The 57,671-nt window shown below is 67.3% G+C and carries 41 protein-coding genes (2 of these 41 only partly in view); 29 read left to right on the top strand and 12 right to left on the bottom strand.

Annotated elements, in window-relative coordinates; genetic code table 11:
• Positions 1–631, bottom strand: partial view of a CAF17-like 4Fe-4S cluster assembly/insertion protein YgfZ gene (ygfZ, locus tag L880_RS0103580; RefSeq protein ID WP_245614916.1) — the 5' portion only. It extends 311 nt beyond the left edge of the window; the window shows 631 of its 942 coding nt (coding positions 1–631); its start codon is at positions 629–631; the stop codon falls past the left edge of the window.
• Between the two features lie 81 nt (positions 632–712).
• Here ygfZ and mltG point away from each other — a divergent pair, with 81 nt between their 5' ends.
• From mltG to dinG, 7 genes are all read left to right on the top strand, one after another.
• Entirely contained in the window at positions 713–1,678 is a 966-nt protein-coding gene (mltG, locus tag L880_RS0103585; RefSeq protein ID WP_043328489.1) for an endolytic transglycosylase MltG, read from the top strand.
• Entirely contained in the window at positions 1,675–2,349 is a 675-nt protein-coding gene (gene tmk / locus L880_RS0103590) for a dTMP kinase (RefSeq protein WP_027474503.1), read from the top strand. The genes mltG and tmk overlap by 4 nt, the downstream gene beginning before the upstream one ends.
• Positions 2,346–3,374 carry a DNA polymerase gene (locus tag L880_RS0103595; RefSeq protein WP_027474504.1) on the top strand — a complete coding sequence of 343 codons (1,029 nt, stop codon included), beginning with the start codon at positions 2,346–2,348 and terminating at the stop codon, positions 3,372–3,374. Before tmk ends, L880_RS0103595 begins: the two co-directional genes overlap by 4 nt.
• Entirely contained in the window at positions 3,371–3,727 is a 357-nt protein-coding gene (locus L880_RS0103600) for a PilZ domain-containing protein (protein ID WP_027474505.1), read from the top strand. Before L880_RS0103595 ends, L880_RS0103600 begins: the two co-directional genes overlap by 4 nt.
• Before the next feature lie 90 nt (positions 3,728–3,817).
• On the top strand, positions 3,818–4,633 hold the full coding sequence (locus L880_RS0103605) for a TatD family hydrolase (protein ID WP_027474506.1): 816 nt from the start codon (positions 3,818–3,820) through the stop codon (positions 4,631–4,633).
• Positions 4,630–5,313, top strand: a complete 684-nt coding sequence (locus tag L880_RS0103610; RefSeq protein ID WP_027474507.1) for an ankyrin repeat domain-containing protein — start codon at positions 4,630–4,632, stop codon at positions 5,311–5,313. The genes L880_RS0103605 and L880_RS0103610 overlap by 4 nt, the downstream gene beginning before the upstream one ends.
• Positions 5,310–7,448: an ATP-dependent DNA helicase DinG gene (gene dinG, locus L880_RS0103615; RefSeq protein ID WP_027474508.1), complete on the top strand. Its 2,139-nt coding sequence runs from the start codon at positions 5,310–5,312 to the stop codon at positions 7,446–7,448. Before L880_RS0103610 ends, dinG begins: the two co-directional genes overlap by 4 nt.
• Before the next feature lie 30 nt (positions 7,449–7,478).
• Here dinG and L880_RS31485 read toward each other — a convergent pair whose 3' ends face one another.
• A complete protein-coding gene (locus L880_RS31485; protein ID WP_051443028.1) occupies positions 7,479–9,830 on the bottom strand; it encodes a putative bifunctional diguanylate cyclase/phosphodiesterase in 2,352 nt (783 codons plus the stop codon).
• Positions 9,831–11,269: 1,439 nt separating this feature from the next.
• On the opposite strand from L880_RS31485, the gene L880_RS0103625 reads away from it, so the two are divergent.
• The gene (locus L880_RS0103625; RefSeq protein WP_027474509.1) at positions 11,270–12,607 is read left to right on the top strand and encodes an MFS transporter; all 1,338 of its coding nucleotides are present in this window, start codon (positions 11,270–11,272) and stop codon (positions 12,605–12,607) included.
• A gap of 22 nt (positions 12,608–12,629) precedes the next feature.
• Here the strand turns inward: L880_RS0103625 and L880_RS0103630 are convergent, their stop codons facing one another.
• The gene (locus L880_RS0103630) at positions 12,630–12,953 is read right to left on the bottom strand and encodes a nucleotide pyrophosphohydrolase (protein WP_027474510.1); all 324 of its coding nucleotides are present in this window, start codon (positions 12,951–12,953) and stop codon (positions 12,630–12,632) included.
• A 184-nt stretch (positions 12,954–13,137) separates the two neighbouring features.
• On the opposite strand from L880_RS0103630, the gene L880_RS0103635 reads away from it, so the two are divergent.
• Complete coding sequence (locus L880_RS0103635; protein ID WP_027474511.1) at positions 13,138–13,842, top strand: glutathione S-transferase N-terminal domain-containing protein; 705 nt, start codon at positions 13,138–13,140, stop codon at positions 13,840–13,842.
• 247 nt (positions 13,843–14,089) lie between these two features.
• A complete protein-coding gene (locus L880_RS0103640) occupies positions 14,090–15,709 on the top strand; it encodes a methyl-accepting chemotaxis protein (RefSeq protein ID WP_043328402.1) in 1,620 nt (539 codons plus the stop codon).
• 62 nt (positions 15,710–15,771) lie between these two features.
• Here the strand turns inward: L880_RS0103640 and L880_RS36620 are convergent, their stop codons facing one another.
• The 3 genes from L880_RS36620 to L880_RS0103655 form a co-directional block, all read right to left on the bottom strand.
• The gene (locus tag L880_RS36620; protein ID WP_027474513.1) at positions 15,772–17,946 is read right to left on the bottom strand and encodes a methyl-accepting chemotaxis protein; all 2,175 of its coding nucleotides are present in this window, start codon (positions 17,944–17,946) and stop codon (positions 15,772–15,774) included.
• A gap of 263 nt (positions 17,947–18,209) precedes the next feature.
• Positions 18,210–22,220, bottom strand: coding sequence for a phosphoribosylformylglycinamidine synthase (gene purL, locus L880_RS0103650; protein WP_027474514.1), 4,011 nt, complete (start codon positions 22,218–22,220; stop codon positions 18,210–18,212).
• A 241-nt stretch (positions 22,221–22,461) separates the two neighbouring features.
• Positions 22,462–23,871: an aminotransferase-like domain-containing protein gene (locus tag L880_RS0103655; protein WP_245614918.1), complete on the bottom strand. Its 1,410-nt coding sequence runs from the start codon at positions 23,869–23,871 to the stop codon at positions 22,462–22,464.
• Between the two features lie 242 nt (positions 23,872–24,113).
• On the opposite strand from L880_RS0103655, the gene L880_RS0103665 reads away from it, so the two are divergent.
• The 10 genes from L880_RS0103665 to L880_RS0103710 all read left to right on the top strand — a co-directional run bounded on the left by L880_RS0103665 (position 24,114) and on the right by L880_RS0103710 (position 35,936).
• Positions 24,114–25,739 (top strand): ABC transporter substrate-binding protein, encoded by a 1,626-nt coding sequence (locus L880_RS0103665; protein ID WP_027474516.1) that lies wholly within the window; start codon positions 24,114–24,116, stop codon positions 25,737–25,739.
• Positions 25,740–25,860: 121 nt separating this feature from the next.
• Positions 25,861–26,802 (top strand): ABC transporter permease, encoded by a 942-nt coding sequence (locus L880_RS0103670; RefSeq protein ID WP_019575473.1) that lies wholly within the window; start codon positions 25,861–25,863, stop codon positions 26,800–26,802.
• Between the two features lie 21 nt (positions 26,803–26,823).
• Positions 26,824–27,696 (top strand): ABC transporter permease, encoded by an 873-nt coding sequence (locus L880_RS0103675; RefSeq protein ID WP_027474517.1) that lies wholly within the window; start codon positions 26,824–26,826, stop codon positions 27,694–27,696.
• Positions 27,697–27,711: 15 nt separating this feature from the next.
• Positions 27,712–29,397, top strand: coding sequence for a dipeptide ABC transporter ATP-binding protein (locus L880_RS0103680; protein ID WP_084460973.1), 1,686 nt, complete (start codon positions 27,712–27,714; stop codon positions 29,395–29,397).
• 41 nt (positions 29,398–29,438) lie between these two features.
• Positions 29,439–30,926 (top strand): M81 family metallopeptidase, encoded by a 1,488-nt coding sequence (locus L880_RS0103685; RefSeq protein ID WP_027474519.1) that lies wholly within the window; start codon positions 29,439–29,441, stop codon positions 30,924–30,926.
• A gap of 51 nt (positions 30,927–30,977) precedes the next feature.
• On the top strand, positions 30,978–32,420 hold the full coding sequence (locus L880_RS31490; protein ID WP_051443029.1) for an amidase: 1,443 nt from the start codon (positions 30,978–30,980) through the stop codon (positions 32,418–32,420).
• 20 nt (positions 32,421–32,440) lie between these two features.
• Positions 32,441–33,178, top strand: coding sequence for an AzlC family ABC transporter permease (locus L880_RS0103695; RefSeq protein WP_051443030.1), 738 nt, complete (start codon positions 32,441–32,443; stop codon positions 33,176–33,178).
• Positions 33,168–33,509, top strand: a complete 342-nt coding sequence (locus L880_RS0103700; protein ID WP_027474521.1) for an AzlD domain-containing protein — start codon at positions 33,168–33,170, stop codon at positions 33,507–33,509. The genes L880_RS0103695 and L880_RS0103700 overlap by 11 nt, the downstream gene beginning before the upstream one ends.
• Before the next feature lie 54 nt (positions 33,510–33,563).
• Positions 33,564–35,075 carry a M81 family metallopeptidase gene (locus L880_RS0103705; RefSeq protein ID WP_027474522.1) on the top strand — a complete coding sequence of 504 codons (1,512 nt, stop codon included), beginning with the start codon at positions 33,564–33,566 and terminating at the stop codon, positions 35,073–35,075.
• A gap of 207 nt (positions 35,076–35,282) precedes the next feature.
• Positions 35,283–35,936, top strand: coding sequence for a glutathione S-transferase family protein (locus L880_RS0103710; RefSeq protein ID WP_245614920.1), 654 nt, complete (start codon positions 35,283–35,285; stop codon positions 35,934–35,936).
• Positions 35,937–35,993: 57 nt separating this feature from the next.
• Here L880_RS0103710 and fic read toward each other — a convergent pair whose 3' ends face one another.
• Positions 35,994–37,112, bottom strand: coding sequence for a protein adenylyltransferase Fic (gene fic, locus L880_RS0103715; RefSeq protein ID WP_027474524.1), 1,119 nt, complete (start codon positions 37,110–37,112; stop codon positions 35,994–35,996).
• A gap of 220 nt (positions 37,113–37,332) precedes the next feature.
• On the opposite strand from fic, the gene L880_RS0103720 reads away from it, so the two are divergent.
• From L880_RS0103720 to L880_RS31500, 7 genes are all read left to right on the top strand, one after another.
• Positions 37,333–38,169, top strand: a complete 837-nt coding sequence (locus tag L880_RS0103720; protein WP_027474525.1) for a creatininase family protein — start codon at positions 37,333–37,335, stop codon at positions 38,167–38,169.
• A gap of 30 nt (positions 38,170–38,199) precedes the next feature.
• Positions 38,200–39,492, top strand: coding sequence for a YncE family protein (locus L880_RS0103725; RefSeq protein ID WP_027474526.1), 1,293 nt, complete (start codon positions 38,200–38,202; stop codon positions 39,490–39,492).
• A gap of 69 nt (positions 39,493–39,561) precedes the next feature.
• Complete coding sequence (map, locus tag L880_RS0103730; RefSeq protein ID WP_027474527.1) at positions 39,562–40,380, top strand: type I methionyl aminopeptidase; 819 nt, start codon at positions 39,562–39,564, stop codon at positions 40,378–40,380.
• Between the two features lie 46 nt (positions 40,381–40,426).
• Complete coding sequence (locus L880_RS0103735) at positions 40,427–43,021, top strand: [protein-PII] uridylyltransferase (protein WP_027474528.1); 2,595 nt, start codon at positions 40,427–40,429, stop codon at positions 43,019–43,021.
• Between the two features lie 204 nt (positions 43,022–43,225).
• Positions 43,226–43,660 (top strand): response regulator, encoded by a 435-nt coding sequence (locus L880_RS31495; protein ID WP_051443031.1) that lies wholly within the window; start codon positions 43,226–43,228, stop codon positions 43,658–43,660.
• Between the two features lie 217 nt (positions 43,661–43,877).
• Entirely contained in the window at positions 43,878–45,269 is a 1,392-nt protein-coding gene (locus L880_RS0103745; RefSeq protein WP_027474529.1) for a GntP family permease, read from the top strand.
• Between the two features lie 110 nt (positions 45,270–45,379).
• Positions 45,380–47,341: an acyl CoA:acetate/3-ketoacid CoA transferase gene (locus tag L880_RS31500; RefSeq protein WP_051443032.1), complete on the top strand. Its 1,962-nt coding sequence runs from the start codon at positions 45,380–45,382 to the stop codon at positions 47,339–47,341.
• On the opposite strand, the gene L880_RS0103755 is transcribed toward L880_RS31500, so the two are convergent.
• The 5 genes from L880_RS0103755 to smc form a co-directional block, all read right to left on the bottom strand.
• Positions 47,295–47,840, bottom strand: coding sequence for a peptide deformylase (locus L880_RS0103755; protein ID WP_027474530.1), 546 nt, complete (start codon positions 47,838–47,840; stop codon positions 47,295–47,297). The two genes, L880_RS31500 and L880_RS0103755, sit on opposite strands and share 47 nt — an antisense overlap.
• Before the next feature lie 2 nt (positions 47,841–47,842).
• Positions 47,843–50,401 carry an NAD-dependent DNA ligase LigA gene (gene ligA / locus L880_RS0103760; protein ID WP_157462560.1) on the bottom strand — a complete coding sequence of 853 codons (2,559 nt, stop codon included), beginning with the start codon at positions 50,399–50,401 and terminating at the stop codon, positions 47,843–47,845.
• A 104-nt stretch (positions 50,402–50,505) separates the two neighbouring features.
• Positions 50,506–51,126, bottom strand: a complete 621-nt coding sequence (locus L880_RS31505) for a DUF1016 N-terminal domain-containing protein (protein ID WP_084460977.1) — start codon at positions 51,124–51,126, stop codon at positions 50,506–50,508.
• A gap of 151 nt (positions 51,127–51,277) precedes the next feature.
• The gene (locus tag L880_RS0103770) at positions 51,278–52,363 is read right to left on the bottom strand and encodes a cell division protein ZipA C-terminal FtsZ-binding domain-containing protein (RefSeq protein ID WP_027474532.1); all 1,086 of its coding nucleotides are present in this window, start codon (positions 52,361–52,363) and stop codon (positions 51,278–51,280) included.
• A 33-nt stretch (positions 52,364–52,396) separates the two neighbouring features.
• On the bottom strand, positions 52,397–55,924 hold the full coding sequence (gene smc / locus L880_RS0103775; RefSeq protein ID WP_027474533.1) for a chromosome segregation protein SMC: 3,528 nt from the start codon (positions 55,922–55,924) through the stop codon (positions 52,397–52,399).
• Between the two features lie 338 nt (positions 55,925–56,262).
• Between smc and L880_RS0103780 the strand changes: the two genes are divergently transcribed.
• Both L880_RS0103780 and L880_RS0103785 read left to right on the top strand, forming a co-directional pair.
• Positions 56,263–57,252 (top strand): LysR family transcriptional regulator, encoded by a 990-nt coding sequence (locus L880_RS0103780; protein WP_027474534.1) that lies wholly within the window; start codon positions 56,263–56,265, stop codon positions 57,250–57,252.
• 16 nt (positions 57,253–57,268) lie between these two features.
• Positions 57,269–57,671: the start of a SidA/IucD/PvdA family monooxygenase gene (locus L880_RS0103785; protein WP_027474535.1), read on the top strand. 1,136 nt of this gene lie beyond the right edge of the window; 403 of the gene's 1,539 nt are visible here — the first part of the coding sequence; it begins with the start codon at positions 57,269–57,271; its stop codon lies off the right edge, out of view.

Here is a 57,671-nt window from a genome sequence, read left to right on the forward strand (position 1 = left end):
AGCAGCCTTTCTTGAAACTCACGCCGCCCACCGATTCGTGGTTCAGCATCTGGGGCACAAAGCTGTCGGTCTGCGTGGCGCCGGGGGTGGGCACAGCCGCCAACACCTCCGACCAGGCCCAGAGCGACTCGGACAAGGCCGGGCCAGGCAGGGCGGCGTCTGATGCCGGGCCGATCCACAGCGCCCGGGCCACGCCGGCCGCCGGGTACAAGGCCACGGCGTGCCCTGCGGCGTGGGGGGCGGCTGACCAAGGCAGGCTGCCTGCGGGCAGGGCGGCCAGGGCGGCGTCGCCAGCCAGACCTCGCACGGCCAATTCGGCACTGGCGTCGTCGAGTTTGACCTTGGCGCGCAGCACGAACATGGACAGGCGCTTCAAGGTGGCCGCCAGCAGCTCCTTGGGGCACACCAGCCAGACTTCGGCAGCGCTCAGGCGCAGCAGCACGAAGCTGGCTAGCAGCCGCCCTTTGGCCGAGCAGTAGCCCGCCAGGCGGGCCTGGCCGTCGGGCAAGAGCACCACGTCCTGGGTCAATTGACCATGCAGGAACGAAGCAGCATCGTCGCCACGGGCGCGAATCACGCCCAGAGCGGACAAGGGCGCCACACCGTGCAGCAGCGCCTGGGGAGAATTCATGGCTTGTGTCATGCGTGAATTATCATCCCCCGTCAAAAACTTGTTCGCGATGGGGCTTGGGCTGTGCGTGCTTTGCTGGTGATGTTGGTATTGGTGGCAGCAGCCCTGGGCGGTGCCGTTTACTGGTGGCTGGATGCGCCCATGCGCCTGGCCGCCCCCACGATCGACCTGTCGATCGAGCCCGGCACCTCGCCACGCGCCCTGGCGCAGGACGTGCAGGATGCCGGTGTGGACGTGAACCCGCTGTTCCTCTATGCCTGGTTCCGCTTCTCGGGCCAGGCCCGCGGCATCAAGGCCGGCAGCTATGAGCTGGATGCCACCATCACGCCCCGGCGGCTGCTGAGCAAGCTGGTGCGCGGCGAGGAGGCCCTGCGCGCCGTCACCCTGGTCGAGGGCTGGAACTGGCGCCAGGTGCGCCAGGCCCTGGCACGGGCCGATCAGCTCAAGGGCGACAGCACCGAGCTGGACGACGCCGCCATCATGACCCGTCTGGGTCGGCCCGGCACCTTGCCCGAGGGCCGCTTCTACCCCGACACCTACACCTACTCCAAGGGCAGCAGCGACCTGGCCGTGCTGCAACGCGCGCTGCGCGCCATGGACAAGAAGCTCGAGGCGGCCTGGCAGGCGCGCGACCCCAATCTGCCGCTGAAATCGCCCGACGAGGCCCTGATCCTGGCCAGCATCGTCGAAAAGGAAACCGGGCGCGGCAGCGACCGCCCCCTGATCGCCAGCGTGTTCGTGAACCGGCTGCGCTCGGGCATGCTGCTGCAGACCGATCCCACCGTCATCTATGGGATGGGCGAGCGTTTTGACGGCAACCTGCGCAAGCGCGATCTGCTCACCGACACGCCCTGGAACACCTACACCCGCGCCGGCCTGCCTCCGACCCCCATCGCCATGCCCGGCCGGGGGGCCTTGCTGGCCGCCGTGCACCCCGCCGAGAGCCGTTCGCTGTACTTTGTCGCACGTGGCGACGGCAGCAGCCATTTCAGTGCCACCCTTGACGAGCACAATCGGGCCGTCAACCAATTCCAGCGTCGCCCATGACCCCACCCCATTCCGGCTTGTTCATCAGCTTCGAAGGCATCGACGGTGCCGGCAAGACCACGCACATCGAGGGCGTGGTGGCGGCCTTTCGCGCCCAGGGGCGGGTGGTGTGCCAGACCCGCGAGCCCGGCGGTACGCCGCTGGCCGAAAAGCTGCGCGCCCTGGTGCTGAACGACGCCATGGACCCCCTGACCGAGGCCTTGCTGATCTTTGCCGCCCGCCGTGACCACCTGCAGCAGGTGATCGAGCCGGCCCTGGCCCGTGGTGAGGTGGTGGTGTGCGACCGCTTCACTGACGCCACCTTTGCCTACCAAGGCGGTGGACGGGGCTTTGACCTGGACACCTTGGCCCAGCTCGAGCGCATGGTGCAAGGCCGGCCCGGCGGCAGCCTGCGGCAGCCCGACCTCACGATCTGGTTCGATCTGGACCCGGCCGTGGCCGCCGAGCGCCTGGCCGATGCCCGTGTGCCCGACCGCTTCGAGTCGCAGCCCGTGGCCTTCTTCGGCCAGGTGGCGGCCGGCTATGCTGCCCGGGCGGCGGCCGCGCCCAGCCGGTTTGAACGCATCGATGCGGCACAGAGCCGGCACCAGGTTTGGCAGCAGATCACCCGGGTGCTGGTGCGCAAAGGCTGGCTGGCCATCATGGTGGCCGCCCACGGAGGCCCGCAATGAGCGATGAGCGCGATACCCGTCTGCCCCTGGCGCCCTGGTTGCAGCGGCAGCTCGACAACCTGCTGAGCCAGCGCGGCCACGCCTGGCTGCTGCAAGGCCCCTCGGGCCTGGGTCAGTACCCGCTGGGCCTGGCCCTGGTCGAGGCCTGGCTGTGCGACGCCCCCACGCCCCATGGCGCCTGCGGCCAGTGCGCCAGTTGCCATGCCGTGCGCGTGCGCACCCATCCCGACCTGATGGTGCTGATGCCCGAAACGGCCCTGCTGGCCCTGGGCTGGCCTCTGTCGGAGAAAGCACAGTCCGAGATCGACGACAAGAAGCGCAAGGCCAGCCGTGAGATCCGTGTCGAGGCCATGCGCGAGGCCGTGCAGTTCGCCCAGCGCACCTCGTCGCGTGGCCGCGGCAAGGCCGTGCTGGTGTACCCGGCCGAGGACATGAACCACATCACGGCCAATGCACTGCTCAAGACCCTGGAGGAGCCCCCAGGCGATGTGCGCTTTGTGCTGGCCAGCGAGGCCGCGCACCAATTGCTGCCCACCATCCGCAGTCGCTGCCTGACGCACTCGCTGGTCTGGCCGGGCGCTGACGAGGCTGGCCACTGGCTGGCGGGTCAAGGCCTGCCGGGCGCTGCCGCCACGGTGCTGCTGCGAGCTGCCGGAGGTCGGCCCGAAGACGCTTTGATGCTGGCCGCCGAAGGCCTGACACCCGAATCCTGGGCGCAGTTGCCCCGCGCGCTGCTGCGGGGCGACCCCGGCGTGTTGGCCAACTGGCCCGCCGCGCGCAACATCCAGAGCCTGCAGAAGATCTGCCATGACCTGCTGGCCACGGCCTCCGGGGCGGCGCCGCGCTATTTCGCGGCCAACGAGTTGCCCCGGCCTCCGGCCCACAAGGTGCTGCTGCGCTGGGCCCGCAGCCTGAGCGAGGCGGCGCGCACGGCAGATCACCCCTATAACCCCGGTTTGATGTTGGAAGCGCTTGTGAGCGAGGCGCAAATCGCCCTAAACTCGGCCACAGAGTCCACGCCATGAACAGTCCCAGTACCCCGCGCCCCAGTGTTGTGCAGCTCGCCATCAAGGAGAAGGGCGCCTTGTATGCCGCCTACATCCCCTTGTTTGCCGAGGGGGGCATGTTCATCCCCACCGCGCGCGACTACCGACTGGGCGACGATGTGTACGTGTTGCTCTCCTTGCCGGACGACCCGCAGCGCTACCCGATTGCCGGCCGTGTGGCCTGGGTCACGCCGCCTCGCGCCGCGGGCAACCGCACCCAGGGCGTGGGCATCCAGTTTCCACGCGATGAAAAGTCCCGCCTGCTGAAGATCAAGATCGAGGAAATGCTGGGCAGCCACCTGGCCTCCGAGCGACCGACCCAGACCATCTGAAGCCTGCCGGCCCCTTGCCCGATGCGGGCCGGATCCGCGCCTGTTTTGAACACTGCCCGCCCTGTTGCGGGCCTTGCCGTTGAGTTTTTCATGTTTGTCGATTCCCACTGCCATCTGACCTTTCCTGAGCTGACGGCCGAGTTGCCCGCCATCCGCCGTGCCATGGCCGAAGCCCAGGTCGACCGCGCGCTGTGCATCTGCACCACGCTCGAAGAGTTTGAATCCGTCCATGCGCTGGCCCTGCAGCATGACAATTTCTGGTGCACCGTGGGTGTGCACCCCGACAACGAAGGTGTGCTCGAGCCCAGTCTGGACGACCTGCTGCAGCGGGCGGCACTGCCGCGGGTGGTGGGCATCGGCGAGACCGGGCTCGACTACTACCGCCTGGGCGAACGCACCGTGGCCGACATGGCCTGGCAGCGCGAGCGCTTTCGCACCCACATCCGGGCGGCACAGGCCTGCGCCAAGCCCCTGGTGATCCACACCCGCAGCGCCTCGGACGACACCCTGGCCTTGCTGCGCGAAATGGGCGAGGACGGGCGTGAAGGCGCGGCCGGCGGCGTGTTCCATTGCTTCACCGAAAGCCTGCAGGTGGCCCGGGCAGCGCTGGATCTGGGCTTTTACATCTCGTTTTCCGGCATCCTGACCTTCAAGAGTGCCAGCGACCTGCGCGAGGTGGCCGGTTTTGTGCCGCTGGATCGCATGCTGATCGAAACCGACAGCCCCTACCTGGCCCCGGTGCCTTACCGTGGCAAGACCAACAACCCCTCGTACGTGCCCCATGTGGCGGCCCAGATCGGGCAGCTGCGCGGCCTGAGTGCCGAGGCCGTGGGCGCACAGACCAGTGCCAATTTCGAGCGCCTGTTCCGTGGCGTGATGAGCCCAGCCACCGGGAGCGCCGCATGAACCTCCATCGTCGCCAATGCCTGCTCGCCCTGGGGGCCAGCGCCGGTTTGACCTTGCTGGGCCAGAGTGCCCATGCGGGCTCTTTCGAAGACTTTTTCACGGCCATCCGGCGCAATGACGCCAGCACGCTCCAGGCCCTGATACGGCGGGGCTTCGACCCCAACACGGTGGACGAAACCGGCCAGCCCGGCCTGATGATGGCGGTGGACCTGCAATCGGTGCGTGCGGTCGAGGCCCTGTTGAGTGCGCCCAACATCCAGGCCGAGGTGCGCAACAAGAAAGGCGAGAGTGCGCTCATGCTGTGCGCCATCCGCGGCGATCTGACGGTGGCCAAGCTGCTGATCGAGCACGACGCCGACGTCAACAAGACCGGCTGGACACCGCTGCACTACGCGGCCTCCGGCACCTCGCCCAACCAGGTCGAGATGGTGCGCCTGCTGCTGGACAACTCAGCCTACATCGATGCGGCCTCGCCCAATGGCAGCACGCCGCTGATGATGGCGGCCATGTACGGGCGCAGCGATGTGCTCAAGGTGCTGATCGAGGAGGGGGCCGATGCCTCGCTGCGCAATGAGAAGGGCCTCACGGCCATCGACTTTGCCCAGCAGGTGGGGCGCACCGCCAACGTCGAGGCGATTGCCTCGGCCCTGCGAGCCCGCCAGCCCAAGGGCACCTGGTGAGCGCCGAGACGACCCAAGCCACAGCCCTGGCGGCGTTTGACCATGTGGTGGCAGCCTCATCCGGCTTCAGGGCCCGGGAGGGACAGCGTCACATGGCCGAACTGGTGGCCCAAACCTTCAGCACGCCCACACTGGGCAAGTGCGAGGACGAGCCTGAGCGCGCCTTTGCCGTGATCGAGGCCGGTACCGGCGTGGGCAAATCGATTGCCTATGCGGCCCCCGCCATTGCCGCGGCCCTGGCGCGCAAGACCCGCGTCATCATCTCGACCGCCACCGTGGCCTTGCAAGAGCAGTTGGTGCACAAAGACCTGCCCCTGCTCAGCCAGCTGATGCCCGAGCCCTTCACCCACGCCCTGGCCAAGGGCCGCGGGCGCTACGTCTGCAAATACAAGCTGATGCGCTGGGTGAACGGCGAGGGTGAGCCGGATCTGTTTGCCGACGAGCTGCCGGCGGGCACAGCCCCGAGCGCCTCGAGCAACGGGCGTGCGCCGACCGAGTACCAGCTTCATTTCTACCGCCAGATGGCCACCGAGTTGAAGGATCGCCGCTGGGATGGCGACCGTGACACCCTGGCTGTGCCGCCCAGCCCCGAAATGTGGAGCCCGGTGGCCGCCGAGGCCAGCAGCTGCACCGCCAAGCATTGCCCCGACTACCAGGACTGCGTCTATTTCGACCAGCGCAAGGCCCTGGCCGCCTCGCAGGTGATCGTGGCCAACCACGACCTGCTGCTGGCCACGCTCAACGGCAACACGCTGCCCGATCTGTCGGACTGCCTGCTGGTGCTGGACGAAGGCCACCACCTGCCCGCCGTGGCCTTGAACCATTTCCAGGAAAGCACCGACCTGACACGGCTGCGCTGGGTGGAGCAACTGGCGCTGCGCGCCCGCAAGACGGCCGAGATGCTCGACCTGGATGCGGCGGCCGAACTGACAGGGCAGGGCAGTGCGCTCAAAGCCCACCTCAATGAGGTGGCTCAGCAGGCCCTGGCCCTGTACCGCCCCAAGGGCCTGAGCGACGAGCCGGTGGAACTGCTGCCCATCGGGCCCTTGCCCGGCGTGCTGAGCAACCCGGTCAGCGAGGTGCTGACGATTTCGGGCGCCATGCTCAAACACCTGCAGGCCATCTCGGCCGCCCTGCGCACCCAGATGAAGGAGCGCCCCGAAGACTCGCGCGAGCTGGCCACGCATTACGTCCAGCTGGGGGTGCTGGCCCCGCGCCTGGAGGCCGTGCAGGCCTGGGCCGCGCTGATGTTGCTGGAGACCGAGGTGCCCGCCGCGCGCTGGTTCACCTTTGGGCTGTATGGCGAATTCCTGTCGATCACCGCCTCGGCCAGCCCCATCCTGCCCGCCAGCGCCTTGCGCCACAAACTGTGGGCCAAGGCGCGCGGCGTGGTGATCACCTCGGCCACCCTGACCAGTTGCGGCAGTTTTGACTTCTTCCTCAACGAAACCGGCCTGCGCGGGCTGGACAACGTCAGCACCCGGGTGGTCAGCAGCCCCTTCGACTTTGCCCGACAGGGGCATTTTGTGGCGGTGGACACCCCAGCCGACCCCAAGCGGGCTGGCGAGTACAACCAGGCCATGTGCAAGGAGTTGATGGCCGACCTGGCCCAGGTGCAGGCCGGCGCGCTGGTGCTGTTCACCTCGCGCGACCAGATGCGCACCGCCGTGGACAGCCTGACCGGCAGCCTGCGCAGCCGGGTGCTGGTGCAAAACGACCTGCCGCGCCAGACCTTGTTGCAGCGCCACCGCGAAAAGGTGGAGCGCGGTGACGCCTCCATCATCTTCGGCATGCAGTCCTTCGGCGAAGGGCTGGATCTGCCGGGGCGGCTGTGCGAGAGCGTGTTCATCTGCAAGCTGCCCTTTGCACCGCCCTCGGATCCGGTGAGCTCGGCACGCTCCCAGTGGTTGCGCTCCAAGGGGCGCGACCCCTTCATGGAGCTGGTGGTGCCTGCCGTGAGCATCCGCCTGGCCCAGTGGGTGGGCCGGGCCATCCGCAGCGAAACCGACGAGGCTCATGTGTATTGCTACGACCGGCGCCTGATCAGCACCAGCTTTGGCCAGCGCCTGCTGGCGGGGCTTCCGCCGTTCAAGCGGCAAAAGCGCAACAGCCAGGGGCAGGTTTTCGATCTTTGAGGCGAGCCAGGCGAGGGGAGGGCAGGGGGCTCAGACCGGCAGAGCCGTGACGCGTTCCGCCAACTGCCGCTCGAAGGCCTCGATCGGCACCGGCCGCCCGAACAGGTAACCCTGGTAGGCCATGCAACCCGACTGGCGCAGAAACTCGAACTGGGCAGGGGTTTCCACTCCCTCGGCAATCACTTCCAGGCCCAGGTTGCGGCCCATCGCGATGATGGTCTTGATCAGCGTGGCGTCGTCGGTGTTGCCCGGCAGGTCGGAGATGAAGCTGCGGTCGATCTTGAGTTCATCGAGCGGAAAGTGCTTGAGCATCGACAAAGAGGAGTAGCCGGTGCCGAAGTCGTCGATCGACAGCGACAGCCCCATGGCGTGCAGGGCCTGCAGTTTGGCGATCAGTTCATCGCTTCTGCGCAGCATCAGGCCTTCGGTCAACTCCAGCCGCAACAACGCGGGGGGGCAGCCTGTGGTGTCGAGGCAGCGCGCCACCGACTCGATGAAGTCGCTCTTCTCGACCTGGCGCGCACTGACGTTGATCGACAGCCGCAGCGCCTGCATGCCGGGCTGGGATTGCCAGGTGCGCAACTGACGGCATGCGGTCAACATGACCCATTCACCGATCTCGCAGATCAGGCTCGACTCCTCGGCGATCGGGATGAAGTCGGCCGGAGACACCCAGCCCCGGCAGGGATGGCGCCAGCGCAGCAGCAATTCGGCGCCCAGCACCTCGCCCTGCCCATCCACCTGAAGCTGGTAATACGCCACCAGCGCCGATTGAGCGATGGCGTGGCGCAGGTCGGCCTCCAGATTGGCCCGGGCCTCGAGTTGGGGTTGCAGCGTCTGGTCGTAGAAGCAGACGGTGTTGCGCCCCGCCTGCTTGGCCTGGTACATGGCCATGTCGGCCCGTTTCAGGACCTCATTGACGCCCAGATCATGGGCATGGAACAGGCAGACCCCCAGGCTGGGCGAGGTCTGGTAGTCGTAGCCTGAGATGTCAAAGGGCTTGTTCAGCTCAGCGATGATCTTGTTCGACACCTGGCGGCAGGCCAGCACTGCGGCCTCTGGGCTGTCGCCCAGGCCCTGCAGAACCACCACGAACTCATCGCCGCCAAAGCGCGACACGGTGTCGTGGCTGCGCACCATCTCGCGCAGGCGGGTACCCACCAGTTTGAGCAGCAAATCCCCCGCCGAATGCCCCTTCATGTCGTTGAGGGTCTTGAAGCGATCCAGGTCCAGAAACACCACCGCACCGTGGTCCTGTTGGCGACTGCTCAGGGCAAAGGCCTGTTCGATCCGGTCGAGCAGCAGGCGCCGATTGGGCAGGCCGGTGAGCATGTCGTAATAGGCCAATTGGTGCACGGCCTCGAGGTTCTTCTGGGCCTCGGTCTTGTCGACCACCAGCGCGGCGGCGGCAATGATGCGGCCGTCAATGTCTTTCAGCGGCGTGGCGTACCAGTCGCAGATGATGATCTGGCCATCCTTGCGCAGGTTTTCACTCTGGTTGTTCTGCGCCATGCCGTCCATGAACAGATGACGCATCACCAACGCCGAGCGTTCACGCTCCCACGGGGGCATCACAAGCGAGAGTGATTGCCCCAGCATCTCTTGGGCGCTGTAGCCGAACATGGCCTCGGCAGCCGCATTCCAGACCGTGACCCGGAAGAAGGTGTCGCATTCCACCACCCCCATGGGCGTTTGCTGGATGTGCAGGGCCTGGCGTTCGGCCATCTCGTGAACCGCCTGGGACCGTTGGTTGGCCAGGATCCGCAAGCTGATGTTTTCACGCAGGTGGTGCGACATCGAGGCACTTGAGAGGCTGATGTAGCCCATGAACAAGGCCAGCATCAGCGCGAGCGAAATCGAGAACGAACTGCCGTGGGCCAAAAAGCCTGGCAGTGCCAACAAGTAGATACCAGCGCAAAACAGGCGCCCACAAGGCGGGTCGATCAGGTAGGCCATGATGCCGCCGCTGGAAACCCCGACCAGGATCACCACCAGAAACGCCTGGCTCACCGTGTCTCCACCCGGGTAGAACAGCCACCCAGACAAGCCCCAGACGGCACCGCAAGCCGCAGTGGACACGCGGTACGCAAGCAACCAGTTTGCGCCACCGGCCTCGGCAGCCAGGCGGCTCCGGAAACTGCGTGCGAGCAGTTCACGCGCGCCATAACTCAGCACGGCCAAACCAGCCCAGGCCCACCACGGGGCCAGCAGCGCATATTGATGTTGAAGCGTCAGGATCGTCGTCGCCACCAGCAAGGCCACCAAGGTGCTGCGCCGCGTCGAGCCATACACCAGGGTCAACACCTCTTCATTCAGCAGGCGGGTTTCCTGCTGGGTGAGGGTGGATGCCCCTTCGGGGCGCGCGGGCGTCTGGAGGTTCACAGGGCGCGTTCCTCTTCAGAGCAAGCAAGCTTGCCCCCCGTTACCGCAATCGCTGGACCGAGCCTGATCGGCATGAGGTTACCAATTTGTATCAATGTAGATTGATCATAAATGACACTTTAAAAAACAGCCATGCGATGGGCTGCTGTGTCGCGCAATAAGTCCGATTTCGAAGGTCACGCCACACGGTACAGGTCGGGGAGCATCGATCTAGCGCTTTGAAGCCCTCCTTGTGTGACGTGGCGGCAGCAAACGACGGTATCACGCAATAACGTATGTATTCATACATACAACATGCGATCATGTATGTTTTATTTTATAGATCGCGATAAGCATCACTTATCAATGGTATTTTGCCGCTGACGCCCAGAGGATCGAATGCAGTGGTGAGCACCACCCAAATGGGCTCGAAAGCCAGCGTTTCGGCGTCTGGTGAAGAGGCAAATGCGTTCCCAAGAACAAAGGCCAAACACTCGCAAGTGCGAAGATCCATACAGGATCCGACAAGCCTGCCGCACGGGCATTGCACTGCACGGCAGGGGTTGATGGGGTCAGTTTGTTGCGATCCCAGCTTGGAACAGCAGGCCTCATCCCAGGCGGCAGGCGAATGACCGACCCACCTCGGATGCTCGGCCAGCCTCCACCGTTACCCCAAGAAGGGGCACTCCCAGCGCTTGGGAACCGAGCTTCTGTTGGCCTCAGCGAATTTCCACGATGCACGCGAGCCGCAGAAATGGCGGCAAGGAATCACAGCACTGAGATCGCACCGAAGCAGGAGAGCGTGCATGGTGTCAGCTCAGCCCACCAGCTTGTTCGCCCACCGCCGATCACACAACGCCCTGGATGAACAGGCACCTGGCGGCACCGCCAACTGTTGGCTGTTTGCCGGCCAAAGGATCTGCAGTGCCCGATCCGCGGCAGCAGGCCCGTTAGTCCAGAGGCAGAAATGGCGGCAGGGCCCAAACGCTTGGGCCAAGGGCCATCTGCGGGAGCGGGCGCAAATCCAAGAAGAATGCGGACCGGGCAGGCCTGCCAGTCGATCTCCTTGGATTGCAATGAGATTTGACATAATATACATTGTATAAAGCAACTGCATTCAGTTCAGAAGCCGGAACCACTCAACCCTGGGCCTTTTCAACGCTTCACGCCCCCAAGCAGCCCCGACGCACAGCGCATCAGACAAGCAGGTCTGAACAGCCTTGCATGGCCCGATGGCAGTTCGTTTCAAATCCTGAAGCACCCACAGTCCTAGGGTTAACCCTAGAATACGCCGCTTGGGCTGTGCAAGGCGGCCCATTCTGTTCCAAGCGCAGGTCGCCATCGTGGTCTGCGTGCGTGTGGCCATCCACCCCAGGCCCCTGAACAGCTGAGACTCTGCCACACGACCTGCGGCCTTCACAACGCATTGTTGCCGCACTGGCAACCCATTCGAGCTTTTCATGACTTCCACTGCCCAGAGTGTGGCGCCGCAGGCACCGCACCGAACTCTCAATCGCCATGACTACCAGACCCTTGCGCTGTCCGCGCTGGGGGGCACGCTGGAGTTCTATGACTTTGTGATCTACGTCTTTTTTGCCACGGTGTTGGGAGGCCTGTTCTTCCCGGCCGACATGCCCGATTGGCTGCGTCAGCTGCAAACCTTCGGCATCTTTGCGGCCGGCTACCTGGCGCGTCCTGTGGGCGGCATCGTGATCGCACACTTTGGCGACAAGCTGGGGCGCAAACGCATGTTCACGCTGAGCATCTTCATGATGGCGCTGCCCACGCTGGTGATCGGCCTGTTGCCCACCTATGCCTCGATCGGAGTGGCGGCGCCTTTGCTGCTGCTGGCCATGCGGGTCTTGCAGGGGGCGGCCATTGGTGGCGAAATGCCGGGCGCCTGGGTGTTTGTGGCTGAACACGTGCCCCAGCGCCACTATGGCCTGGGCATCGGCACGCTCACCTCGGGCATCACCGGCGGCATCTTGTTGGGTTCGCTGGTGGCCATCGGCATCAACAGCCACTACGAAGCGCCCGAGGTACAGGGCTTTGCCTGGCGCATTCCGTTCATCCTCGGGGGCGTCTTTGGCATGGTGTCGGTCTACTTGCGGCGCTTTCTGCAGGAAACCCCGATCTTCAAAGAGCTGGAGCAACTGCGCCACATCGCCGATGAACTGCCCGTCAAGACCGTGTTGCGCGAGCACCGCTGGGCCTGCGTGATCGTGGCCCTGCTGACCTGGGTGCTGTCGGCCGCGATTGTGGTAGTGGTGCTGTTCACCCCCACTTACCTGCAAAAAGTTCACCACATCCCGGTGACCCTGGCGCTCGAGGCCAACGCCCTGGCCACCTTGATGCTGACCCTGGGTTGCATTCTGGTGGGCTGGGCCAGCGATCGACTGGGCACCCGGGCCGTGATGCTGGTCGGCTTTGGCGGCTTGCTGATCAGCAGCTATCTGTTCTACACCGACCTGCCCGGCACGCCCGCTTCACTGATGTGGCATTACGGCGTCACCGGCCTGTTTGTGGGCGTCATTGCCATCGTGCCCATCGTCGGGGTGCGCGCCTTTCCGCCTCGGGTGCGGTTCAGTGGCCTCTCATTTGCCTACAACATGGCCTATGCCGTGTTCGGTGGCCTGACGCCGATCATCATCACCACCTGGTTGCAAAAAGACGTGCTGGCCCCGGCGCATTACGTGGGCGCGCTGTCGGTGCTTGGGTTTGTGCTGGGTCTGGTGCCTTTCGTGGCCCGGGGGCACGTCAGCCCGGCCCAGGCGGCAGGCACCGCCCAATCGCGCTGAAATGCCCCGCCCTGCCCCGGCGTCACGCGGGCGGCAGTGGCGGGTGCTTCTGGGCGTTCTTGATCAGCTTGTCGGCCACGGCCTGCTCCAGGTCGATGCCCGTGTGGTCGGCCAGTTGCAGCAGATACAGCAACACATCGGCCATCTCTTCGCCCAGATGCTGCTGCACGGCGGGTGTGTCGCGGGTGCGGGCCGCCTCATCGGGCGTCATCCATTGAAAGATCTCGGTCAGCTCGGCCGCCTCGACCATCAAGGCCATGGCCAGGTTCTTGGGGTTGTGAAAGGGTTGCCAGGCGCGGTCGGCGGCAAACTGGCGCAACGTGGCCTGCAGGGCAGACAGATCCATCTTGAAATCCTTGAATGCGGGGCCAGCAGCCCCGGCCGGGATTTTCACCTCTCACTTACCCCTGAAATCCAAAGTGGCAACGCCGGCCGCTCTTGCGGGCCTCCCTCGCAGTGGGTCCAATCAGGCCTTTAACCCATCCGTCGGCAGGCCCTCCAAGGGACCGAAGCCCAACACCGGAAACCCCATGACCACCCTCTCCTCTTTCCCCATCACCCACAAATGGCCTGCCCAACACCCGGATCGGCTGCAGCTGTATTCACTGCCCACGCCCAATGGCGTCAAGGTGTCGATCATGCTGGAAGAGATCGGCCTGCCCTACGAACCCCATCTGGTGAGCTTTCAGACCCAGGATCAGCTGTCGCCCGAATTCCTCTCGCTCAACCCGAACAACAAGATCCCGGCCATCCTCGACCCCCAGGGCCCGGGTGGCCAGCCCCTGGCCTTGTTCGAATCGGGGGCCATCCTGGTGTACCTGGCCGAAAAGACCGGGCAGTTGTTGCCCGCGGATCCCGCGCGTCGCTACCAGACCTTGCAGTGGCTGATGTTCCAGATGGGCGGCATCGGCCCCATGTTTGGCCAGTTGGGCTTCTTCCACAAATTTGCCGGCAAGGACTACGAGGACAAGCGCCCGCGCGACCGCTACGTGGCCGAATCCCGGCGCCTGCTCACGGTGCTGGAGCAGCAGCTGCAGGGCCGGGCCTGGATCATGGGCGACGACTACAGCATTGCCGACATCGCCATCTGGCCCTGGGTGCGCAATCTGTTTGGTTTCTACGAGGCGGGCGACCTGGTGGGCCAGGCCGACTTTGTGCAGGTTCAGCGCGTGTTGGCTGCATTCGGGGCTCGACCGGCTGTGCAACGTGGCCTGAACATACCCACTCGTGACTGATCGACTTGATTGCAGTTTTGATCTGATGAAACGCATGCGATCAGGGTTTATCCACCCTCACAAGTGACATATTCAAGCCAGAATGATCTGCCGTTTCTGTTGAATATGCTGATTTTGCAGGAGTGAGCTCAGCCGACGTGGCTCAAGCGGTTTACATTTCAGCCTCGCCGGAGCAGCGTCGGCACAACTCGGTGTTGTGAACAATCCAGTCACTGCGGCGGACCCAGTGGCTTCCCTAGAGACTTTCATGCGAATCAATGAACCCGTCACACAGCGCGAGCACCTCTACCCGCCCCACATGACCCCGGTGTCGGTCACCGACCCCAAAGGGCGCATCACCTATTGCAATCAGGATTTCATCGAGCTGAGCGGCTTCGCCAAAGAGGAACTGCTGGGCCAAGCCCACAACCTGGTGCGCCACCCCGACATGCCCGCCGAGGCTTTCCGCGACATGTGGGCCACGGTGCAGCAAGGCCAGCCCTGGACCGGGCTGGTCAAGAACCGGCGCAAGAACGGCGACCACTACTGGGTGCGGGCCAATGCCACGCCCATGCGCGATGGCCAACGCATCACGGGCTTTCTTTCCGTCCGAACGGCCCCTCGCCGTGAAGAAATCGATGCCGCCGAAGCGCTTTACGCCACCATGCGCGAAGAGGCCCGACAAGGCCATCTGCGCCATGTGCTGGATCAGGGGGCCGTGCTGCGCACCGGCCTGGCAGGTCGTTGGCAGCAGGCCACTCGCCTGCTCGTCCCGCTGCGACTCAGCGCTCTTTACGCCGCCGTGGCGGGTGCCACCTGGGCATGTGCCGCGTTCGGCGCGCCGACCGGCCTCACCGCGGCGGTGGGCCTGCTCGGGTCACTGGCGGCTGGCTACCTCACCCATGCCTGGAGTGTGGCCCCCCTGCGCCAGGTCATGAGCGACGCCAACCGCCTGGCCTCGGGTGACCTCTCCGAAGAGATCAAGACCGGTGCCCCGGGTGTGCTGGGCCAGTTGCAACAAAGCCTGCACCAGTTGTCGGTCAACCTGCGCACCGTGGTGCGCGATGTGCGCCAACAGGTCGACTACCTGGGCGACGCCGTGCGCGAGGTGGCCGCGGGCAACCATGACCTGTCCACCCGCACCGAATCCCAGGCCGCCAGCCTGGAAAAGACCGCTGCGGCGATGGAAGAAATCAACAGCATGGTCAGCCAGAGCGCCGCCGCGGCCGCCCAGGGCGCCCACCTGGCCACCGAAACCTCGCACGTCACCGAGCGCAGCAACCAGGCCGTGCAATCGGTGGCCCAGACCATGACGGGCATCACCGACTCATCCCACAAGATCGGTGAAATCATCCACCTGATCGAAGGGGTGGCTTTTCAGACCAACATCCTGGCCCTGAACGCGGCCGTCGAAGCAGCCCGGGCCGGTGAGAGTGGCCGCGGCTTTGCCGTGGTGGCCTCTGAGGTGCGTGCCCTGGCGCAACGCACGGCGGGCGCTGCCAAGGAGATCCGCCAGTTGATCATCGAATCCTCCGAGCGCATCGACAGCGGCAGCCAGCAGACCCAGGATGCCCGGGGGCGCATGGACGAGGCCCTGGCGGCGGTGGGCAAGGTCAGCATGGTGTTGCACGAAATCAGCCACTCGGCTGCCGAGCAGCAAGGCGGTATCGCGCAGATCAACTCGGCCGTGGCCGATATGGACTCGATCACCCAGCAGAATGCGGCCCTGGTGGAGCAACTGGCCGCGGCCGCCAAGGCCTTGCACATCGAGGTCGACGAGGTCAGTCATTCGATGCGCCTGTTCCGTCTGGCCCATGGCGAAGCCTCCATCGCCGACCTGGACGCGGTGGCCTTGCGGCGGGAAATGAAGCAACTGCCGGTGGCCTGAGCGCTCTCACACAACACCAGGCACCTGCCCACGCCAGGCACGCAGACCGCAGCAGGACAGGCTCAGAAGCTCTCCCAATCCGATTCCGGGCTGGCAGAGCCGCTTTGCGTTTGGGCCGCAGGGCGATGACCCGAGGCCGGCGGGCTTGCGGGGCTGGCGAGTTTCAGGGCGGGCTTGGACTCCTCGGCGGCCACCCGTGGCGCAGCACCCACGTGCTGGCCAGAGCCGCCCTGCGCCGTCGTACCTTGAGGCGATGACACGGTCGGTGTCCGGGCTCCGTTCCAGGCGGGGGCACCGCCCTCCAACTTGAAAAGTGAAACCACCTGCACCAGGTCTTCTGCCTGTGTGCGCAGGCTGCTTGCCGCCGCCGCCATTTCCTCAACCAGGGCGGCATTCTGTTGCGTCGCCTGATCCATCTGCGTCACCGCTTCGCCCACCTGGGCCACGCCAGCACTCTGCTCGGCGCTGGCGGTGCTGATCTCACCCACCACCGAACTGACCCGCCGGATCGCTTCCACCACTTCCTGCATCGTCTGGCCGGCCTGGTTGACCTGCTCGCTGCCCTGCTCCACCCGTTCGACGCTGGCGGTGATCAGGGTCTTGATCTCCTTGGCTGCCTCGGCGCTGCGCTGGGCCAGGCTGCGCACCTCGGCGGCCACCACGGCAAAGCCGCGGCCTTGCTCACCGGCCCGAGCCGCTTCAACCGCTGCGTTCAAGGCCAGGATGTTGGTTTGGAAAGCGATGCCGTCGATCACCCCGATGATGTCGGCGATTCGACGCGAACTGTCGTTGATGCCCTGCATGGTATGCACCACCTCGGCCACCACGGCACCGCCTCGGCTCGCCACCTGACTGGCATGGACGGCCAGATCGCTGGCCGTGCGTCCATGGGCAGCGTTCTGACTCACGGTCGAGCCCAGTTGCTCCATCGACGAAGCGGTCTCTTCCAGCGAGCTGGCCTGGCTCTCTGTGCGGGCGTTGAGATCCTGATTGCCCTCGGCAATCTGGGCGCTGGCACTGGCCACGCTCTGGGCATTGTCGCGAACGGTGCGCACCACTTTGGTCAGGCCCAGACCGATGCGATTGATGGCCTCCTGGAGCAGGCCCACCTCATCGCGGCGGTGGACGGTCAGGCTCACGGTGAGGTCGCCATGGGCGATGCGATCGGCGGCATGTGCCACCTCGTCCAGGGGACGCACCACCAGCTTGCGGAACATCAACCAGCCTGCCAGCGAGATCAGCAACACGATGGTCAGGCCCAGGCCGCAATAGAGATTGCGGGTGTGCACGACCTCGGCAGAGAACTCATCGCTGTAGGTGCCCCCGGCCACCACCCAGTCCCATTCCTTGAGGAAGGTGAACGCCACCACCTTCTCGCGCGCCTGTGTCTCGCCAAGCTCTGTGTTGATCCAGGGATAGCGCATCACGCCATTCTTGCGTTCCAGCATGTCACGGATGAAAGGATGGCCGTCGGCATCCTTTGCATCGAGCATGTTATTGCCCTCTTTGGCCGGGTGGATCACCAGCTTGCCTTGGTTGGGGCCTGGGCGGGCGTCAAGCACATAGTAGTAGCCCGTTTCCCCGATCTTCAAGTCACGGATGGTCTTCTTCAGAATGCCAAGATAGTCAGTGAAGTCCTGAGCCACGAAGGTCAAGCCCACCAATTTGCCATCGCTGCCGTGCAGCGGGTCGTAGCGCGTCATGTATTGGCGGCCAAACAGTGCAATCAGGCCCACATACGGCTGATCCTGCAAGCCCAGCTGATAGGCCGGGTGCTGATGATCCAGCACCGTGCCGGTGGCACGCTGCTCCTGCTCGTTTTTGAGCGAGGTACTGATCCGCACAAAATCCTCACCGCTCTTGACGAACACCGTGGTCGAGCTCTTGGTCAACTGCGAGAACTCGTCGACCAGGTTGGTGTCGGTGTTGAGCGAGCGCCCCTGCCAGGCCAGCACCGGCACCGCCTTGCCGCCCATGTCGACGGTCTCCCCCGTGAGGGTGACCCGCTTTTCCAGGCGGGCATTGAAGGCCTTGCCCAATTCGGAGGTCCGCAGACGCAGGTCAGCGTCCGTGGCGCGCACCAGGTTGGTCAGCAGTTCGGTGCGGTCGTGCACCTCCTGGGTGGCACGCTGCTCGATCGAGCGGGCTGCCGACCAGGTGATGGCACCGATCAGGCCGGTGAGCACCACGAGAACCAGCAGGAAATTGCTCAGGGACAGACGCGTCCCCAGGCTCATCGTACGCCTGGAAGCGTGCGTATCAGTCATCATTAAACTCCGGTCAGGTGCCCCGGTCCCGTCATTCAGGGACCGGATCACCTTGCATACAAGATACAAATTCAAACAGATGGGAGTGTGTCTTGCTTCGATTTCCGCGCTTTTGATGCTGGTCAAGTTTGTGGCAGGCCATGAAAAAGCCCGGCCTGACGAGGTCGTCAGCCGGGCTTGAGGGCCAGGGCGAAGCCCCTGGCCTGGGGCTCAAACCGCCCCGATGGATGGCATCACCCCACCCATTTGCGGGCGTTGCGCCAGATGCGCATCCAGGGGCTGAACTCGGATTTGTCGCCCGAAGTCCAGCTCATCTGCACGTTTCGGAACACGCGCTCGGGGTGCGGCATCATGGCCGTGAAGCGGCCGTCGGCCGTGGTCACGGCGGTCAGGCCCGCGGGGCTGCCGTTGGGGTTGAAGGGATAGGCCTCGGTGGCGGCACCGAAGTGGTCCACAAAGCGCATGGCCGCGATCGCCTCGGCCGGATTGCCCCGGTACTTGAAGTTGGCATAGCCCTCGCCGTGCGCCACGGCGATCGGCAGGCGGCTGCCGGCCATGCCTTGCAGGAACAGGCTGGGCGACTCCAGCACCTCCACCATGGACAGGCGGGCCTCGAAGCGCTCGCTCTGGTTGGTGGTGAAGCGCGGCCAGGCTTCGGCGCCCGGGATGATGTCGGCCAGCTCGGCAAACATCTGGCAGCCATTGCACACGCCCAGGCCGAAGGTGTCGCTGCGGCCGAAAAAGCCCTTGAACTGCTCGGCCAGCACCGGGTTGAAGGTGACCGAGCGGGCCCAGCCGATGCCGGCACCCAGCGTGTCGCCATAGCTGAAACCACCGCAGGCCACCACGCCCTTGAAGTCGCCCAACTGGGCCCGGCCGCTTTGCAGGTCGGTCATGTGCACGTCGTAGGCCTCAAAACCTGCCTCGGTGAAGGCATAGGCCATCTCGACGTGCGAGTTCACGCCCTGCTCGCGCAGGATCGCCACCTTGGGACGGCTCAGGTTCAGGAACGGTGCAGCCACGTTGTCGGCCGGGTCAAAGCTCAGGCTGACATGGGCGCCCGGGTCGCTGGGCGCGCCGGCCGCGGCGTGCTCGGCATCGGCGCAGGCCGGGTTGTCGCGGCGCTGGCAGATCTTCCAGCTCACCGCATCCCAGACCTGGTGCAGATCGGACAGGCTGGCACTGAACACGTTCTTGGTGTCGCGCCAGACCTGGATCTCGCCCTTGCCCACGTCCAGCGCGGCGCCGGCCGGGCGGGTCTTGCCGATGAAGTGGCTGTGCTTGCTCAGGCCATGCTCGCGCAAGGTCTGCATGACCTCGTTGCGCTCGGCGGTGCGCACCTGCAGCACCACGCCCAGCTCTTCGCTGAACAAGGCCTTCAGGGTCAGCTCTTCACGGCGGGCGCTGACTTGCTGCGCCCAGTTCTTGCTGTCGCCGTACTCGGCGCGGCTGTCGCTGATGCCGTCGCCTTCGGTGACCAGCATGTCCACGTTCAGGGCCACACCCACGTGGCCGGCAAAGGCCATTTCGCACACGCTGGCGAACAGGCCGCCATCGCTGCGGTCGTGGTAGGCCAGGATCTTGCCCTGCGCGCGCAAGGCGTTCACGGCGTTCACCAGGTTCTTCAGGTCTTCGGCGTCGTCCACATCGGGCACCGAGTCGCCCACCTGGTTCAGCACCTGGGCCAGGATCGAGCCGCCCATGCGGTTTTGGCCCTTGCCCAGGTCGATCAGCACCAGGGTGCTGTCGTCCACGCTGGCATCGAGCTGCGGCGTCAGGGTGCCACGCACGTCGCCCAGGCTGGCAAAGGCGCTCACGATCAGGCTGACCGGCGAGGTCACCTTCTTGGCCTGCCCCGATTCGTCCTTCCACTGCGTGCGCATGGACAGGCTGTCCTTGCCCACCGGGATCGAGATGCCCAGGGCCGGGCACAGCTCCATGCCCACGGCCTTCACGGTTTCGTACAGGGCGGCATCTTCACCGGCCTCGCCGCAGGCGGCCATCCAGTTGGCCGACAGCTTCACGCGGGGCAGCTCGATGGGCGCCGCCAGCAGGTTGGTGATGGCTTCGGCCACCGCCATGCGGCCCGAGGCCGGGGCGTCCAGCGCCGCCAGCGGGGTGCGTTCGCCCATGCTCATGGCTTCGCCGGCAAAGCCCTTGTAATCGGCCAGGGTCACGGCGCAGTCTGCCACCGGCACCTGCCACGGGCCCACCATCTGGTCGCGGTGGCTCATGCCGCCCACGGTGCGGTCGCCGATGGTGATCAAAAAGCGCTTGCTGGCCACGGTCGGGTGGGCCAGCACCTCGATGGCGGCCTGCTGCAGGCTCACGCCGGTCAGGTCCACCGGCTTGAACTGGCGCGCCACGGTCTTCACATCGCGGTGCATCTTCGGCGGCTTGCCGAGCAGCACATTCATGGGCATGTCGACGGGCGTGGGCTGCCCCTCATCGCTCAAAACCAGTTGACGCTCTTCGGTCGCCACGCCCACCACCGCAAACGGGCAGCGCTCGCGCTCGCAGAAGGCCTTGAACTGCTCCAGCGACTCGGGGGCAATGGCCAGCACATAGCGCTCCTGGCTTTCGTTGCTCCAGATCTCCTTGGGGGCCAGGCCCGACTCTTCGAGTGGCACCTTGCGCAGATCGAAGCGGGCGCCTCGGCCGGCGTCGTTGGTCAGCTCGGGGAAGGCGTTCGACAGGCCGCCCGCGCCCACATCGTGGATGGCCAGGATCGGGTTGCCCGCGCCCTGGGCCCAGCAATGGTTGATCACCTCTTGGGCACGGCGCTCGATCTCGGGGTTGCCGCGCTGCACCGAGTCAAAGTCGAGCTCGGCCGCATTGGCGCCGGTGGCCATCGAGCTGGCGGCACCACCGCCCATGCCGATGCGCATGCCCGGGCCGCCCAGCTGGATCAGCAGCGTGCCGGCCGGGAACTCGATCTTCTTCGTCAGATTGGCGTCGATCACGCCCAGACCGCCCGCGATCATGATGGGCTTGTGGTAGCCGCGGCGGATGCTGTCCACGTCGGAGTCAATGGTTTGCTCGTACTCGCGGAAGTAGCCCACCAGGTTCGGGCGACCGAACTCGTTGTTGAAGGCGGCGCCGCCCAGGGGGCCTTCCACCATGATCTGCAGGGGGCTGGCGATGTGCTCGGGCTTGCCGAACTCGGTGCTCTGCTGCTCGTCGAACACCAGGCGCGACACGGTGAAGCCGGTCATGCCGGCCTTGGGCTTGGAGCCCCGGCCCGTGGCGCCTTCGTCGCGGATCTCGCCGCCCGCGCCGGTCGAGGCACCGGGGAAAGGCGAAATCGCGGTCGGGTGGTTGTGGGTTTCCACCTTCATCAGAACGTGGTGGGTGGCTTCGCTCTTGGCATAGGCCACCGACTGGCCCTGGGCCGAGGCGGCGTTGAAGCGCTCCACCACATGGCCTTCCATCACCGAGGCGTTGTCCGAATAGGCAATCACGGTGTGCTGCGGGGCCAGTTGATGCGTGTTGCGGATCATGCCGAACATGCTTTTCTCTTGCGCCACGCCGTCAATCGTGAACTGGGCGTTGAAGATCTTGTGCCGGCAGTGCTCGCTGTTGGCCTGGGCGAACATCATCAACTCCACATCGGTGGGGTTGCGCTGCAGGCCGGTGAAGGCGGCCACCAGGTAGTCGATCTCGTCGTCGGCCAGGGCCAGGCCGAACTGGGTGTTGGCGGTTTCCAGGGCGGCCCGGCCGCCGCCCAGCACATCCACGTATTCCATGGCCTGGGCCTGCAGCTCGGTGAACAGGCCGGCCGCCTGGGCGCGCTCGAACATCACCGACTCGGTCATGCGGTCGTGCAGCAAGGCCGCCACGGCCAGGCGCTGCTCTTCGCTCAGGGCCGCCTTGCCCAGCAGAGGCTGCTTCAGGGTGATCACGTACTCGGTCACACGCTCGACGCGCTTCAGGGCCAGGCCGCAGTTGTGGGCGATGTCGGTGGCCTTGGAGGCCCAGGGCGACACGGTGCCGAAGCGCGGGCTGACCAGCAGCAGTTCGCCCTCGGTGGGGCCGGTGTAGGGGTCGCCGTAGGTCAGCAAGGCGGCCAGGCGCTCGCGGGTGGCCGCGTCGGGCTGCTGTTCGGACGCCACCAGATGCACAAAGCGCGCAGCGATGCCGGAGATGCGGTCGTGGATGACTTGCAGCCGGGGCAGCAGTTGCTGAACCCGGAAAGCGCTCAGGGCGTTGCCGCCTTCAAAGGTGCTGATATGCAGGTGGTGCATCGTGGGCGAGGGGTGCGAGGTCACTTGGGCGGCCTGTTTGGGTGGTGCTGCAGGGGCTGGGGGCAGAACGGCCGGTCGCTGAATGGGACCGGCCCGCCCTGACCCGAGCGGTGCGTGGAAAACCCGGCATTTTAGCGTGTGGGCGGGCAGCCCACCCGATCAGGCGGTGGCTGCATCGCCTCCTTCACCTGCGTCCCCACCCTCTTCCCCACCCTCTTCCCCACCTTCTTCCGCTCCCGATTCAGGGGCGCGCAGCGCGCTTCACCTCCTGGCTCAAGAACCGGTACAGCCGGGGATCATGGGCATAGGCCACGTTGAAGCGCAGCCAGGGCGTGGGCTTGAGATCGGGCCGGAACAGGTTGCCCGGGGCCAGCATCAGCCCCTCGGCCACCGCGCGCTGGGCCACGGCCTGCACATCCACCCCGTCGCGGCCCAGGCCGGCCCACACAAAAGGCCCGCCCTGCGGGCGGGTGAACAGTTGCATGCCGGCCGCCTCCAGCCCGTCGCACACCTGGCGCTGGGCCTGGGCCAGGCGCTCGCCCAGGCGCGCCAGGTGGCTGCGGTAATGCCCGTCCACCAGCACCGTGTGCACCAGCTTCTCGGTCAACTCCGAGCTGGTCAGGCTGCCCAGCATCTTCTGGTAGACCAGTTTTTCGGCCAGATCCTCGCTCACCGCCGCAAAGCCCACGCGCAGACTGGGCGTGATGGTTTTCGAGAAGCTGCCCACATAAGACACCCGCCCCAGCGGCGCCAGGGCGGCCAGGTTGACCGAACCCGGGGGCTCCAGGCCGGCCATGACCTCGTTCTCCACCACATGAAAATCATGCTGCTCGGCCAGCTTCAGCACCTGGGCCGCCACCGCCGGTGAGCATTGGCTGCCGGTGGGGTTGTGCAGCGTGGTGGTGGTGAAGAAGGCCTTGGGCCGGTGCCGCTGGGCCAGGGTGGCCAGGGCCTGCACATCGGGGCCGTCCAGCCGGCGCTCCACCCCGATCAGGCGCAGGTCCATGGCGCGCAGCGCGGCAAAGAAGTTGGTGGCCCCCGGCGAGTCGACCAGCACCGTGTCGCGCGGCTGCAGCAGGCAGCGCCCCAGCAGCGCCAGGGCCTGCGTGGCGCCATGCGTGAGCACCAGTTGGTGCGGGTTGGCCTGCACGCCGCGGGCCGCCAGCTGGGTCTGGATCTGTTGGCGCAGCGGCAGGTAGCCGTGGGCCGTGCCGTAATGGGCCAGGCCGGCGGGGCTCTTGCGCGCCAGGCTGGCCAGGGCCTGGCGCACGCCCTCCAGGTGCAGCCAGTCCGGGGGCAGCCAGCCGCAGCCGGCGTTGAGCAAGGCGCTGTCGTCTTCGAACACGCGCTGGATCAGCCACAGCGAATCCACCTGGGTGCGGCCCACAAAGGGGCGGTGGCGCGGCTGCGCCTTGGCCGGGGCCGCCACGTAGTAGCCACTGCCGCGGCGCGCCTCCACATAGGCTTCGGCCACCAGGCGCTGGTAGGCATGGGTGACCGTCATGGTGCTGATGCCCTGCTCGCGCGCCAGGCCCCGCACCGAGGGCAATCGGGTGCCGGGGCGCAGGCTGCCCTTGTCGATCAGGGCGGCCAGGGCCTCGAACACCTGGCGCACCAGCGGCGTGGCGCTGTCGGGCTGCAAGGTGATCATCGTGGTGCACCCGTGCCAAGCGTGGCAGCGCATGCCTGAAAACGGTGCGCCAGGGGCCTGCTGCTGGGGCATGCAGGCGCGGATCGGGTGCGTACTGTGCTGATCTTCATGGCCTCAACTGTACATAGTCAATTGGTATCGGACGTGACTAAATACCCCCATCGCTGAAGGCTGCCCCGCACAGCGACCGCAGCCCGTCAACGGCACCGTCACCCCCCTTGCTACCGAACAGGAACCTGTCCATGCCCCTGCCACTGCACAAAGCCTTGTCCGAACGTTCCTTCAACAGCGCACGCCGCCGCCAATTGGCCGCCGGCCTGCTGCTGGGCCTGGCCGCCGCCGGCACCCACCTGGGCGCCCTGGCCGACACCAAGACGCTGCGCATCATCCCGCACTCGAACATCACGGTGCTCGACCCGATCTGGACCACGGCCTACATCTCGCGCAACTTCGGCTACATGATCTACGACACCTTGTTCGGCACCGATCTGGAAGGCCGCATCAAGCCGCAGATGGTCGAGAAGTGGAGCGTGTCCAAAGACAACAAGACCTGGACCTTCAAGCTGCGCGACGGCCTGGAGTTCCACGACGGCAAGCCCGTCACCAGCGAAGACGTGGTGGCCTCGCTGACCCGCTGGGCCAGCCGCGACACCATGGGTGGCCAGCTGGCCAAGGCCCTGGACCACTACGAGACCCCCGACGCCAAGACCTTTGTGCTGGTGCTCAAGGAGCCCTTCGGCCTGGTGCTCGAAGCCCTGGGCAAGCCCTCGGCCAACGTGCCCTTCATCATGCCCAAGCGCGTGGCCGACACCCCGGGCGACACCCAGATCAAGGAAACCATCGGCTCGGGCCCCTACACCTTCAAGGCCGACGAATACCGCCCCGGCGAGAAGGTGGTGTTCCTGAAGAATGCCCGCTACAAGCCCCGCGCCGAAGCCCCCTCGGGCACCACCGGCGGCAAGAACGTGTATGTGGACCGGGTCGAGTGGGTGATCGTGCGCGATGCCCAGACCCAGATGAACGCCCTGATCAACGGCGAGGTCGACATCCTGGAGCAGCCCGCCTTCGAGCAATACGCCACCCTGCGCAGCAACCCCGACCTGACCCTGGTGGATGCGCAACCCGCGGGCAACCAGTTCATCTTCCGCTTCAACTTCCTGCACGCGCCCTTCAACAACGAGAAGATCCGCCGCGCCGCCATGCTGGCCATGGGCCAGGAAGCCTTCCTCAAGACCCAGGTGGGCGCCCCCGGCATGTCGCGCTACTGCAAGAGCATGTTCCCCTGCGGCACGCCGTTCGAATCCGATGCCACGGGTGAGTACACCGGCATCGCCAACCCGGCCAAGGCCAAGGCCTTGCTGGCCGAGGCCGGCTACAAGGGCGAGCCGGTGGTGCTGATGCGCCCCACCGACCTGGGCGCCATCGCCAAGCTGCCCCTGGTGGCCAAGCAGCAGCTGGAGCAGGCGGGCTTCAAGGTCGACCTGCAGACCATGGACTGGCAGACCCTGGTGGCCCGGCGCGCCAAGAAAGACCTGCCCAGCGCCGGCGGCTGGAACGCCTTCATGACCTCCTGGACCGCCTCCGACATCCTCAACCCCCTGACCATGGCCATGATGAATGCCGGTGGCGACAAGGGCTGGTTCGGCTGGCAGGACGACCCCGAGCTGCAGAAGATCAAGCTGCAGTTCTCGCAGGCCAGCACCGATGCCGACAAGAAGAAGCTGGCCCAGGCCGCCCAGCTGCGCGCCTTCGAGACCGTGACCCACGTGCCCGTGGGCCAGTACAGCCAGCCGGCTGCCGTGCGCAAGGGCATCACCGGCCTGGTGCCGGCCGGCGCCCAGGTGTACTGGAACATCAAGAAGCCCTGATCAGGGCCCTGGCTTACTGGCTTACCTGCTTGCCTGCCTCCCAGCCTGATGGGCCTGGCCTGCGCCTTCACCAGCGTGTGCGCAGCCAGCCCAGGGGCCTTTGTTTTCCGGAGATTTCCTGATGCTTTCTTTCCTGGCCAAACGACTGCTGGCCACCCTGCCGGTGCTGCTGGTGGTGGCCGTGGCGGTCTTCATGATCGTGCGGCTCACGCCCGGCGACCCGGCCGCCGTGATCGGTGGCAACAGCGCCACCAGTGAAGACCTGGACCGCATCCGCGCCCAGCTGGGCCTGACCCAGCCGCTGTGGCAGCAGTTCCGCCTGTGGGGCGGGGCCGTGCTGCAGGGCGACCTGGGCCACTCGTTCTTCATGAACAAACCCGTGGTCGAACTGATCGCCCAGCGCATGGAGCCCACCCTGTCGCTGGCCGCCGGCACCCTGCTGCTGGCCATCGTGCTGGCCCTGCCCCTGGGCACCCTGGCGGCCTGGCGCATGGGCAGCTGGCTGGACAAGGCCGTGATGGCGTTCTCGGTGGCCGGCTTCTCGGTGCCGGTGTTCGTGGTGGGCTATGTGCTGATCTATGTGATGGCGCTGCAGCTGCATTGGTTTCCGGTGCAGGGCTACCGGCGCCTGGAGGCCGGTGTCTGGCCCTGGCTGCACCAGCTGATCCTGCCCTGCCTGACCCTGTCGGTCACCTATGTGGCCCTGCTGGCCCGGGTCACCCGCGCCGCCGTCAGCGAGGCCCTGACCGAGGACTACATCCGCACCGCCCGCGCCAAGGGCATCACCGAACTGGCCGTGCTGACCCACCACGCGCTGCGCAACGCCGCCGTGCCGGTGATCACCGTGATCGGCGTCAGTGCCGCCCTGCTGCTGGGCGGCGTGGTGGTGACCGAGACCGTGTACGCCATCCCCGGCCTGGGCCAGCTCACGGTGGACGCCGTGCTGAACCGCGACTTTCCGGTGCTGCAGGGCGTGGTGCTGTTCTTTGCGCTGGCCTATGTGCTGATCAACCTGCTGGTCGACCTGAGCTACCTGTTCCTCGACCCGCGCATCCGTTACTGACCCCCCTTCCCCGGATCTCTCATGAGCAACTGGAACAAACTCTGGCGCAACAGCGCCGTGCGCCTGGGCTGCGCGGTGCTGGCCGTCCTGCTGCTGCTGGCCGTGCTGGCCCCGTGGCTGGGCACCTTCGACCCCTCGGCCATGGACCCCGGCTTCATTTCGGTGGCCGCCGGCACCCGTGGCGAAGTCACCTTGCCCGATGGCCAGACCCTGCAACATGTGTTCTGGATGGGCAGCGACAACTTCGGCCGCGACATCTGGAGCCGCGTGCTCTTCGGCACCCGCGTCTCGCTGGGCGTGGGCCTGTGCACCGCCGTGCTGGCCATCACCGGCGGCTGCCTGCTGGGCATGCTGGCGGGCTACTTCAGACCCGTGGACGCGGTGGTGATGCGCCTGGTGGACGGCATGATGGCCATCCCCGCCGTGCTGGTCGCCATCACCCTGGTGGCCATGCTGGGGGCCAGCCTGCCCACGGTGATCCTGGCCATCGCCGTGCCCGAGATCCCCCGCGTGACGCGGCTGGTGCGCGCCCTCGTGATGGGCCTGCGCGACGAGCCCTTTGTCGAGGCGGCACGGGCCCTGGCCTCGTCCAACCTCACCATCCTGTGGCGCGACATCCTGCCCAATGCGCTGGCCCCGCTGATCGTGCAGGGCACCTTCATTGCCGCCTCGGCGGTGCTGACCGAAGCCATCCTGAGCTTTCTCGGCCTGGGCCTGCCGGCCGACGTGCCCACCTGGGGCAACATCATGGCCGAAGGGCGGGTGCAGTTTGCCCAGAGCCCGGGCAATGTGATGTTTCCGGCGCTGTTCCTGGTGCCCACCGTGCTGGCCATCAACCTGCTGGGCGACGGCCTGCGTGACGTGCTGGACCCCAAGTTCTCCAAGCGAGCCTGAGCGAGCCCCCCTGCCATGAACACCTTGACCTCCCCCACCCCCGTCTTCCTGGACACGGCGGCGCCCCCCCAAGCCCGGCCCGCCGAGGTGATCCTCGACGTGCAGGGCCTGCAGGTGGCCCTGCCGGTCGATGCCGACCGCCCCTTTGCCATCGAACACCTGGACGTGCGCATCGAAGCCGGCCAGACCCTGTGCATCGTCGGCGAGTCGGGCTCGGGCAAGTCCGTGCTGGCCACCACCGTGATGGGCCTGCTGGCCAAGGGCCTGAAGGCCACCCAGGGCCACATCCGCCTGGCCGGCGAAACCCTGATGGACCAGGCCCGCCTGGCCCCCGAATCGCGCTTGCGTGCCTGGCGCGGCACCCGCATGGGCATGGTGTTCCAGGAGCCCATGACCGCCCTCAACCCCGTGCACAGCTGCGGCGAGCAGGTGGACGAGCTGCTGCGCACCCACACCCAGTGGCCCGCGCACGAGCGCAAGGCCCACATCCTGGCCATCTTCGACCGGGTGCGCCTGCCCGACCCCAAGCGCATCTACGACAGCTACCCGCACCAGCTCTCGGGCGGCCAGCGGCAGCGCATCGTGATCGCCATGGCCATCATCCTCAAGCCCCGGCTGCTGATCTGCGACGAGCCCACCACCGCGCTGGACGTGACCACCCAGGCCGAGATCCTGCGCCTGATCGCCGAGCTGCAGGTGGAGCAACGCTCGGCTGTGCTCTTCATCACCCACGACATGGGCGTGGTGGCCGAGATTGCCGACCAGGTGATGGTGATGCACCGCGGCCGCGTGGTCGAGCAGGGTCCGGCCGAGCAGGTGCTGCACGCGCCGCGCGAGGCCTACACCCGCATGCTGCTGGACGCCGTGCCCGGCATGACCCCGCCCCCCCCGCGTGAGTTGCCCGGCGGGCGCGCCCTGCTCAGCGCCACCGGCGTGGGCAAGACCTATGTGCGCCGCGACTGGCTGGGCCGGGCCAAGCCCAACACCGCGCTGCGCGACGCCAGCGTGGCCGTGCACCGCGGCGAGACCGTGGGCGTGGTGGGCGAGTCGGGCTCGGGCAAATCCACATTTGCGCGCTGCATGATCCGCCTGATCGACCCCACCGAAGGCAGCATCCTGTGGGGCGAAACCCCGGTGCAAAGCCTGCCCGAGGGGCGGCTGCGCCCCCTGCGCTCGCGGGTGCAGGTGGTGTTCCAGGACCCCAACCGCTCACTGAACCCGCGCCGCACCGTGGGCTCGTCGCTGATGGAAGGGGCGATGAACTTCGGCATGGGCGAGCGCCAGGCCCGCCAGACCGCCGAAGAGCTGATGGACCGCATCCAGCTGCCCCGCACCGCCCTCGACCGCTACCCGCACCAGTTCTCGGGCGGGCAGCGGCAGCGCCTGGCGATTGCCCGCGCCGTGGCCTGCCAGCCCCAGGTGCTGGTGGCCGACGAGGCCGTGTCGGCCCTGGACGTGTCGGTGCAGGCCCAGATCCTGGCCCTGCTGCGCGAAATCCAGGCCGACCTGGGCCTGGGCATCCTGTTCATCACCCACGACCTGCGGGTGGCGGCCCAGCTGTGCGACCGCGTGATCGTGATGAGCCAGGGCGAGATCGTCGAGCAAGGCCCCACGGCCCAGGTGTTCCAGCAGCCGGCCCACGACTACACCCGCCGCCTGCTGGCCGCAGCCCCCCGGGCCGAGCTGGCCCGCCGGGCCTGACCCTTTTCACGACACAGGACACAGGACACAGGACCCCCACCATGCGACTTCTGCTGGCCCAGTTCAAGCACGAGACCAACACCTTCTCGCCGGTGCCCACCCCGTTCGAGCGCTTCTACCGCGCCTTGCCGGCCGATGCCGACCAGGCCAGCCTGCTGGCGGCCTACCGCGGCACCGGCCTGGCCCTGGGCGGCTTCATCGACGTGGCCGAGCGCGTGGGCGCCGAGGTGGTGATCGCCACCGCCGCCGAGGCGCAACCCAGCCGCCCCACCGATGACGCCACCTACGAGCGCATCAGCCAGGCCATCCTGTCGCGCGTGGCGCGCGGCGGCTTCGATGCCGTGCTGCTCGACCTGCACGGGGCCATGGTCACCGAATCGCTGGAAGACGCCGAAGGCACGCTGCTGCGCCGCCTGCGCGAGATCGACCCCGACATCCCCGTGGGCGTCACCCTGGACATGCACGCCAATGTGTACGACGACATGGTGCGCCACGCCACCGTGATCACCGGCTACCACACCTACCCGCATGTGGACATCCATGCCGCCGGCGTGCGCGCCGCCGAGCTGATCCTGCGCACCCTGAGCGGCGCCATCCGCCCGGTGATGCAGTGGGGCCAGGCCCCCATGCTGCCGCACGTGATGCGCCAGGGCACGCATGCCGAGCCCAACCGCTCGCTGCAGGCGCGCTGCCAGGCCCTGGAGGCGAGTGGCGAGGTGCTGGCGGCCTCGGTGTTCGTGGGCTTTCCGCATGCCGACATCAGCCAGGCGGGCCTGAGCGCCGTGGTCTGCACCGATGCGGCGCCCGAGGTGGCCCGCCAGCACTGCGAGGCCCTGCTGGCCCAGGCCTGGCAGGCCCGCGAAGGCTTTGTGTTCCACCCCACCCCGCTGGCCGAGGCCGTGGCCCGGGCCAAGGCCTGCGCCATCGGTCTTGACGGCCCGGTGGTGTTGCTGGACCACTGCGACAACTCCGCCTCGGGCGGCTCGATGGACACCACCGAAGTGCTGGCCGAGGTGCTGCGCCAGGGGCTGGACGAGGCCGTCTTCTATGCCATCTGGGACCCGCAGGCCGTGCAGCAGGCGCTGGCCGCCGGCATCGGCAGCGAGATCACGTTGAACCTGGGCGGCAAGACCGCCATGCCCGCACTGCGCCGCGACAGCCCGCCCCTGAGCGTCACGGGCCGGGTCAAGCTGGCCTTTGACGGGCGCTTTCGCAACCGCGGGCCCATGTACCAGGGCGTGCAGACCCGGCTGGGCCCCACCGTGGTGCTGGCCGTGGGCGGCCTGGAGATCGTGCTGATCTCCGAGCACCAGGAGCCGTTTGACCTGAACTGCCTCTCCAGCGTCGGCGTCGACCCGCTGCAAAAGCGCTTTGTCATCCTCAAGAGCCGGGTGCACTGGCGCGCCGGCTTTGGCGACCTGGCCCGCGAGGTGATCGAGTGCGACGGCCTGGGCGTGACCACCTCCGACTACGGCGCGCTGCAATTCAAACGGGTGCGCCGCCCCATCTACCCGCTGGACCCGATGTGAGCGCCACGGTGCTCCTCTCCTTTGTTTTCCCACCCCCAGGACCCCTGACCCATGAGTGATCTCCACGCCCTTTCCGCCTCTGCCATGGTGGCGGCCTACCGCGACGGCAGCCTGTCGCCCGTCGAAGTGACCCAGGCGGTGCTGCAGCACATCGAGCGCTGCGAACCCGTGCTGTGCGCCACCTACGCGCTCGATGCCGAGGCTGCACTGAGCATGGCGCGCGCCGCCGAGGCCCGCTGGCATGCCGGCACCCCCATCAGCGTGGGGGGCGTGTGCATCGACGGCGTGCCCGCCACCATCAAGGAAAACATCGCCACCCGCGGCGTGCCCGTGCCGGTGGGCACCGCCGCCAGCCTGCCGGTGCCGGCCGCGGCCGATGCCCCGCCCGCCGCCCGCCTGCGCGAGGCCGGCGCCGTCTTTGTGGCCAAGACCACCATGCCCGAGTACGGCATGCTGTCCTCGGGCCTGTCGAGCTTCCATGCCCTGGCGCGCAACCCCTGGAACACCGCCATGAACCCCGGCGGCAGCAGTGCCGGCGCGGGTGCCGCCGGCGCGGCCGGCTACGGCCCGCTGCACATCGGCACCGACATCGGCGGCTCGGTGCGCCTGCCGGCCGCCTGGTGCGGCCTGGCCGGCCTCAAGCCCAGCCTGGGCCGGGTGCCGATCGACCCGCCCTACATGGGTCGCTGCGCCGGCCCCATGACCCGCACCGTCACCGATGCGGCCTTGATGATGGCCGTGCTGTCGCGCCCCGACCCGCGCGACCACATGAGCCTGCCACCGGCCGACATCCCCTGGCTGTCGCTGCAGCGCGAGCTCAAGGGCCTGCGCATCGGGCTGTTGCTGGAGGCCGGCTGCGGCATGCCGGTGTCGCCCCAGGTGCAGCAGGCCGTGGTGGCCGCGGCCCGCCTGTTCGAACAGGCCGGTGCCGTGATCGAGACCCTGCAGCCCTGGATGAGCAACGAGCTGCTGCACGGGGTGGACCGCTTCTGGCGCATCCGCTCGGGTGTGGACGTGCAGGCCCTGCCGCCGGAGCGGCGCGCCAAGGTGCTGCCCATCGTGCGCCAGTGGGCCGAAGGCGGCCTGGGCTTCAGCGGCGAGCAGGCTTTCGAGGCCTACAGCATGACCTTCAAGACCCGCGCCACCACCGTGGCCGCCACCCAGCCCTACGACTATGTGCTGTCGCCGGTCTCGCCCAACACCAGCTTCCCGGCGGAATGGGCCTACCCGACCAACAACGTCAACGAGGCCATGGACCACATCGGCTTCACCCTGCCCTTCAGCATGAGCGAGCAGCCCGCCGCCTCGGTGAACTGCGGCTACGACAGCAACGGCGTGCCCATCGGCCTGCAGATCGCCGGGCGCCGCTTTGACGACCTGGGCGTGCTGCAGATGGCGCGCGCCTTCGAACAGATGCGCCCGGCCCAACGGCCCTGGCCGCACATTTCGACGCACACCTCGGCGCACATCTCGGCGCACTTCGCGGGGGCCTGATGCGGCGTTGGCGGTCCCTCTTGCCCGCCTGGCTGGCCTGGCCAGGCCCACGCACCCTGCGCCATGCGCTGGCCGGGGTGCGGGCCGTCACCGGGCCGGCCACCGGCACCGCCGCCATGGGGCTGGTGGCCGGCGTGGCCATGGCCCAGAGCGGCCTGCCCATGGCCGTGCTGCTGCCCATGTCGCTGCTGGTGTATGCCAGCTCGTCCCAACTGGCCTGCCTGCCCCTGATGGCCAGCCAGGCCCCGCTGTGGCTGGTGGGGGCCACGGCGGCGGTGCTGAACCTGCGCTTTGTGGTGTTCAGCGCCGAATGGAGCCGCTACTTCCACCACCTGAGCCGGCCTCAGCGCGTGGCCCTGTCGTACTTTGCCGGCGACCCGATCTACGCGCTGTTCACCCAGCGCCACCCCCTGCCGGGCCGCAACGGGCGGCAACGCCGCCGCGAGGTGGCCTACTACCTGGGCCTGGCGCTGAGCAACTGGGCCGTCTGGCAGCTGTCGTCCGCAGTAGGCCTGGTGCTGGCCGACCAGTTGCCCGGCGCCCACAGCCTGCGCTTTGTGGCCATCCTGGCCTTGCTGACCCTGACCTTGCCCATGGTCAAAGACCGCCCCACCCGCGTGGCCGCCCTGGCGGCCTGTGCCGTGGCCCTGCCGGCCCAGGCCCTGCCGCGCGGCCTGCCCGTGCTGGTCACCATGCTGGCCGCCATGGCCGCCGGCCTGCTGGCCGAACACCGCCAACCGAGGCCGCATGCTGGATGACCCCGAGCACCGCGGCTGGCTGGCCGTGGCCCTGCTGGTGCTGATCACCGTGCTGACCCGGGCCTTTTTCCTGCTGCCCGGCCAGCAGCCCCGCCTGCCGGGCTGGCTGCGCACCTGCCTGCGCTTTGCGCCGCTGGGCGCCCTGCTGGCCATGGTCGTCCCCGAGGTGGCGCTGAACCAGGGCCAGTGGGCGCCGCAATGGCAGGATGCCCGCTGGTGGGCCTGCGCCGCCGCCCTGCTGACCTATTTCGGGGGGCGGCGCAACATCAACCACGCCCTGTTTGCCGGCATGGGCGTGTTGCTCGGCCTGCACCTGGCCCTGGGCTGGTAAGCCCCCAGCCCCAGGCCCCAGGCCTCCACCCATTCCTGCACACTGCCAAACACCATGAACATCCTGATCGCCGGCTTTCAGCACGAGACCAACACCTTCGCCCCCAGCCCCGCCGACTGGGCCGCCTTTTTGCGTGGCGACGGCTTTCCGGCCTACAGCGAAGGGGCCGACATGCTGCACCGCTTCACCGGCAGCAGCCTGCCCATCGGCGGCTTCATCAGCGAGGCCCAAGCGCGCGGCTGGGCCTTGCTGCCCGCCTGCTGGGCCGGGGCCACGCCCTCGGCCCAGGTCAGCGACGAGGCCTTCGAGCGCATTGCCGGCGCCATCGTCGAGGCGGCCCGCCAGGCGCTGGCCGGCCCGGGCCTGCAGGCCATCTACCTGGATCTGCACGGCGCAGCCGTCAGCTTTGCCCACGAAGACGCCGAGGGCGAGCTGCTGAAGCGCCTGCGTGCCTTGGTGGGCGATCAGTTGCCCATCGTGGCCAGCCTGGACCTGCACGCCAACGTGAGCGCCGACATGCTGCAACTGGCCGACGGCCTGGTGGCCTACCGCACCTACCCCCATGTGGACACCGAAGCCACCGGCCGCCTGGCCGCCCAGTTGCTGGAGCGCCGCCTGCAGGCCGGCCAGCGCCTGCCGATGGCCTGGCGTCGCGTGCCTTTTCTGATCCCGATCAACGCCGGCTGCACGCTGATCGAGCCGGCCGCCTCCCTGTACGCGCAGCTGCCCGAGGTGGATGCCCGCCAAGGCACCCTCAGCAGCATCGCCATGGGCTTTCCGGCCGCCGACATCGATTGCTGCGGCCCCTGCGTTTGGGCCTATGGCGAGCAGGCCGAGGCCGTGGTGCAACAGCTCTGGACCGCGCTTTGTCAGCCGCCCCAGCGCTGGCGCATCAGCCTGCCCGAGCCCCTGGCTGCGGTGCAGCAGGCCCTGGCCCTGGCCGAACACGCCAGCGCCCCGGTGGTGATCGCCGACACCCAGGACAACCCGGGCGCCGGCGGCGACAGCAACACCACGGGCATGCTGCACGCGCTGCTGCAGGCTGGCGCCGGGCGCCGCCACCCCGGCCAGGTGGCATTGGGCCTGCTGTACGACCCCGAGGCCGCCGCTGCCGCCCACCGGGCCGGCCCCGGCGCCCGCCTGAGCCTGAGCCTGGGGCGCCAGGTGCGCACCCTGCCCGGCCAGCTCAGCGACCCAGCCGTGCAGGCCGAGGTCACCGTGCGCGCCCTGTTCGAAGGCAGCGTGCGCCTGCTGGGGCCCATGATGCATGGCGTGCACACCCGGCTCGGCCAGGTCGCCTGCCTGGAGCTGGACGGCGTGCTGATCGTGGTCGCCAGCGGCAAATGCCAGATGCTGGACCGCGAGCTGTACCGCTGCGTCGGCGTGCAGCCCGAAGCCATGAAACTGCTGGTCAACAAAAGCTCGGTGCACTTCCGTGCCGACTTCACCCCCATCGCCTCCCACATCCTGGTCGCCCGCGCCCCCGGCCCCATGCCCGCCGACCCGGCCAGCCTGCCCTGGACGCGGCTGGGGGCGGGGGTTTCGGCGGTGATTGAGGGGGCGTGAAGGGGCATCTCGACGGGCTGGGTAGGTCATCGACAGCATTTGTTTTCGGCTTAGAGGCCGGCCTGCGTTCGGTGAAATGCGCCAATGCGTGGTAACCCCGTGCCGTAGGTCGGGCGGACTTTGAGGTCAGGGCGTTTTCAGCGGATCAGTGCCTTGTCGAATGCGCATGGGACATCAGATTCATTCAAGATTCCTGGACGCCATCTCTTGCAACTCATCAAGGTCCCGCCCATGATCCTCGTTGGTCAATATGACAGCCCCGTCACCCGCCGAGTGGCCATTGCGCTGCATCACTACGGAATACCCTTTGCCCGCGACACCCGTTCAGTCTTTAGCGAAGCCGCAGCCGTCAGGACCATCAGCCCCCTGACCCGCATCCCGGCCCTCGTACTCGACGATGGAGAGGTGCTGATTGACAGCGCAGCCATTCTCGATCACTTGGATGAACTGGTGGCTGACGCGGCCTTGATGCCTGCCTCAGGCCCGGCACGTCGGCGTGCCCTGCAGATGACGGCCTTGGCTCAAGGCACGCTCGAAAAAGCAGGAGCTGTCGTCTACGAGCGGCACTTCCACCCCGTCGAAGCCCGAAGTGCCGTCTGGCTTGACCGTTGCCTCGGACAGGCCCGTTCAGGCCTTGACGAGTTGGCTCGACGCCTTGCCACCCCATATGCCTGCGGGGCAACGCTCACCCACGCCGATGTCATGATCACCGTGCTGATCAGGTACGTGCAAGACCGTTTGCATGAAGTGCTGGCCCCCACCGCTCACGCCGCGCTCATCAACCTGGCCCAACATTGCGAAGCGCTGCCCGCCTTCCGTGCCGCCGCCCTGAGCGATTTCGAGCAGATGCCCCAAGGCTGATTCAGCGTCCCCAGCCAGCTCAAAGTCCAACAGCACAGCCAGATCGCCGGGGCACCGTCAGCCATAAGGCAGAAACTGGTTGTTGTCGCGACTGAGCAATTGCATCAGCTTGGGATGGATAAATAGCTTCTCCTTGCCCAAAGGCATCTCACGCAGCACGCCCAGCTTGACCAGTTCTTGCAAATGGCGTGAAGCGGCCTGGCGTTGGGCAATGCCTTTGTCCACCAGATTGCCGATGCGGCAATACGGCTGTTCGAAGATCACGTCCACCAACTCGCGGGTGTAGATCTTGGGCAGCCGGGTGCGCACATGCTCGGTGGTGTGCTCGGCCAAAGCGCGGATGGCGGCGATCTTGTCGGTGGTCCACCTGGACGTTTCGGCAACTGCCTGCAGCATGAAGATCAGCCAGGGCTCCCAGGCCCCATCGCGGGTGACGGCGAGCAACAGGCGGTAGTAGTCGGCCTTGTGCGCAATCACATGGCGACTGAGGTAGAGGATGGGCAGGTTCAACAGATCTTGCTGAATCAGGTACAGGATGTTGAGCACCCGCCCGGTGCGTCCGTTGCCGTCGATGAAAGGATGGATGGCTTCAAACTGGTAATGGCCCACCGCCATGCGGATCAGGGGATCCAGATCGGTCGCCTCGTGCAAGAAACGCTCCCAATTGGCCAGCATGTTCCGCAAACGGGCTTCTCCTTCAGGCGGGGTGTAGACCACCTCACCGGTGCGGTCGTTGGCCAACTGAGTGCCGGGCGTTCGACGAATGTCCATGTCCACGCCCTTGAGCGTACGGCACACCTCCACGGCGGTCGCCGTGCACAGGGGGCGCCGCTGGAGCGACTGAAAGCCCTGGTGCAGTGCGGTGCGATAGCGCAATGCCTCTTTGGTCGCCGAGTCGGCCTGCTCATGGCCTTGGGCGTATTGAAAAAGCTGGTCGGTGGTGGTGACGATGTTCTCAATTTCCGAGCTGTCTTTGGCTTCCAGCAGCGGGATGGTGTTGATCAGCATCGCCTGGTTGGGGATGAGTTCGGCCGCTTGCTTGAGTTCGGCCAACGCGGCGCGGGCTTCGATGCATGCCTTGAGAACGGTGCGGCTTTCCAACTCATGTGCCGGGGGCAGTGCGGGCAATTGGTTGTGAGGCTGCTCGGGATTCCAAGCGGGAATGTTCTTGGTCATGATGCAAAAAGCCTGTTTCGACGACACGTTCTGAACTCATGTCGCTGCCGACGACATGTCCGTACAACATGTTCTTTTTTTGTCGGAATTGGAACACGTCAAGAGATCGTGTCGTCATTTTTGCATATTGGCGACATGATTAGACCCGATACCACCCATTCACCGCCCGTTGACATACCCAACACATAATCCTTGCTCCCGCTTTGCTGACCTCACTCGCATGCCGCTTCGTCGCCTCTCCCACACCCTGGCCTGTCTGGGCCTCATGGCCCTGCTGGCCGGCCCCCTGGGGCCGATGGCCCTGGCGGCAGAGCCTGACAGCCCTTTTCTGGAAGACCTGACCAGCCCTGAGTTGCAGGCCCGCATCGATGCGGGCACGCGCACGGTGCTGATCCCCATCGGCGGCACCGAGCAGAGCGGGCCGCAGATGGCGCTGGGCAAGCACAACGTGCGGGTGCATGTGCTGGCGGGGCAGATCGCCCGGCGCGTGGGGCACACGGTGGTGGCCCCGGTGCTGGCCTATGTGCCTGAGGGCCCCATCCACCCGCCGGCTGGGCACATGCGCTTTGCCGGCACGATTTCGATCCCCGAGCCGGCTTTCGAGGCCTTGCTGGAGGGCACGGCGCGCAGCCTGCGCCAACATGGCTTTCATGATGTGTTCTTTCTGGGCGACCACGGGGGCTACCGCAAGAACCTGGAGCGCGTGGCCGAGCGCCTGAACCAGGCCTGGGCCCGCGACGGGGGCCCACCCGCGCGGGTGCACGCCCTGAGCGAGTACTACCGCGTGACGCAGACCGCCTACGTGGCCGAGCTGAAGCAGCGCGGCTTCAGCCCCGCCGAGATCGGCGAGCACGCCGGCCTGGCCGACACCTCGCTGATGCTGGCCACCGACCCGGCGCTGGTGCGCTCCGACACATTGGCCAGCCCGGCGGCCCGTGACCGGGCCCACGGCGTGACCGGCGACCCGCGTCGCGCAAGCGTTGCGCTGGGTCAAGTCGGGGTGCAGCAAATCGTGGAGACTTCGGCCGCAGCGATCCAGGCGGCCGTCAAGCCCTGAGCCGCCTCTTTTATCTGGAGTGTTCTTCGTATGTCCCTCGGGAAAGTCTTTGCCAGCAACGCCGTTAGTTTGGCCGTCAGCTCGGCCGTCATCGTGATGGGCCTGCTGGCCAGCGGGGTGCATGGGGCCGACGCAGTCGGCAAGCAGGGTGCGCCCAAGGCTGCTGCGGTCACCACCGTGCCCGGCATGCCGCCGGTGCCCAACCCGGCCAATCTGTACAGCGAAACCGGGGCCGACCACATCGCTCCGGCCGTGCGCGACGACCTGGAACGCATCTATGTGCCCAATCTGCGCTCCAACGATGTGTATGTGATCGACCCGGCCAAGATGAAGGTGGTCGACAAGTTCAAGGTGGGCCCGGCGCCGCAGCACGTGGTGCCCTCGTGGGACCTGCGCACGCTGTGGGTGGCCAACAACGCCGAACGCCGCACCGATGGCAGCCTGACGCCCATCGACCCGCGCACCGGCAAGCCGGGCAAGGAGATCCTGGTCGACGACCCCTACAACGTGTATGCCACGCCCGACGGCGCCTCGCTGATCGTGGTGGCCGAGGCCAAGCACCGGCTCGATTTCCGCGACCCCAAGACCCTGGCCCTGCAATACGCCATCGATGTGCCCAAGTGCGGCGGCATCAACCATGCCGATTTCTCCATCGACGGGCGCTACGCGATCTTCACCTGCGAGTTCCAGGGCAGCGTGGCCAAGATCGACCTGGGCAAGCGCGAGGTGCTGGGCTACCTGAAGCTGCAGATGCCCAAGACCCGCTTCAAGGACGGGCAAAAGCTCAGCGACCCGAACGTGTCGCCGATGGAGACCGAGGTCTGCTCGGCCACCAAGGGCATGCCGCAGGACATCCGCATCTCGCCCGACGGCAAACACTTCTATGTGGCCGACATGGAGGCCGACGGGGTGCACGTGCTCGATGGTGACGCCTTCACCGAGGTGGGCTTCATCGCCACCGGGGTGGCCGCCCACGGCCTGTACCCGAGCCGCGACGGCAAGCAACTGTACGTGGCCAACCGCGGCTCGCACCGCATCCACGGCCCGCGCAAGAGCCCCGGCAGCGTGACCGTGATCGACTTCGCCACCGAGAAGGTCACGGCCCACTGGCCGATCGCAGGCGGCGGCAGCCCCGACATGGGCAATGTCAGCGCCGACGGCAAATGGCTGTGGCTGTCGGGCCGTTTTGACGACGTGGTGTACCGTTTTGACACCCAGAGCGGGGCTGTGGCTCAGATCAAGGTGGGCCAGGAGCCCCATGGCCTGACCGTCTGGCCCCAGCCCGGTCGCTACTCGCTGGGCCACACCGGCAACCTGCGCTGAGTCTGGCCGTTTGCCCGGCCTCAAAACCGGGCCCCGACGCGGATATTTCGAGATGGGATAATCCGCGCCATGAGCATCACCTACAAAAACGCGGAAGAGATCGAGGGCATGCGCGTGGCCTGCCGCCTCGCGTCCGAGGTTCTGGACTACCTGACCCCCTTCGTCAAACCCGGCGTCACCACGCTGGAGATCGATCGCCTGGCCCATGAGTACATGGTCAATGTGCAGGGCACCAAGTCGGCCACCATCGGCTACCAGCCCCCGGGCTACCCGCCCTACCCGGCTTCACTGTGCACCTCGCTGAACCACGTGGTGTGCCACGGCATCCCCAACGACAAGCCGCTCAAGAAGACCGACATCATGAACATCGATGTCACCGTGATCACCGACAAGGGTTGGTACGGCGACAACAGCCGCATGTACGTGATGCCCGACGCCTCGATCGCGGCCAAGCGCCTGAGCGCGCTGACCTTCGAAGCCATGTGGATCGGCATCCAGCAGGTCAAGCCCGGCGCCCGCCTGGGCGACATCGGCCACGCCATCCAGAAATTTGCCGAAGGCCATGGCTTCTCGGTGGTGCGTGAGTTCTGCGGCCATGGCATCGGCCAGCGCTTCCACGAAGAGCCCCAGGTGCTGCACTACGGCAAGCCCGGCACGCTCGAAGAGCTCAAACCCGGCATGACCTTCACCATCGAACCCATGATCAATGCCGGCAAGCGCGAGGTGAAGTCGCACGGCAACGACGGCTGGACCATCGTGACCAAAGACCACAGCCTGTCGGCCCAGTGGGAGCACACCATCCTGGTCACCGAGACCGGCTACGAGGTGCTGACCCTGTCGGCCGGCAGCCCGGCGCTGCCCAGCTTCGTCACTGCCGTCAAGACCTGAGCCCCCGGCCCCAGCCCACCGTCCACCCCGCGCCGCCCGCCCCGCCATGACCGACCTCCAGGCCTTGCGCCAGCAGTACAAAGAGCAAAAAGCGGCTCTGTTGCAACAACTCCAGACCGAAGGCGCCACCACCCGGGGCATCCACGGGCTGCTCACCCGGCTGGCCCGGCTGGTGGATGATCTGCTGGCCGATCTGTGGCAGCGAGCCGGCTTTCCCGAGGCCTTTGCGTTGGCCGCCGTGGGCGGCTACGGGCGCGGCGAGCTGTTCCCCTACTCGGATGTGGACGTGCTGGTGCTGCTGCCCGACAGCGTGGTGGCCGACAACGAGCCCGAGCTCAAATCCCGGCTGGAGGCCTTCATCGGCTCGTGCTGGGACGTGGGCCTGGAGATCGGCTCCAGCGTGCGCACCCTGAGCGAGTGCGTGGCCGAGGCCGGCAAGGACGTCACGGTGCAGACCTCGCTGCTCGAGGCCCGGCTGCTGATCGGCCCGCCCGAGCTGTTTGCGGCCTTCCAGCAGGCCTTCCGGGCCCACCTGGACGCCCAGGCCTTTTTTGTGGCCAAGAGCCTGGAGCTGCGCCAGCGCCACAACAAATCAGAAAACACCCCCTACTCGCTGGAGCCCAACTGCAAGGAGTCGCCCGGCGGCCTGCGCGATCTGCAGACCATTCTGTGGGTGGCCAAGGCGGCCGGTTTTGGCGACACCTGGGACGACCTGGCCGCCAAGGGCCTGGCCACGCCCTTCGAGGTGCGGCAGATCAAGAGCAACGAGGCCTTGCTGAGCCTGATCCGGGCCCGGCTGCACGTGGTGGCCAAGCGGCGCGAAGACCGGCTGGTGTTCGACCTGCAGACGGCCGTGGCCGAGACCTTCGGCTACCAGTCGCATGCGCCCGATGGCTCGCGCCTGGCGGTGCGGGCCAGCGAGGCCCTGATGCGCCGCTACTACTGGGCCGCCAAGGCGGTGTCGCAGCTGCACCAGATCCTGATGCTCAACATCGAAGAGCGGCTGCACCCCAACACCCACGAGCCGCGCCGCATCAACGAGCGCTTCTTCGAGAAGGCCGGCATGATCGAGGTGGCCAGCGACGACCTGTACCTGAACCAGCCGCACGCCATCCTCGAAACCTTTTTGCTGTACGAGACCACGGTGGGCCTCAAGGGGCTGTCGGCCCGCACGCTGCGGGCGCTGTACAACGCCCGCCATGTGATGGACGGGGCCTTCCGCCGCGACCCGGTGAACCGCCGCACCTTTTTGAGCATCCTGCAGCAGTCCGAGGGCATCACCCACGCCATGCGCCTGATGAACCAGACCTCGGTGCTGGGCCGCTACCTGTGGGTGTTCCGCCGCATCGTGGGGCAGATGCAGCATGACCTGTTCCACGTCTACACCGTGGACCAGCACATCCTGATGGTGCTGCGCAATGTGCGCCGCTTCTTCATGGCCGAGCATGCGCACGAGTACCCGTTCTGCTCGCAGCTGGCGGCCGGCTGGGACAAGCCCTGGATCCTGTACACGGCGGCGCTGTTCCATGACATCGCCAAGGGCCGCGGTGGCGACCACTCCGAGCTGGGCCGCGCCGAGGTGCGCCGCTTCTGCCGCGACCACGACATCGCCAGTGAAGACAGCGCGTTGATCGAGCTGCTGGTGGGTGAACACCTCACCATGAGCCGCATCGCCCAGAAGGAAGACCTGAGCGACCCCGAGGTGATCCAGAACTTTGCCAAACGCGTGGGCAATGAGCGCAACCTGACGGCCCTGTACCTGCTGACGGTGGCCGACATCCGCGGCACCAGCCCCAAGGTCTGGAACGCCTGGAAAGGCAAGCTGCTGGAAGATCTGTACCGCTACACGCTGCGCGTGCTGGGCGGCCGCGCGCCCGACGCCAGCGCCGAGATCGAGGCCCGCAAGCGCGAGGCCCTGGTGCAGCTGGCCCTGTACGCGCTGCCACACGAGGTGCAAAAGCCGCTGTGGGACACGCTGGACGTGAGCTACTTCATGCGCCACGACGCGGGCGACATCGCCTGGCACACCCGGCAGCTGTCGCGCCACGTGGCCACCCCCGAACCCATCGTGCGGGCGCGCCAGTCGCCGGTGGGCGAAGGCATGCAGGTGCTGGTCTACACCGCCGACCAGCCCGACCTGTTTGCCCGCATCTGCGGCTATTTCGACCAGGCCGGCTTCAGCATCCTGGACGCCAAGATCCACACCACCTCGAACGGCTACGCGCTCGACACCTTCCAGGTCGTGACCCAGATGCTGCCCGAGCACTACCGTGAGCTGACCAGCATGGTGCAAAGCGATCTGGCCCGCACCCTGACCGAGGCCGGCCCCCTGCCCCCGCCCAGCCGAGGCCGGGTGTCGCGCCGCGTCAAGAGCTTTCCGATCGCCCCACGCATCGACCTGCGCCCCGATGAAAAGGCCCAGCGCTGGCTGCTCAGCATCTCGGCCAGCGACCGCCTGGGCCTTCTGTACATGGTGGCCCGCGTGCTGGCCCAGCACCACATCAGCCTGCAGATGGCCAAGGTCAGCACCCTGGGCGAACGGGTGGAAGACACCTTCCTGATCCAGGGCCCCGAGCTGCAGCAGAACCGCAAGCAGATCGAGATCGAGACCGAGCTGCTGAAGGCCCTGGGCACCGTCTGAGCCCCAGGGCGGCCGTCAGGCGGGCCACCCGCCTGGCGCGCCGGGCATCGACGCCCTCCTACAGGGCCTACCGCCTGTGGCCTGCATGGCCCCTTCGGCGACTGCATCAAACTGCAACAAATCCCACCGACGGAACACGCCCGCACCAGCCCTGGCACGGTGCACGGTGGGAGGCCCCTGCAACAGCAGCCCTGAAAGATCGCCATGAATGCCGTCCTCCAGCCCCCAGCCATGCCCACCCCCACGGCCCTGCCACGCCGGCGCGTTCTGCTGGTGGAGGACAACGCCTTCATCATCGAACTGCTGCGCCTGGTGCTGGCCCAGCACTGCGAGGTGCTGCTGGCCCCCGATGCGGCCACAGGCTGGGCCCTGGCCCAGAGCGAAGAGCCCGATCTGGTGATCACCGACCTGTGCTTCGGCCACGGGATGAGCGGGCACGATCTGCTCAAGGCCATGCGCGCGGATGCCCGGCTGGCCGGCACGCCGGTGCTGGTCATCTCGGCCCATGACAGCGAGGCCGACATCCAGGCCAGCCTGGCCCTGGGCGCCCAGGCCCACATGGCCAAGCCCTTCAGCCCCCTGAACCTGCTGCGCTGGCTGGAGGCTCTGTGGGCCGAGGCCCCGGTCAGCCTGGGCTGAACGGTGCGCCGGGCCCAAAACGCAAATAACACACGCACACAACTGACGGGCAGACCCCCGATGTCCTGAAACAACAATCTGCCAGACCGTCGCGCTCTTTCAGCCCGACGGTCTTTTTTTATCGACTGGAGAGAGACATCTTGAGCCCAAGCCTTTTTTGTGCCGCAGCGCCCCGCGCGCCGGCCCGCCCCCCAAGCCTGACGCTGCGGAGGTCCGCATGAGTTTTCTGATCATCCTGCTTTCGCTGGGTTTGCTGATGTTCGTGGCTTACCGCGGCCTCAGCGTGATCCTGTTTGCGCCGGTCTGCGCCTTGCTGGCCGTGCTGCTGACCGACCCCAGCCTGGTGCCGCCCCTGTTCAGCGGCATCTTCATGGACAAGCTGGTGGGCTTTGTGCAGCTGTACTTCCCGGTGTTCCTGCTGGGCGCGGTGTTTGGCAAGGTGATCGAGCTGTCGGGCTTTTCCAAGTCCATCGTGGCGGCCGTCATCGGCCTGCTGGGGCGTGAACGCGCCACGCTGTCCATCGTGGTGGTGTGTGCGCTGCTCACCTACGGCGGCGTGTCGCTGTTCGTGGTGGTGTTCGCGGTGTACCCGTTCGCGGCCGAGATGTTCCGGCAAAGCGACATCCCCAAGCGGCTGATCCCAGGCACCATCGCCCTGGGCGCCTTCACCTTCACCATGGACGCCCTGCCCGGCAGCCCGCAGATCCAGAACATCATCCCCAGCACCTTCTTCAAGACCAACACCTGGGCCGCGCCCTGGCTGGGCGTGGTGGGCACGGTGTTCATCCTGGTGACCGGCCTGGCCTACCTGGCCTGGTGCCGTCGCCGCGCGCGTGAGGCCGGCGAAGGCTATGGCAGCGGCCACAGCAACGAACCCGAACCCTATGCCGCCGAAAAGCTGCCCAACGCCTGGCTGGCCCTGGCCCCCTTGCTGGTGGTGGGCGTGATGAACAAGGTGTTCACGGTGGTGATCCCGCAGTTCTATGGCACGGTGCACACCTCGGCCCTGCCCACCATGGCCAAGCCGGTGGTCACCGACGTGAGCAAGGTGGCGGCGATCTGGGCCGTCGAGGCGGCGCTGCTGATGGGCATCCTCACCGTGGTGATTTTTGCCTGGGGCCCGGTGAAGCAGCGCTTTGCCGATGGCACCAAGGCCGCCGTGGGCGGCGCCCTGCTGGCCGCCATGAACACCGCGTCGGAGTACGGCTTTGGCGGCATCATCGCCGCCCTGCCCGGCTTCACCGTGGTGGCCGATGCACTGCGTGCCATCCCCAACCCGCTGCTCAATGAGGCCATCTCGATCTCGGCGCTGGCCGGCATCACCGGCTCGGCCTCGGGCGGCATGAGCATTGCGCTGGCCGCCATGTCCGACACCTTCATCCAGGCCGCCAACGCGGCCCACATCCCGCTGGAGGTGTTCCACCGCGTGGCCGCCATGGCCAGCGGCGGCATGGACACGCTGCCGCACAACGGCGCGGTGATCACCTTGCTGGCCGTCACCGGCCTCACGCACAAGACCTCGTACAAGGACATCTTCGCGATCACCCTGATCAAGACGGCGGCCGTGGGCGTGATCATCGCCACCTACTACCTGACCGGCCTCTACTGAGGCCATCGTCAGGCAGTGCACCGGCCTTGCGGCCTCCGCCCCAGGGCGGGCGTCGCAAGGCCAGCTGGAACAAGACAGAACAACACAAGACAAGAATCCGGAGACAAGACATGCGCAACAAGATTGTTTCGGCCGCCGAGGCGGCCGCCCTGGTCCGCGATGGCGACGTGGTGGCCACCTCGGGCTTTGTGGGCATCGGCACGCCCGAAGAACTGCTGCTGGCCCTGGAGCAACGCTTCACCGCCAGCCAGGCCCCGCGCGACCTGACCCTGGTGTTTGCCGCCGGCCAAGGCGACGGCGGCGAGCGCGGGCTCAACCACCTGGGGCACCCCGGGCTGGTGCGGCGCGCCATCGGCGGGCACTGGGGCCTGATCCCCAAGGTCGGCAAAATGGCCCTGGCCGACCAGATCGAGGCCTACAACCTGCCCCAGGGCTGCATCTCGCAGCTCTACCGCGACATCGCCGCGGGCAAGCCCGGCACCTTCTCGAAGGTGGGCCTGGGCACCTTTGTCGACCCGCGCCTGGGCGGCGGCAAGATCAACGCCTGCACCCAGGAAGACCTGGTGCGGTTGATGGACATCGATGGCGAAGAATGGCTGTTCTACAAGGCCTTTGGCATCGATGTGGCGCTGGTGCGCGGCACCACCGCCGACACCCACGGCAACATCACCATGGAGCGCGAGGCCCTGACCCTGGACAACCTGGCCATGGCCATGGCGGCGCGCAACTCCGGTGGCATCGTGATCGCCCAGGTCGAGCGCGTGGCCCAGGCCGGCTCGCTCAACCCGCGCCAGGTCTGCATCCCCGGCACCCTGGTCGACTGCGTGGTGGTGGCCCAGCCCGACAACCACCTGCAGACCTACGGCACGCGCTACTCGGCGGCCTTCTCGTCCGAGCTGCAGGTGCCACTGGACACCCTGGCCCCCCTGCCGCTGGACGAACGCAAGATCATCGCGCGCCGCTGCGCCCTGGAGCTGCCCCTGGACGGCGTGCTCAACCTCGGCATCGGCATGCCCGAGGGCGTGTCGGCCGTGGCCAATGAAGAGCGCGTGCTCGACCTGTTCACCCTCACGGCCGAGCCCGGCATCGTGGGCGGCATGCCCGCAGGCGGGCTGGATTTTGGGGCGGGCTTCAACGTCGAGGCCGTGATCGATCAGAACCAGCAGTTCGACTTCTACGACGGCGGCGGCCTGGACCTGGCCTGCCTGGGCATGGCCGAATGCGACGCGGCCGGCAACGTCAACGTGAGCCGCTTCGGCCCCAAGCTGGCCGGGGCGGGTGGCTTCATCAACATCTCGCAGAACGCCCGCACCGTGCTGTTTGCCGGCACCTTCACCGCAGGCGGCCTGAAGGTGGCCGCGGCCGACGGCCAGCTGCGCATCCTGCAGGAGGGCCGTTCGCGCAAGTTCCTGCCCCAGGTCGAGCAGATCACCTTTGCCGGCCAGCGCGCCGCCCAGCAGGGCCAGCGCGTGCTGTACGTGACCGAGCGCTGCGTGTTCGAGCTGAGCCCACAGGGCCTGCGCCTCACGGAAGTGGCTCCGGGCGTGGACATCGAGCGCGACATCGTGGCCCACATGGGCTTTCGCCCCCTGATCGAGCAGCCCCGCCTGATGGACGCCGCCCTGTTCCGCCCCGAGCCCATGGGCCTGCGCGAGCGCCTGCTGAACATGGGCTTCGAGGCCCGCTTCCGCTACGACGCCACGCAAGGCCTGCTGTTCCTGAACTTTCAGCACCTCAGCGTGCGCACCACCGCCGATGTGGAACGCATCCGCAGTGCTGTGACCGCCTTGTGCGCCCCGCTGGGCCACAAGGTGGGCGCGGTGATCAACTACGACGGCTTCAAGCTCGACGAGCAGGTGGCCGAAGCCTACGCCCAGATGGGGATCGACCTGGAGCAGCGCTTCTACAGCAGCGCCTCACGCTACGCCAGCAAGCCCTTCCAGCGCCTGACCCTGCCCGCCCTGCTGCACCGCGACGCGCAGTTGCCGGTGTATGACAGCCTGGCGAAGGCCCGGTTGGCAGGGCTCAATCATCCTGCTTCGGATCCAGCCCCGGAAACAGCACCTCGGTGAAGCCGAAGCGCGAGAAATCGCGCACCCGCATGGGGTAGAGCTTGCCGATCAGGTGGTCGCACTCGTGCTGCACCACCCGGGCGTGAAAGCCCTCCACCGTGCGTTCGATCGGGTCGCCATAGGGGTCGCGGCCGCGGTAGTGCAGGCGTTTGTAGCGGGGCACCACGCCGCGCAGGCCGGGCACCGACAGGCAGCCCTCCCAGTCATCCTCTTCTTCGTCGCCCAGCGGGGTGAGCACCGGGTTGCACAGCACGGTGCGGGGGACAGGCGGGGCGTCGGGGTAGCGCGGGTTGGGGGCGTCGGTGCCGAAGATCACCAACTGCAGGTCCACACCGATCTGGGGTGCGGCCAGGCCGGCGCCGTTGACGGCGGCCATGGTCTCGAACATGTCGCGCACCAGCAGGTGCAGGGCGTCGCTGTCGAAGTCGGCCTCGGCCAGGGGTTGGGCGATGCGCAGCAGGCGCGGGTCGCCCATTTTCAGGATGTCTCGGATCGCCATGTTCAGTCTCCGGTCAGGGTGAAGGGCAGTTCGCCCTGGGGGGGCTCGGCGGAAGGGGGCGGCGCAGCATCCGCCACGGCGGGTGTCGCTGGTTTCGCTGGTGTTTTGGGCTCCGGCCCCGCCTCGGTCTGGGCCAGCAGGCTCAGCATGCCGGCCTCGTCGAGCACGGGCACGCCCAGGCTCAGGGCCTTGTCGAGCTTGCTGCCGGCCTCGGCGCCGGCCACCAGGTAGTCGGTCTTCTTGCTCACCGAGCCGGTCACCTTGGCTCCGGCGGCTTCCAACAGATCCTTGGCCTGGTCGCGGCCCAGCGTGGGCAAGGTGCCGGTCAGCACCACGGTCTTGCCCGCCAGGGACGAGCGCGGGCCGGTGCTGGGGGCCGGCAAGGCGGCCAGCAGTTCGGCCCGGATATGGTCCAGGGCCTGCAGCACGTCGGCCTGGCCGGGCTCGGCCACAAAGGCTTGCAGCGATTTGAGCACTTCGGACGGCAAATCGGCGGCGGTCTGCCAGGCGCCCTGCGGGTCCAGCAGATCGCCCAAGGCCTGCAGGTGCGGGGCCAGTTGCTCGGCGCGCAGGGGCGTGAGCTTGGGCACCTTCAAGGCCCCCAGCAGGCTGGGCAGGCTGAGCTTGTCGGCCAGTGCCGGGTTGGGCAGGCCGGTGTCGGGGGGCACCACGCCTTGGTCGATCAGGGTGTCGATGACCTTGCGGTTGTGGTCTTCCTGCAAGAACTCATAGATCGAGGTGGCCACCACATCGCCCACATCGGGCAGCACCCGCAGCAGTGGCAAGGGCGCGCGCCGCACCCAGGCCAGGCGACCCAGCCAATCGGCCAGGGTCTTGCCGGTGGATTCGCCCACATGGCGGATGCCCAGGGCAAACAGAAAACGGCCCAGCGGGCGCTGCTTGCTGGCGGCAATGCCGTCCAGGATGTTCTGCGCCCACTTGGTGGGCACCTCGTCGCGGCCCTGCAGCTCGGCGGCCACGCCGTCGCGCTCGTCCACCCGGCGCTTCACGTCAAGGAACTGCTGCAGCGTGAGGCTGTACAGGTCGGCCACGCTGTGAATCTGGTCGTACTCGACCAGGTTGTCGATGTGGCGCTCGCCCAGGCCCTCGATGTCCATGGCGCGGCGGCTGGCAAAGTGGCGGATCGACTCCTTGCGCTGCGCCTTGCAGAACAGGCCCCCGGTGCAACGGGCCACCACCTCGCCCTCGTCGCGCATCACGTGCGAGCCGCACACGGGGCATTGGGTGGGCATCACAAAGCGCTTGTAGGGCTCGGGCAGCGGCTCGGCCGCCAGGTCCAGCTCGGCCGGGCGGCGCTCGGTCACCACCGCCACCACCTGCGGAATCACGTCGCCGGCGCGGCGCACGATCACCGTGTCGCCCACCAGCAGGCCCAGGCGGGCGATCTCGTCCTGGTTGTGCAGGGTGACGTTGGACACCATCACACCGCCCACAAACACCGGCTCCAGCCGGGCCACGGGGGTGATGGCGCCCGTGCGCCCCACCTGCACGTCGATGCCCAGCACGGTGGTCAGCTGCTCTTGCGCCGGGTACTTGTGGGCCACGGCCCAGCGGGGCTCGCGGGTGACAAAGCCCAGTCGGCGCTGCAGGGCCAGGCTGTTGACCTTGTAGACCACGCCGTCGATGTCGTAGGGCAATTGGTCGCGCAAGGCGCCGATCTTCTGGTGGTAGGCCACCAGTTCGGCCGCGCCACGGGCCGTCTGGTCCAGCGCCTCGACCGGAAAGCCCCAGGACTTCAGGGTTTGCAGAATCTCGAAATGGGTCTGCCAACTCGGCCCGCCCTGCTCCGGCGGCGTGACCTCGCCCAGGCCATAGGCAAAAAAGCTCAGCGGCCGCTGTGCCGCGATGTTCGAATCCAGTTGCCGTACGGCCCCGGCCGCGGCATTGCGCGGGTTGACGAAGAGCTTGTCGCCACGGGCGCGCTGGGCCTCGTTCAGGCGTTCAAAGTCGGCGCGCCGCATGTAGACCTCACCGCGCACCTCCAGCACCGCGGGGGCGCTGGCTGGCAGGCGCAACGGAATCTGGCCGATGGTGCGGATGTTGCTGGTCACGTCCTCACCGAGTTCGCCATCGCCCCGGGTGGCGGCCTGCACCAGCACGCCACCTTCGTAGCGCAGGTTCATGGCCAGGCCGTCGAACTTGAGTTCGGCCACGTACTCGACGGGCTCGCCGCCCTCCCCCAGGCCCAGCTCGCGCCGGATGCGGGCGTCAAAGGCTTCGGCGCCACTGGCTTCGGTGTCGGTCTCGGTGCGGATGCTGAGCATGGGCACGGCATGGCGCACGCTGGCAAAGGCATCGAGCACACGCCCGCCCACGCGCTGGGTGGGCGAGTCGGGCGTCAGCAGCTCGGGGTGGGCCGCCTCCAGGGCCTGCAGGGCCTGGAACAGGCGGTCGTACTCGGCATCCGGGATCTCGGGTGCATCGAGCACGTAATAGCGGTGGGCATGGTGGTGCAGCTGCTCGCGCAAGGCCTGGGCCTGCGCCACGGTGGCGGCGTCCGCGGGCGCCGTGGCAGCCCCGTTCGGGTCAAGGGTGGTCATGAAAAACGTCCGGCGGCGGGCCCAGACGCTGGGCCGCATGCGGCAAAAATTCTATACAAGATGGGGGCGGCTCAGGGCTTGGTGCCGGCTTGCCCGGCCACGGCTCAGGCCATCGCCCAAGCGGCCGCCCATCCTAACGCAGCGACAGGGCCTGGGCGGGCTGGAGTCATCAACAACGCGGGCGACAGGGTCTGCTCCTGACGCAGGCTTGTCAGCTCCTGCTCGATCAAGTTGGCGGGCTGCTGCGACAAGGCGGTGCGCTCATACAGCATCGAATCGATGCGCCCTCTCAAGGTGCGCACGCTCCAGCGTTCGGTGCTGGCCATCTGGGCGTAGAACTCGCGTTGCAGCGGGTCTTTGAGGGGCAGCAAGGCCAGAAAATGAGACCAGGTCAATTGTCGTGACAGTGTCGCGACAATCTCGGCCGCCGGGAAAAGGCGTGCAAACAGAACCATGCGCCGCAGATTCTTCTCTGCAAAGCCACGGCCGTACTCTTGCTCCAGATGGTGGGACACAGTGACCAGCACCTCCTGCCCATAGTCCGCGCGGCGTCCTTGCAAGATCTGGTTGTGGATGCGTTGACCGATAGACCAATACAACAAGGTCAATTCACTGTTGACTGCCGCCACGGTGCGTTGCCGGGCACCGTCAATCAAGCGTTTCAAGTCAATGAGCAGTCCATCCGGCAGATCGGCCGGTGCGGCGGAGGGGATGGGCAAAGGCATGGAATGCGTCCTTCGGCAGGCGCCGCGGGCGCGGCGGGAAGAACAGCATGCAAGCCATCAGAGACCGGTGAGGGCCGGCCTGGCCAGAAAATGCATCAATGCAGCCCTGCAACAGCCCGGCGGCAGGGCTGATCGGCTCAGCTGAAAGGACTTAGCTGAAAAGACGCCGCGCCTGGGGCGAGCCGGCGGCCAGGTCGCGGCTGTCGAGGGCGTCGTAGAGCTGCTCCAGATCGACGCCGATGGCGTCCATGGCCTGGTCGGGGATCAGGTTGCCGTTCTGGTCGGTGACCACGCCGTCCATGGCCTCAGCCAGGGCCTGGGCCACCTGGCGCAGTTGGCGGAAAGGCTGCTCGCTGCGCGGCACCTGGGGCACGTCCAGGTGCAGCGAGATGTCGCGCAGGGCCGATTGTTCGGGGTCGTCAGCCATGGCGGCCTGGGCGTCGTAGGTCAGGCCCAGCATGGGCGGCAGGCCGGCCACGGTCGAGGGCAGCACCATGCGCCCCGGGATCACGCCGGGCACAAAGCCCAGGCGGGCCGCGTTCTGCTGCACATAGCCGGGGCTCCAGGCGGCCTGGCGGGCACGCAGGCTGAAGGTCAGCTGGGCGTCGTGGTCGCTGGCGAACTGGTCCAGTTCGCGCCCGCGGGCCACCTCGTGCAGCATGTCGGGGAACTCGGGCAAGGCGTTCACCGCGTCGGCAAAGGCCTGGGCCTTCATCACGAACTCGGAGAACTCGATCTCGTTGAGCGCCCCGGTGCGGTTGGCCAGTTGCACGCCGGCCTGGAAGGCGCCATAGCGCTGGCCGGGCACGGGGGTTTCCCAGTGCTGGGTGGACTCGTTCAGGCCCTCGATGGCGAAGGGCTTGCTGCCGGCGCGGCGGGTGTGCGGCGAGGCGGCCAGCGCGGCATCGCCCGACACCACGCCCTCGAGCGTCATGGGGGCGATCACGTCGATCAGCGAATCCAGGCCGGGCTTGCGCTCGGGCACGGGCAGCGGCACACCGAGGCCGGCCGGGGCGGCCCCTGCCTGGGCGGGCTCCAGCGGGTCGACCAGGGCCGCATCCAGGCCGGGTTCGCGGCGGGCCAGCGGGTCGGTCAGGTCGGTGCCGGCCTGCTGGCTGTCGGGTTCGGGCTCGGGCTTGCGCGGTTCGTTCTTGCGCGAAGTCCAGGTGTTGTAGGCCACCACCGCCGCCAGGATGGCGCCGCCGGCAATGGCCAGGCTGATTTGCAAATTGCTCATGGTTGCTTGGGGTTCCTGAGTCTCTGGGCGGGGTCAGGCGTGGTCGGCCATCGAGAGGGCCGACTCCATGTCGACCGCCACGATGCGCGAGACGCCCTGCTCCTGCATGGTCACGCCGATCAGTTGTTCGGCCATTTCCATCGCGATCTTGTTGTGGCTGATGAACAGGAACTGGGTTTCCTTGCTCATGCTGGCCACCAGTTTGGCATAGCGCTCGGTGTTGGCGTCGTCCAGCGGGGCGTCCACCTCGTCGAGCAGGCAGAACGGCGCGGGGTTGAGCTGGAAGATGGCAAACACCAGGGCGATGGCCGTCAGGGCCTTCTCGCCCCCCGACAGCAGGTGGATGGTCTGGTTCTTCTTGCCCGGCGGCTGGGCCAGCACCTGCACGCCCGAGTCGAGGATCTCCTCGCCGGTCATCATGAGCTTGGCATTGCCGCCACCGAACAGCTCGGGGAACATGCGCCCGAAATGCTGGTTCACGGTGTTGAAGGTGCCGGCCAGCAGCTCGCGGGTTTCGCCGTCGATCTTGCGGATGGCGTCTTCCAGCGTGTTCATGGCCTCGGTCAGGTCGGCCGACTGGGCGTCGAGGAAGGTCTTGCGCTCACGCGCCACCGTCAGCTCTTCGAGCGCGGCCAGGTTGACCGCGCCCAGGGCGGCGATCTCGCGGTTCAGGCGGTCGATTTCGGACTGCAGGCCGGTCAGGCGCACGGCGCCCTGCTCGATCGAGGCGGCCACGGCGGCCAGATCGGCCCCGGCATCGGCCAGCAGGCCCTCGTACTGCTCGAAACCCAGGCGCGCGGCCTGCTCCTTGAGCTGGAATTCGGTGATGCGCTGGCGCAGCGGCTCGAGTTCGCGCTCCAGTTTCTGGCGCATTTCGTCGCTGGCACGCAGCTTGGTGGTCAGGTCGTCGTACTCGCTGCGCTTGGCACCGAGGTTCTTCTCGCGCTCCAGCTTGAGGTGCAGGGCATCCTGCAGCCCGCCCTGGGCGGCGGCGTCAGACAGGCGGGCCAGTTCGTCGTGGGCGCGCTGCTGCTCGGCCACCAGGCTTTCGGCCTGCTGGCGGGCGGTGTCGATGGTGCGCGAGAGCTCGCCGCGCCGCGCTTCGAGCGAGCGGCGGGCAAAGGTGGCTTCCTGCGCCTGGCGCTCCAGGGTGCGCTGCTGCTCGCGGCTTTCGGCCAGCTTGCGCTCGGCTTCGATCACACGTTCGTCGAGCTGGGCATGGCGCTCCTGGGTGTCGGCCAGTTGCAGATCCAGCTCCTCGAAACGGGCCTCGGCGGTGATGCGGCGCTCCTGCAGTTCTTCCAGGGCGGCATCCACCTCGGCCAGGTCGGCCTGCAACTGCTCGCTGCGTTGGCGGGCCTGCTCGGCCTGCTGGCTCAGCCTCAGGGTTTCCACTTCAAGCTCGTGGCGGCGCCCCTGGGCCTCGGCGGCCTCGCGGCGCACGGCGACCAGGCGTTGCGAGGCATCGGCGTAGGCCGCCTCGGCACGCACCAGGGCGCTGCGGGCTTCTTCACCGAGCAGCACCTGGGCACGCAACTGCTTGTCGAGGTTTTCGATCTCTTGGGCCCGGGCCAACAGGCCGGCCTGCTCGGAGTCGGGGGCATAGAAGGTGACGCCGTGGGCGGATACGGCATGGCCACCGGCCACGTAGAGCACCTCGCCCGGCTTCAGGCTGGCCCGCTGGGCCAGGGCTTCGTCCAGGCTGGGAGCGGTGTAGCAGCCGTGCAGCCAATCGGCCAGCAAGGCGCTCAGGCCGGCATCGTTGAGGCGCAGCAGATCCGACAGGCGGGGCCAGGCACCGGCCGGTGCGGGCACGGCCGCGGTCGGCGGGCTGAAGAAAGCCAGGCGGGTGGGCGGCGCATCGGTCGGGCCCTGGCCCAGAAAGCCGCGCACCAGCTCCAGGCGTGAGACCTCCAGGGCGCCCAGGCGCTCGCGCAGGGCGGCTTCCAGGGCGTTTTCCCAGCCGGCCTCGATGTGCAGCCGGTTCCACAGGCCCTGCAGGTGGTCCAGCCCGTGCTTGGCCAGCCAGGGTTTGAGCTTGCCGTCGGTGCGCACCTTCTCCTGCAAGGCCTTGAGGGCCTCCAGGCGGGCCGACAGGTCGGCCTGGCGCGCGCTTTCGCTGTTCACGGCCTGCTGGCGGTGGCGCCGGTCTTCATCGAGGGCGGGCACGCTTTCCTGCAGCTCGTGCAGGCGGGCTTCGGCCTCTTCGGCCACGGCCTGGGCCTCTTCGAGTTCGGCGCGGCGGCTGTTCAGCAAGGCCTCGTCGGGCGCGGCCAGCGCCTTGCGGTCGGTGCTGAGCTTGTCGTGGCGCTGGTTCAGGCTGCGGCTTTGCTCATCGAGGCTGCGCTGCTCCGCGGCCAGCACCTGGATCTGCTGCTGCACCTGGCTGACCAGCCCACGCTGCTCGTTGGCGCGCTGCTGGCTCAGGCGCAGGGCGTCTTCCAGCTCGGGCAGGCGCATGGCCTGCTCTTCAACCTGGGCAGCCAGCAGTTCGGCCTTTTCTTCGGCGCTGATGTCGTCCTCGGCCAGGGTTTCCAGCTGGGCTTCGGCGTCTTCACGGCGCAGCGACCACTGGCCGATCTGCTCGCGCAGCGTGGCCAGGCGCTGCTCCACCCGCTGGCGGCCTTCCACCACGAAACGGATCTCGGCCTCCAGGCGGCCGACTTCGGCACTGGCTTCGTACAGCGCGCCCTGGGCCTGGTTGACCTGGTCGCCCGCGGCGTAATGAGCCTGGCGGATGGTTTCCAGATCGGCTTCGATGTGGCGCAGGTCGGCGGTGCGCGATTCGAGGTCGTTCACGGCCTGGGCCGCGTCGGCGCGCACCTTGGCCTGATCGGCCTCGCTTTCGCGCCGCTTCAAAAACCACAGCTGGTGCTGCTTGAGGGTGACATCGCTCTGCAGGGCGTTGTACTTGCGCGCCACCTCGGCCTGCTTCTCCAGCTTGTCGAGGTTGGCGTTGAGCTCGCGCAGGATGTCTTCGACCCGGGTCAGGTTCTCGCGCGTGTCGGACAGGCGGTTTTCGGTCTCGCGGCGGCGTTCCTTGTACTTGGACACCCCGGCCGCCTCTTCGAGGAACAGGCGCAGTTCCTCAGGCTTGGATTCGATGATGCGGCTGATCGTGCCCTGGCCGATGATGGCGTAGGCGCGCGGCCCCAGGCCGGTGCCCAGGAACACGTCCTGCACATCCTTGCGCCGCACCGGCTGGTTGTTGATGTAGTAGCTGCTGTTGCCGTCGCGCGTCAGCACGCGCTTGACGGCAATCTCTTCGTACTGGTTCCACTGGCCGCCGGCGCGGTGGTCGATGTTGTCGAACACCAGCTCGACACTGGAGCGGCTGGCCGGCTTGCGCGTGGTCGTGCCGTTGAAGATCACGTCCTGCATCGATTCGCCGCGCAGCTCGCTGGCCTTGCTTTCGCCCAGCACCCAGCGCACGGCATCCATGATGTTGGACTTGCCGCAGCCGTTCGGGCCCACCACCCCCACCAACTGCCCGGGCAGCAGGAAGTTGGTCGGCTCGGCGAACGACTTGAACCCTGATAGCTTGATTGAATTGAGACGCACGAGAAACCCTGTTCGGCCTGTCGCCACGGGGGCGCCGCAGGCAGCTTGATGGCATGGGACCGACAGCACCCCGCAGGGCTTCGGTCCGGATGATCCGCGGGGCACGATGTTACCCGAGCGCACTCCCCTTCCACGGTGCAGCAGGCCACAGCGCCCATTTTTGCGCCCTCGCCCGCGTGATTTGGGTCACGCGCAGGCGTTTTCAGCCGGGGCCAGGCCCTGTGGCCACGACAGAGGGTGCGTTGCGACAGGCCACCGGCATGGCTAGCACACTCAACTCATAAGCATATAAATATTGAATGATTGACCTGCATTAATGCGCAATGTAGATTCTTGTCATGGAAACTCGCCATCTCGAGGCCTTTTCGGCCGTCATGTCCAGCGGCAGCATCACCGGTGCGGCACGCTTGTTGGCGCGTTCGCAACCCGCGGTCACCCGGCTGATCCAGGAGCTGGAGGCCGAAATCGGCCACCCTCTGTTCCAACGCCATGGCCCCCGCGTCACGCCCACCGAGCACGGTTTTGGCCTGCGCGGCGATGTGGAGCGGGCCCTGGCCGGCCTGCGCCAGGTCGGTGAACGGGCGCGCCAGATCGCCAGCCGCGAGCTGCCGGCCCTGGAAGTGGCCGCCACCTCCGCCCTGGCCCTGGGCCTGCTGCCCCCCGCCCTGGCCCAACTGGAGCAAGGCCAGGGCCCCAGCCCGCTGCAATTGCGCACCAGCGTGCCCGAGCAGGTGCTGCAGGCGGTGCTGGGCGGCGAGGTCGATCTTGGCCTGTGCAGCCTGCCCCTGGAGCACCGGGGCCTGCAGGTGCACTGGATCGGGCAACTGCCCTGCGTGGCGGTGTTGCCGGCCGACGATGAACTGGCCCGCCTCGCGGTGGTGCCCTTGCAAGCCTTGGGGCAGCGCCGGCTCATCACCATGGGCAACCCTTACCGGCTGCGCCATCGCCTGGAACACGCGCTGGGGCCGACGCAGCAGCCCGCACTCATCGAAACCAATGCCTCGGCCAGCGCGCTGGCCTTGGTGCAGGCCGGGCTGGGTGTGGCCGTGCTGGAGCCGCTGACGCCGCACGGGCTGCAGTCGGCCGCCGTGGCCGTGCGCCCGCTGGACACCGAGGTGCCCTTCTTCTTTGGCGTGATCACCCTGCCGACCCGCCCGGTGGCACCGGCCCAGCAGCAGCGCACCGAAGCGCTGGTGCAGGCCCTGCTGGAGCAGGCCCGACGGCTGCCCGGCTTTCAGGAACACCCGCCCTCGGCCCACGCCCACCTCCTCGACGCGGACCATGGCCTGCCGGCCAGGGCCAGTGCCAGCATCCCCATTTCCTTTTGATCAGAAGGCTTCGACCATGAGCACCTCAACCCCCTCTCCAGCCGGCACGGCTGCCCGTTCCGCCACCGGCCTGCCCGCCCTGGAGGCGCGCCTGAAGCAGGATCTGCAGTGGCTGTGCCTGCCCGCCAAGCCCTGGGTGCCCCAGCAGGCCGACCCCGAGGTGCTGGACGTGGCCATCATCGGCGGCGGCATGGCCGGCTTGGCCCTGTCGGCCTCGCTGCGCCACCTGGGCATCCGCAACCGCATCTATGACCAGTCGCCGGCCGGCTTCGAAGGCCCCTGGGCCACCACGGCGCGCATGGAAACCCTGCGCTCGCCCAAAGAGCTGACCGGCCCGGCGCTGGGCCTGCCCGCCCTGACCTTCCGCGCCTGGTTCGAGGCCCAGTTCGGCCTGGACGCCTGGAACGCGCTGGACAAGA

The organism is Curvibacter gracilis ATCC BAA-807, from assembly GCF_000518645.1.
In the GTDB taxonomy this organism is placed as follows: domain Bacteria; phylum Pseudomonadota; class Gammaproteobacteria; order Burkholderiales; family Burkholderiaceae_C; genus Curvibacter; species Curvibacter gracilis.

What these genes read in the sequence shown, in the direction of transcription:
- mltG (WP_043328489.1), top strand. Translation starts at nt 713, where the DNA reads ATGTTGGTATTGGTGGCAGCAGCCCTGGGCGGTGCCGTTTACTGGTGG.
- tmk (WP_027474503.1), top strand. Translation starts at nt 1,675, where the DNA reads ATGACCCCACCCCATTCCGGCTTGTTCATCAGCTTCGAAGGCATCGAC.
- L880_RS0103595 (WP_027474504.1), top strand. Translation starts at nt 2,346, where the DNA reads ATGAGCGATGAGCGCGATACCCGTCTGCCCCTGGCGCCCTGGTTGCAG.
- L880_RS0103600 (WP_027474505.1), top strand. Translation starts at nt 3,371, where the DNA reads ATGAACAGTCCCAGTACCCCGCGCCCCAGTGTTGTGCAGCTCGCCATC.
- L880_RS0103605 (WP_027474506.1), top strand. Translation starts at nt 3,818, where the DNA reads ATGTTTGTCGATTCCCACTGCCATCTGACCTTTCCTGAGCTGACGGCC.
- L880_RS0103610 (WP_027474507.1), top strand. Translation starts at nt 4,630, where the DNA reads ATGAACCTCCATCGTCGCCAATGCCTGCTCGCCCTGGGGGCCAGCGCC.
- L880_RS0103625 (WP_027474509.1), top strand. Translation starts at nt 11,270, where the DNA reads ATGACTTCCACTGCCCAGAGTGTGGCGCCGCAGGCACCGCACCGAACT.
- L880_RS0103630 (WP_027474510.1), bottom strand. Translation starts at nt 12,953, where the DNA reads ATGGATCTGTCTGCCCTGCAGGCCACGTTGCGCCAGTTTGCCGCCGAC.
- L880_RS0103635 (WP_027474511.1), top strand. Translation starts at nt 13,138, where the DNA reads ATGACCACCCTCTCCTCTTTCCCCATCACCCACAAATGGCCTGCCCAA.
- L880_RS0103640 (WP_043328402.1), top strand. Translation starts at nt 14,090, where the DNA reads ATGCGAATCAATGAACCCGTCACACAGCGCGAGCACCTCTACCCGCCC.
- L880_RS36620 (WP_027474513.1), bottom strand. Translation starts at nt 17,946, where the DNA reads ATGAGCCTGGGGACGCGTCTGTCCCTGAGCAATTTCCTGCTGGTTCTC.
- purL (WP_027474514.1), bottom strand. Translation starts at nt 22,220, where the DNA reads ATGCACCACCTGCATATCAGCACCTTTGAAGGCGGCAACGCCCTGAGC.
- L880_RS0103655 (WP_245614918.1), bottom strand. Translation starts at nt 23,871, where the DNA reads ATGATCACCTTGCAGCCCGACAGCGCCACGCCGCTGGTGCGCCAGGTG.
- L880_RS0103665 (WP_027474516.1), top strand. Translation starts at nt 24,114, where the DNA reads ATGCCCCTGCCACTGCACAAAGCCTTGTCCGAACGTTCCTTCAACAGC.
- L880_RS0103670 (WP_019575473.1), top strand. Translation starts at nt 25,861, where the DNA reads ATGCTTTCTTTCCTGGCCAAACGACTGCTGGCCACCCTGCCGGTGCTG.
- L880_RS0103675 (WP_027474517.1), top strand. Translation starts at nt 26,824, where the DNA reads ATGAGCAACTGGAACAAACTCTGGCGCAACAGCGCCGTGCGCCTGGGC.
- L880_RS0103680 (WP_084460973.1), top strand. Translation starts at nt 27,712, where the DNA reads ATGAACACCTTGACCTCCCCCACCCCCGTCTTCCTGGACACGGCGGCG.
- L880_RS0103685 (WP_027474519.1), top strand. Translation starts at nt 29,439, where the DNA reads ATGCGACTTCTGCTGGCCCAGTTCAAGCACGAGACCAACACCTTCTCG.
- L880_RS31490 (WP_051443029.1), top strand. Translation starts at nt 30,978, where the DNA reads ATGAGTGATCTCCACGCCCTTTCCGCCTCTGCCATGGTGGCGGCCTAC.
- L880_RS0103700 (WP_027474521.1), top strand. Translation starts at nt 33,168, where the DNA reads ATGCTGGATGACCCCGAGCACCGCGGCTGGCTGGCCGTGGCCCTGCTG.
- L880_RS0103705 (WP_027474522.1), top strand. Translation starts at nt 33,564, where the DNA reads ATGAACATCCTGATCGCCGGCTTTCAGCACGAGACCAACACCTTCGCC.
- fic (WP_027474524.1), bottom strand. Translation starts at nt 37,112, where the DNA reads ATGACCAAGAACATTCCCGCTTGGAATCCCGAGCAGCCTCACAACCAA.
- L880_RS0103720 (WP_027474525.1), top strand. Translation starts at nt 37,333, where the DNA reads ATGCCGCTTCGTCGCCTCTCCCACACCCTGGCCTGTCTGGGCCTCATG.
- L880_RS0103725 (WP_027474526.1), top strand. Translation starts at nt 38,200, where the DNA reads ATGTCCCTCGGGAAAGTCTTTGCCAGCAACGCCGTTAGTTTGGCCGTC.
- map (WP_027474527.1), top strand. Translation starts at nt 39,562, where the DNA reads ATGAGCATCACCTACAAAAACGCGGAAGAGATCGAGGGCATGCGCGTG.
- L880_RS0103735 (WP_027474528.1), top strand. Translation starts at nt 40,427, where the DNA reads ATGACCGACCTCCAGGCCTTGCGCCAGCAGTACAAAGAGCAAAAAGCG.
- L880_RS31495 (WP_051443031.1), top strand. Translation starts at nt 43,226, where the DNA reads ATGAATGCCGTCCTCCAGCCCCCAGCCATGCCCACCCCCACGGCCCTG.
- L880_RS0103745 (WP_027474529.1), top strand. Translation starts at nt 43,878, where the DNA reads ATGAGTTTTCTGATCATCCTGCTTTCGCTGGGTTTGCTGATGTTCGTG.
- L880_RS31500 (WP_051443032.1), top strand. Translation starts at nt 45,380, where the DNA reads ATGCGCAACAAGATTGTTTCGGCCGCCGAGGCGGCCGCCCTGGTCCGC.
- L880_RS0103755 (WP_027474530.1), bottom strand. Translation starts at nt 47,840, where the DNA reads ATGGCGATCCGAGACATCCTGAAAATGGGCGACCCGCGCCTGCTGCGC.
- ligA (WP_157462560.1), bottom strand. Translation starts at nt 50,401, where the DNA reads ATGACCACCCTTGACCCGAACGGGGCTGCCACGGCGCCCGCGGACGCC.
- L880_RS31505 (WP_084460977.1), bottom strand. Translation starts at nt 51,126, where the DNA reads ATGCCTTTGCCCATCCCCTCCGCCGCACCGGCCGATCTGCCGGATGGA.
- L880_RS0103770 (WP_027474532.1), bottom strand. Translation starts at nt 52,363, where the DNA reads ATGAGCAATTTGCAAATCAGCCTGGCCATTGCCGGCGGCGCCATCCTG.
- L880_RS0103780 (WP_027474534.1), top strand. Translation starts at nt 56,263, where the DNA reads ATGGAAACTCGCCATCTCGAGGCCTTTTCGGCCGTCATGTCCAGCGGC.